This window comes from Pseudomonas azotoformans (assembly GCF_900103345.1).
Lineage (GTDB): Bacteria > Pseudomonadota > Gammaproteobacteria > Pseudomonadales > Pseudomonadaceae > Aquipseudomonas > Aquipseudomonas azotoformans.
This window is the reverse complement of sequence record NZ_LT629702.1, coordinates 4,721,832-4,779,502: the sequence shown is the minus strand read 5'-3', so window position 1 is coordinate 4,779,502 and position 57,671 is coordinate 4,721,832. Positions and strand designations below refer to the sequence as shown.

Sequence of the window (57,671 nt, the reverse complement as noted above, 5' to 3'; positions counted from 1 at the left end):
CGCCGGGCATCGGCGCTGATGGCCGGCAAACCCAGCGAACGCCAGGCACTGGCGGGGGCACTGATGGCCTTTGACGCAGAGCCGAACGCTTCGATCAATAAGCGAAAACGCTTGGGGCCCAGTTCCGGCAGCCTGTGCAAGCGTAGTCGGGCTTCCAGTTCTGACGGGGATACTTCATGACTGTTTATCGGATTCATTTGATCATCCTTGACCGGAACAAGCTGTGGATAACTCTGTTGGTAACTTATTTAGCAACCTATTCATTGTGTTTGACGCGCAGTCTCGAAACGGTCCATCACCGCCAGGGGTCGCGAGGCATTGAGGATCAGGCCGTAACTGAGCTTTTCGTAGGTGCGAAATACCAGCAGGGTGCCGGCGCGCTCATCGGGGAGTCGGGTCGGCGTGCCGGTGAGGCTGTCACGCACGGTGGCGCCCATCTTGATCACGCTGAGCAGTTGGCCTTCGACCAGGCCGTCGCGGCGACCTTTGTTCAGGGTGACCGCATCGAGCACGCCGATCTGAGTGACACCCTTGGGGATATCGATGATGTGCCCTTCGATGAAGGGCGCGGCTGAAATAACCTCAAGGGTGGCCAGATCGACAGGAGATTGCGCGCGTAGCAGGCGGTCACCCGGGCGCACCTCCTGGGTCACTCGCTGCACAGCCAGGGTGGTGAGGTCGCCAGCCGTGACGAAACGGGCCGTGCCGATATCGTCGGCGTTGATGCCCAGCATCTCCTGGGTCTGCGGATCGGTGTAGGCCTTGCCGCGTCGGAATATTCCGTAATGGGGTTGGGAAGGGTCCAGGTTGCCCCTGGCATGCACCCGCTCACCGTTGGCCCCCAGCACTCGACCCGCATCAGCGGCAACAATGTACGGCGCGCTGTCCAGGTCCTGTGGCGAATCAAGAATGCGGTTGTGCAGTAAAAAGCGCTGGATGGCCTGTTGTGTCGATTGATCCAGGCGCTGGACGGGCTGGGGCAGCAGGGCCATGGCGAAGGGGGCCCACAGCAGCAAGACGAGTAGCGATTTCCTCATGGGGTGAATCTCCTTTATTATGTGCGTTCGCGTGAAATGCCAGGGCCTTCGCGGCTTCGGGGCGTTTCACACCGGCTGTCTGGGTCCATCCCGACGCCGATTTGCCTTTACCTCACATGTGCAGCAATTACGCTTATGGCTATTTTGAACATCCTCGAATTTCCCGACTCGCGCCTGCGCACGATCGCCAAGCCGGTGGCCGTAGTGGACGACAAGGTTCGTCAGTTGGTCGATGACATGTTTGAAACAATGTATGAAGCCCCGGGCATCGGCCTCGCCGCGACCCAGGTCAACGTGCATCTTCGCGTCGTGGTCATGGACCTGTCGGAGGATCGCAGCGAACCGAAGGTGTACATCAACCCCGAGTTCGAACCACTGACCGACGAGATGGGCGAGTACCAGGAAGGCTGCCTGTCGGTGCCGGAGTTCTATGAGAACGTCGAGCGCCCGCTGCGCGTGAAGATCAAGGCCCTGGACCGCGACGGCAAGCCGTTCGAGCTGATTGCCGAAGGCCTGCTGGCGGTGTGCATCCAGCACGAATGCGACCACCTCAACGGCAAGCTGTTTGTCGATTACCTGTCCACGCTCAAGCGCGACCGGATCAAGAAGAAGCTGGAAAAAAAGCATCGCCAGCAAGCTTGATGCCCTTCTTCCAAAGGCTTGCTGCGGCAAGCCTTTTTCTTTTGTGACTGCTTTTAACCGAGACCTCCCATGACCGAGCCACTGCGCATTGTTTTTGCCGGCACTCCAGAATTTGCCGCCGAACACCTCAAGGCCCTGCTTGCCAGCCCTTATGACATCGTCGCGGTGTACACCCAGCCGGATCGCCCGGCCGGTCGCGGGCAAAAACTGATGCCAAGCCCGGTCAAGCAACTGGCGCTGGAGCACAACATCCCCGTGCTGCAACCGCCAACCCTGCGCAACGCCGACGCCCAGGCTGAACTGGCGGCGCTGAAGCCGGACCTGTTGGTGGTCGTGGCCTACGGCTTGATCCTGCCGCAAGGGGTGCTGGATATCCCGCGCCTGGGCTGCATCAACAGCCATGCCTCGCTGCTGCCACGCTGGCGCGGTGCGGCGCCGATCCAGCGTGCCGTGGAAGCCGGCGACAGCGAAAGCGGCGTAACCGTGATGCGCATGGAGGCGGGTTTGGACACCGGCCCGATGCTGCTCAAGGTCACCACCCCGATCACCGGCGAAGACACCGGCGGCAGCCTGCACGACCGCCTTGCCGAGCTGGGCCCGCCCGCCGTGATCGAGGCCATCGCCGGCCTGGCCGCCGGCACCCTGGCAGGCGAAGTCCAGGATGACAGCCTGGCCACCTACGCCCACAAACTGAACAAAGACGAAGCGCGCGTCGACTGGAGCCGCCCAGCCGTGGAGCTGGAACGTCTGGTACGCGCCTTCAACCCTTGGCCGGTCTGCCACAGCACGCTCAATGGCGAAGCCGTGAAAGTATTGGCCGCCAAACTCGCCGAGGGCAAAGGCGCTCCCGGCGAGATCATCGGCGCCAGCAAGGACGGCCTGCTGGTCGCCTGCGGCGAGCAGGCGCTGTGCCTGACCCGTCTGCAATTGCCCGGTGGCAAGGCGCTTAATTTCAGCGATTTGTTCAACAGCCGTCGTGAGAAATTTGCCTTGGGCACCGTCCTAGGGGTGGTCGCCCAATGAACCCGCGTCTGGCTGCCGCCAAGGCTCTCGCCGCCGTCATCAACGGCAAGGCGTCGCTGAACAGTTCATTGCCGACCCAGCTGGACAAGGTCGAAGACCGCGATCGCGGTTTCACCCAAGACCTGGCCTTTGGCACCGCCCGCTGGCAGCCACGCTTGTCGGCACTGGCGGCCAAGTTGCTGCAAAAGCCGTTCAAGGCCGCCGATGCGGATGTCGAGGCACTGCTGCTGGTGGGCCTCTATCAGTTGCTCTACACCCGCGTCCCTGCTCACGCCGCGATCGGCGAGACGGTCGGTTGCGCTGACAAACTGAAAAAGCCGTGGGCCAAGGCTCTGCTTAACGCCGTGCTGCGCCGCGCCCAGCGCGAAAGCGAAGCGCTGCTGGCCGAGCTGGAACATGACCCGGTGGTGCGCACCGCTCACCCGCGTTGGCTGCAAAAATCTCTGAAGGCGTTTTGGCCAGAACAATGGGAAACCATCTGCGCAGCCAACAATGCACACCCGCCGATGATCCTGCGGGTCAACCGCCGTCACCACAGCCGGGATGCCTACCTGCAATTGCTCACCGACGCCGGCATCAACGCTACATCCTGTGTGTACAGCATCGACGGCATCGTGCTGGAGGCGGCCACCGATGTGCGCAGCCTGCCAGGCTTTGCCGAAGGCTGGATCAGCGTGCAGGATGAGGCAGCGCAACTGGCGGCCGACCTGCTCGACCTGGCACCTGGCCAACGCGTGCTCGACGCCTGCTGCGCGCCGGGCGGCAAGACCTGTCACATATTGGAGGTCGAAAAAGACCTGGCCGGTGTCGTCGCTGTCGACCTCGAAGCCAAGCGCCTGGTCCGCGTACGCGAAAACCTTGCCCGGCTGGGCCTCAGCGCCGAGCTGATCGCCGCCGATGGCCGTGACACCGCTGCCTGGTGGGATGGCAAACCGTTCCAGCGCATCCTCCTCGATGCTCCGTGCTCCGCCACCGGCGTGATCCGCCGCCACCCAGACATCAAGCTCACCCGCCAACCCGACGACATTGCCGCTCTGGCCGTGCTGCAAGGCGAGTTGCTTGACGCCTTGTGGCCAACCCTGGAAGTCGGCGGCATCCTGCTCTACGCCACCTGCTCCACCTTGCCGACGGAAAACACCGAGGTGATCGAAGCCTTCCTCGCCCGCACCAGCGGTGCGCGGGAGCTGGATCTCGCCACCTCCGCTGGCATCAAGCAGCCCCACGGCCGCCAGTTGCTCGCGCAAGAAGGCGGACACGATGGCTTCTACTACGCCAAACTGATCAAGATCGCCGCCGCGTGCGGCTGAATGGTTTAAAGGGAGTGACCGGATGAAAATCATCATCCTTGGGGCAGGGCAGGTTGGCGGTACGTTGGCCGAACATTTGGCCAGCGAAGCCAACGACATCACCGTGGTCGACACCGATGCCGAGCGCCTGCGCAACCTTGGCGACCGCCTCGATATCCGCACCGTACAAGGCCGCGCATCGTTCCCGACGGTGCTGCGCCAGGCCGGCGCGGATGACGCCGACATGCTGGTCGCCGTGACCAACAGCGACGAAACCAACATGGTCGCCTGCCAGGTCGCCCACACCCTGTTCCACACCCCGACCAAGATCGCCCGCGTACGCGAAGCGGCCTACCTGACCCGCGCCGGGCTGTTCGACAACGATGCGATTCCGGTGGACGTGCTGATCAGCCCGGAACAGGTGGTGACCCACTACATCAAGCGCCTGATCGAGATTCCGGGCGCCTTGCAGGTCATCGACTTCGCCGGCGGCAAGGCGCAACTGGTTGCAGTGAAGGCCTACTACGGCGGCCCGCTGGTGGGCCAGCAACTGCGTCAGCTGCGTGAGCACATGCCGAATGTGGAAACCCGCGTAGCCGCGATTTTCCGCCGTGACCGCCCGATCCTGCCCCAGGGCGATACGGTGATCGAGGCTGACGACGAAGTATTTTTCATCGCCGCCAAGGCGAATATTCGCGCGGTCATGAGTGAGATGCGCCGTCTCGATGAGACCTACAAGCGCATCGTCATCGCCGGCGGCGGGCAAATCGGCGAGCGTTTGGCCGAAGCCATCGAAAGCCGCTACCAGGTGAAGATCATCGAGATGAGCCCGGCACGTTGCCGGCATTTGTCCGACACCCTGGACAGCACCGTCGTACTGCAAGGCAGCGCCTCGGACCGCGACCTGCTGATGGAAGAAAACATCGCCGACGCCGATATCTTCCTGGCGCTGACCAACGATGACGAAGCCAACATCATGTCTTCGTTGCTGGCCAAGCGGCTGGGGGCGAAGAAGGTGATGACCATCATCAACAATCCGGCCTACGTGGACCTGATCCAGGGCGGCGACATCGACATCGCTATCAGCCCGCAATTGGCGACCATCGGCACCTTGCTCGCCCACGTGCGCCGTGGCGATATCGTCAGCGTGCACTCCCTGCGCCGGGGCGCGGCGGAAGCCATCGAGGCGATTGCCCACGGTGACTCGAAGTCGAGCAAGGTGATCGGCAAGGCCATCCGCGATATCGGCTTGCCGCCGGGCACCACCATTGGCGCCATCATCCGTGACGAAGAGGTGATCATTGCCCACGACGATACGATGATCGCCACGGGTGACCATGTGATTCTGTTCCTGGTGGACAAGAAACATATTCGCGATGTGGAGAAGTTGTTCCACGTGGGGTTGAGTTTTTTCTGATCGAACGGAGTGGCCGACATGCTCGAATCCCTGGAAAAAATGCTCGCCAAGGGCGTGGATAACTCACTGCTGCGCTTTGGTTTGGGCAAGGGCTATCTGGACCTGAAGGACAACGCCAAGGCGGCGGAGCATTTGAGCAAGTGCGTCGAGTTCGACCCGAAGTATTCGGCGGCGTGGAAGTTGTTGGGCAAGGCGCTGTTGGGGTTGGAAGATCGTGCAGCGGCGCGGCTGGCGTGGGAGAAGGGGATAGAAGCGGCGCTTGCTCACGGCGACAAGCAGGCAGAGAAAGAGATGACCGTGTTCCTGAAAAAACTCGACCGCCAAGCCTGAGCGCAATTCAAATGTGGGAGGGGGCTTGCCCCCGATGGCAGTGTGTCAGTCGATACCTATTTGACTGAGCAACCGCTATCGGGGGCAAGCCCCCTCCCACATTTGGTTCAACACTCGTCTTGAGGCAGTGGCAGTCAGTACCAGCGCTCTTCACCCGGCGGGCGTTTCTTGAAGCGCTTCATGCTCCACATGTACTGGCTCGGGTAGGCACCGACGTAACGCTCCACCACCTTGCTCATCGCCGCGCAGGACGTGGCGGTGTCGGTGCTGTACATGTCTTCCGGCGCCGCTTCCAAAATCACCTTGTAGCCCGAGCCATCCGGCAACCGCAGTGCATGCAGGAACACGCCCACCGCCTTGTGGCCGGCGAGCATGTTCGGCACGAACTTGCTGGTGAGCGCCTGGGTGGCGAAGAACGGCACGAAGATCCCGGCGGATTCGGCCGGCTCCGGGTCGGCAGGGATACCGACCTGGCCGCCTTTGCGCACTTCCTTGATCACACTGAGGATGCCTTCCTTGGTCGACGCCGCCACGCGGTTGCCCAGTTGCACGCGCTGCTTGCGCAGCAGTTCATCCACCGCCTTGAGCTTGGGCGGGCGGTAGAAAATGATCGGCTTGCACTGGCTGCAATAGAAGTGGTTGAGCACTTCCCAGTTGCCCAGGTGGCTGGTGATGCCCACCACGCCTTTGCCCGAGGCCAGGGCTTCGTGCAGCACTTCCAGGCCTTCGACTTCACGCACCAGGTCGATGGAGCGCTGGGCCGGCCAGATCCAGGCGCAGGCGCTTTCGGTCAGGGACTTGCCGATGTCCATCAGGCTCTGGCCGACCAGGCGCTCACGGGCGGCAGGATCCATGTCCGGGAAGCACTTGGAAAGGTTGATCCGCACCGTGTCGCGGGAGCGGTTGGGGGTTTTCCACATGATCCAGCCGATGGCCGTGCCAACCGCCTGGACAGCGCGCCAGGGCAGCAGGGCAAACAACCGCAGAGCGCCTACCAGCAAGGCGCCTTTAAACTTTTCCACAGGTCACTCCTGATCGTGTGTGGTGCGCAAAGCGCGCATTCTAACCGGCGTTGACCAAGTCCGCGTAACGGTCGCAGTCCTGAGTGTGGTCCATGACCATGCCCGAGGCCTGCATGAAGGCGTAGCAAATGGTCGGTCCGACGAAGGTGAATCCGGCTTTTTTCAAGGCTTTGCTCATGGCTTCGGCCTCGGGCGTGATCGCCGGGACTTCGCTGCGGTCCTTGAAGTGATTGACCTTGGGTTTGCCGCCGACGAAGGACCAGAGCAAACCCACCGGGTCCTCCAGCGCCAGCCAGGCTGCGGCATTGCGTCGGGTGGCATTGAGTTTCAGGCGATTACGCACGATGCCCGGATCGAGCATCAGCGCTTCGATCTCGGCGTCGCTCAATTGGGCCAACCGCTGCGCATCAAAACCGAACAAGACCTTCCGATAATGCTCGCGTTTGCGTAAAACGGTGATCCAGGACAGGCCCGCCTGGAACCCTTCGAGCAAAAGCAACTCGAACAAACCCTGCGCATCGCGCAGCGGCGTTCCCCACTCCTGATCGTGATAAGCCATGTACAGCGGATCTTCAGAACACCAAAAGCAGCGTGGCATAAGGCTCCAGGGAGTGGTGGCGGGGCCGAATCGGGTATACTCCCGCTCTTTAAATCGCAGCCCAAGTAACAGGTGAATTTCGTGAGCCAGCCTACGCCAGCCGTGCGTACCTTCCAAGACTTGATCCTCGCCCTCCAGCAATACTGGGCCGAGCAAGGTTGTGTGGTACTTCAGCCCTACGATATGGAAGTAGGCGCCGGCACTTTCCACACCGCTACATTCTTGCGGGCCATCGGCCCGGAAACCTGGAACGCCGCTTATGTGCAGCCCAGTCGTCGCCCGACTGACGGCCGCTACGGCGAAAACCCGAACCGTCTGCAGCATTACTACCAGTTCCAGGTGGTACTGAAGCCGAACCCGGACAACTTCCAGGAACTGTACCTGGGCTCGCTCAAACACGTAGGCCTGGACCCATTGGTCCACGACATCCGTTTCGTCGAAGACAACTGGGAATCGCCGACCCTGGGTGCCTGGGGCCTGGGCTGGGAAGTCTGGCTCAACGGCATGGAAGTGACGCAGTTCACTTACTTCCAGCAGGCCGGTGGTATCGAGTGCTACCCGGTGACCGGCGAAATCACCTACGGTCTCGAGCGCCTGGCCATGTACCTGCAGGGCGTGGACTCGGTCTACGACCTGGTGTGGGCTGACGGCCCGTTCGGCAAGGTCACCTACGGCGACGTGTTCCACCAGAACGAAGTGGAGCAGTCCACCTACAACTTCGAACACGCCAACGTCGACAAGCTGTTCGAACTGTTCGACTTCTATGAAAGCGAAGCCAAGCGGCTGATCGAACTCGACCAGCCGCTGCCGTTGCCGAGCTATGAAATGGTGTTGAAGGCGTCCCATACCTTCAACCTGCTGGACGCGCGCCGTGCCATCTCGGTAACCGCGCGCCAGCAATACATCCTGCGTGTACGCACCCTGGCGCGTTCCGTCGCCCAAGCCTACCTGCTGGCTCGCGCCAAGCTGGGCTTCCCGATGGCCACCCCGGACCTGCGTGATGAAGTGTTGGCTAAGCTGGAGGCTGCACAATGAGTGCTCAAGATTTCCTGGTTGAACTGGGCACCGAAGAGCTGCCACCCAAGGCACTGAACACCCTGGCCGATGCGTTCCTGGCCGGTATCGAAAAGGGCCTGCAAACCGCCGGCCTGAAGTTCGCCTCGAAAAAAGTCTACGCTGCGCCGCGCCGCCTGGCCGTGTTGCTGACCGCACTGGAAACCCAGCAGCCGGACCGCAGCATCAACCTCGACGGCCCACCGCGCCAGGCGGCCTTTGACGCCGAAGGCAACCCGACCCAGGCGGCCCTGGGTTTCGCCAAGAAATGTGGCGTGGAACTGAGCGAGATCGACCAGAGCGGGCCGAAACTGCGGTTCAGCCAGGTCATCACCGGCAAGCCGACCGCCAGCCTGTTGCCGACCATCGTTGAAGATTCGCTGAACGATTTGCCGATCCCGAAGCGCATGCGCTGGGGTGCACGCAAGGAAGAATTCGTACGTCCGACCCAATGGCTGGTGATGCTGCTCGGTGACCAGGTCATCGACTGCACCATCCTCGCCCAGAAGGCCGGCCGTGATTCCCGTGGCCACCGCTTCCACCATCCAGAAGCCGTGCGCATCACTGCGCCGGCCAACTACCTCAACGACCTGCGCGCAGCCTATGTGCTGGCGGATGCCAACGAGCGTCGCGAGCTGATCAGCAAGCGCACTGAGGAATTGGCCCGCTTGCAGGAAGGCACTGCCATCGTGCCGCCAAACCTGCTGGACGAAGTGACCGCGCTGGTTGAATGGCCGGTGCCGCTGGTGTGTTCGTTCGAGGAGCGTTTCCTCGACGTACCGCAGGAAGCCCTGATCACCACCATGCAGGACAACCAGAAGTACTTCTGCCTGCTGGACGTGGACGGCAAGTTGCTGCCGCGCTTCATTACCGTGGCCAACATCGAGAGCAAGGACCCGCAGCAGATCATCGCTGGTAACGAGAAAGTCGTACGCCCGCGCCTGACCGACGCCGAGTTCTTCTTCAAGCAAGACAAGAAGCAGAAGCTGGAAGACTTCAACCTGCGCCTGCAGAACGTGGTGTTCCAGGAAAAACTCGGCAGCGTGTACGACAAGGCCGTACGGGTTTCCAAGCTGGCCGCCTACATTGCACCGCGCATTGGTGGTGATTCCGCCTGGGCTGCACGTGCAGGCCTGCTGTCCAAGTGCGACCTGGCCACCGAAATGGTCGGCGAGTTCCCGGAGATGCAAGGTGTTGCCGGTTACTACTACGCCCTCAACGACGGCGAGCCGGACGACGTGGCCCTGGCCCTGAACGAGCAGTACATGCCGCGCGGTGCCGGTGCTGAACTGCCAAGCACCCTGACCGGTGCAGCGGTGGCGATCGCCGACAAGCTGGACACCCTCGTGGGTATCTTCGGTATCGGCATGCTGCCAACCGGCAGCAAAGACCCGTATGCCTTGCGCCGTGCCGCCCTGGGCGTGCTGCGCATCCTGATCGACAAGAAGCTGGATCTCGACCTGACCCAGGCCGTGGTGTTCGCCGTCGGCCAGTTCGGTGCCAAGGTCAAGCAGGCCGGCCTGGCCGAGCAAGTGCTGGAGTTCGTGTTCGACCGCCTGCGCGCGCGTTACGAAGACGAAGGCGTGGACGTGTCGGTGTACTTGTCGGTACGTGCCCTGCAGCCGGGCTCGGCGCTGGACTTCGACCAGCGCGTACAAGCCGTGCAGGCGTTCCGCAAGCTGCCGGAAGCGGATGCCCTGGCCGCCGTGAACAAGCGTGTGTCGAACCTGCTGAGCAAGGCCGAAGGCCTGGGCAACGCTGACGTCGACCCTGGCCTGTTTGCCGATGCCAAGGAGTTCTCGCTGAACTCAGCCATCGCCAAGGCCGAAAACGCAGTGAAACCGCTGATCGCTGAGCGCAACTACGCCGAAGCATTGGCGCGCCTGGCCACGTTGCGTGAGCCGGTGGACGCGTTCTTCGAAGCGGTGATGATCAATGCCGACGATGCCGGTGTGCGGAAAAACCGCTACGCCATGCTGGCGCGCTTGCGTGGCTTGTTCGTCAACATCGCTGACATTTCGACGCTGAGCTGACCATGGTGAAACTGCTGATTCTCGATCGGGACGGGGTGATCAACTACGACTCCGACGCTTACATCAAGTCGGTGGCGGAATGGATTCCACTGCCCGGCTCGATCGAGGCCATCGCGCAGTTGAGCAAAGCTGGCTGGACGGTGGCCATCGCCACCAACCAGTCCGGCATCGCCCGTGGTTACTACGACATCGCCACCCTGGACGCCATGCACGCACGCCTGCGCGCACTGGTGGCCGAGAAGGGCGGTGAGGTGGGGCTGGTGGTGTACTGCCCCCACGGGCCGGATGAGGGCTGCGATTGCCGCAAACCCAAACCCGGCATGTTGAAAACCATTGCAGAACATTACAAGGTGCCCTTGGCTGGGCTATGGTTCGTCGGGGACAGCCTCGGTGACCTGGAGGCGGCCAAAGCCGTCGACTCTCAGCCAGTTTTGGTCAAGACCGGGAAAGGCGAAAAGACCCAGGCGAAAAACCTGCCGGTAGGCACCTTGATTTTTGACGATCTGGCGGCCGTTGCCGCAGAACTTATCAACAACTAGCCGCCCTCGACTTCCTGACCAAGGACTGTTCGGGAGTGCGCTTTTAACAGGCGGGCATTGTCCCGCAACGGTAAATGCCGCCATGTCGATTTTGCAGGCCATCAGAACCTTCTTCTTTTACCTGCTGCTGGGCACCAGTTCGTTTCTCTGGTGCACCCTGAGCTTTTTTATTGCGCCCTTTTTGCCGTTCAAGGCGCGCTATCGCTTCATCAACGTTTACTGGTGCCGCTGCGCGTTGTGGCTGACCAAGGTGTTCCTGAACATCCGCTTCGAGATCAAGGGCGCGGAAAATGTCCCGGACCAGCCCTGCGTGATTCTGTCGAACCACCAGAGCACCTGGGAGACGTTCTTTCTCTCGGCGTACTTCTCGCCCCTGAGCCAGGTGCTCAAGCGTGAGCTGCTGTATGTGCCGTTCTTCGGCTGGGCCATGGCCATGTTGCGTCCGATCGCCATCGACCGCGACAACCCCAAGGCAGCGCTCAAGCACGTGGCCAAGAAGGGCGATGAACTGCTCAAGGATAACGTGTGGGTACTGATCTTCCCGGAAGGGACTCGCGTGCCCTACGGCACCGTAGGCAAGTTCTCACGCGGGGGTACGGCTTTGGCGGTCAACGCCAACCTGCCCGTGCTGCCGATTGCCCATAACGCCGGCAAGTTCTGGCCAAAGACCGGCTGGGCCAAGCGCGAAGGCACCATCACCGTGGTGATTGGCGAACCGATGTACGCAGAAGGTGAAGGCCCACGTGCCATTGCCGCGCTGAATGACCGCGCCCAGGCATGGAATGAAGCGCAGCAACGCGCCATGGGTTCACTGCCGCCAGAGCCGGTTGTAGTCGACACTCCGGTGATCTGAGCATCTGTGGATAACCTGTGTACGGTTTGTTGGCGAATTGTGCTTTTTGAAGCATAACAAGCTGATTTTATTGCATATTTCTCAAGCTCATAAAATCAAGAAAAAGGTGCATAAGTTTTTTCTGCATAAAAAAACCGGTCCTTGCGACCGGTTTTTTATGCACAGCAGAAATGTACGTTTTTTCAGTCTTCCAGCAAGGGTAGTTGCAGGCTGAACGTGGTGCCTTTGCCTACCACGCTTTCGCAATTGATACACCCACCGTGGCGCTCGACGACTGCCTTGACCATGGTCAGCCCCAACCCCAATCCTTCACTACCTTGAGCGGACTCAAAGCGTCTGTATTGGCTGAATAGCTCCGGCAAATCCTCTGCCGCAATCCCCGGCCCCTGGTCACTGATACGGCATTCCAACCAACCTTGCGCACTGCTGTGCCTCAACCTGACAGTGGTACCCGAGGGTGAATACTTGACGGCATTCTCCAGCACGTTGAACAACGCACGGGTGAGCAGTGACTGGTCAGCCGAGACCATGCCCTCGTCGGCCTCATCCAGGTCATGAACCAGGTGGATCCCCTTGAGCTGGGCGATCAGCGCCACCTGATCAAAGGCATCCATCACCAACATGGCAAACAGCGTCGGCTGGAACTGGTAACCGTCAGCTTCGGCTTTCGCCAGTTGCACGAAAGATTCAGTAAGGCCCAAGGCACGGCGAACCTGCTGTTCGATCAGGCCGAAGACCGGGGACTCGCCGTTATGCACATCCAGCAGCGCAAGGATCGCCGAGTGCGGCGCACGCAGGTCGTGGGAAAGGAAGCGCAACATGGTTTCGCGGTGTTGTTGCGCTTCGCGCTCCTTGCTCAAATCCGTGAGGCTCAACAGCCAGCCCAGTGCGACATCACCTTCGGCCGGCAGCAAGGGCGCCAATTCCATGCGCAGGCTGCGTTGGTGGATGTCGCGGAATTCGACCAGCTCCAGCGCGGAGAGGGCGGGGCGCACACCATTGTGCAGCGGCGGGTAGCCCAGGTCGGCCAATTGCTCCAGCAGGTTTTCGGTGACCAGATCATTGCCGAACACTTCGCGGGCAATGCGGTTGGCCAGCAGGATGTTGCCCTTGGGGTCGGTGATCAGCGTCGCCACCGGCAGGCACTCCAGGCCATCGGCCATGAAGCGCCGCGTATCGCGAGTACGGCTTACGGCCTGCTCAAGGGCAAAGATACGCGCTTGCAGTACGTCGCCTTTGCTGGCGGGCGCACGGCGGCGTTCGGGCAGGACTTTGGGTTCATTGTCCAGGCGCGCCAGCTCCCAGCCGAAGTAGGCGAGGATCACACTGAGGCGGCGCCAGTTCCAGATCAGGTAGCTGAGCAACAAGCCGATCAGACAGGCCGCAGGCGACCACCAGTGGCCCAGGCGCAATAGAGCCAGGGAGCTGACTAATGCGACGGCCATGCAACCCAGCGTCATCCACAGCGCATAGCGCGGGCGATAGAGCAGCAGGCCCAATAGCAATGCCACTAACGAGGTTGCCATCAAGGCCGCGAGCCAGCCTGGCAGATCAACGATGCTGCGGCCTTGAAGCAAGCCATTCAGCACGTTGGCCTGGATCTCTACGCCTGCCGTAGTGCCCACCGTCGAAGACAGAGGTGTGACGAAACGATCGCCCATCCCGGAGGCTGTCGACCCCACCAGGATCAAACGACCACGTAGTTGCTCGGGAGCGACTTCACCACGCAGTACGCTGGCGTAAGACACGCTGGGAAAATGGGTATGAGGTGCAATGAACGGGATGCGGATAGCGTGTTCCCGATGCCAGTGCTGAGTAATCGGTTGCAGAGGCTCGCCCGGCATTTCAGACAACTCGCCACTCATCTCATAGGCCAACCAGGCCAACTGCGGTGCCGTGGCATCAGGCGGGCCTTCACGCAGGTAGAGGCTGCGGACCACGCCGTCGCTGTCTGCTTCAACATTGATGTGGCCCACGCCTTTGGCGCATTTAAGCAGGGGCATCATCTGCGTGTCCGGTTGGCTGTAGTTCGCAGCACCTTCACGCACCAGGGGTAGCAAGACATTGCCAGCGTTGCAGACCGACTCGGCCAGGCGTTTGTCATGGGTGGGGTCACCGGGCTCACTGAAGATCACATCGAACAGAATGCCTGCCGGTTGCGCGGCGCTTAGACGGTCGATCAGGTCGGCGTGCAGGCTGCGTGGCCAAGGCCATCGTCCGAGCTTTTTAAGGCTGGAATCATCGATCGTCACCAGCAGGATACGTGGATCGACGGGTAGTGGTTCGAGACGACGCAGGCTGTCGTATAACGGATTGTTCAAGGCCAGGCCAGGGCTCAGCGACAGGTAGGCGGTGATAGGCAGCAGTAGCAAACCTATCCACAACCACTCGCGCACCAGACCGTGGAACAGGCGCTGGGCATGGGTGGGTTGTCGTTTTTCGGCCTTGCCCCAGAGCATCATTGGTCAACGTACCTGGGCAGTCGGCGGGTAGTAGAAGATGTCATAGACCCCGGTTTCTCCCTCCAGGCCGTTTTCGTCGTAAGCCGACAAGCGCACGTGATAGAACGAGGCTTTGAGCCCAGTGAAGCTCATTTTCGGCGCGCTGGAAAAGTTTTCCTGTTTGATGTTCATAAAGGATTTGTCGGTGGCGACCTGGGCACGGTAGCGCTGGGCGCCGGGCAATGGCCGAAGGTACAAGCTCCAGACCGGCGCGTCGCCCTTTTGGCCGTCTTGGCCCATGAGCATAGGTGCGGGAAGCAGCTCCACGGGTTTGAGGTCGCCCTGTTTGTTGAAGAGCAGACCCTGGCGGGCGTCAACTTTGATCTCGCCTGTCCGTTCTCGGTTGACGGCTACCTGACCGTCCAACACTTCCAACAGCGATCGCTCAGCGTCATTGCGCACTCGAAAGTGCGTGCCCCGTACGCCCAGCACACCTACCGGCGTCACGATCTGGAAGCGATCATGATCGCTGACGCGCTTGATCACATACGCCTCGGCCTGGCCTTGTTCGAGCACCACCTGGGGAATCGACAGTTTCTTCTCCACGCGCAGCCGCACCTGGGAGTCAGAGGGCAACACTACGCGGGATCCATCACCGAGCAACAGGCTGACAAACGCCGAAGCCGAGGTCTTCACACCTTCCCGTTCATCAATGGTCATGCCTTCCAGCAAGGGAGTTACCGTGCCCTGGATGTCGAGTTTCCAGGCCTTACCGGTGAGATGCTGGACCACGGCAGGCAGAGGCTGGGCTCGGCACAGGAAGTCATCGTTGATGTAAGTTGCACGAACCTTTGTAGCAGCGCCCGCCGAGCCAATCACCATGATCAACAGAGAGGGAAGGGCGCGCCGCAAGCAATTGGAAGGAACAAACATGGCGCTCATAAAGTCAGGTTTCCAGAGGGTATCAACGCACAGGAGTCTACGGCAGCACATGCGTCGGTTGATCCTTTTCCTCAGGGTCAGGAGCCGGTATCTTTCCCACATTGGTATCGAGGACTTTCAATGGGTCAACCGCTCATTGATCCCAGCGTATAGAGAGATCCGAGAGGTCGATGAATCTGCGCACAATTCTTCAGATTCAAAAACCGGCCGACGGCTGCCGCACTCCTCAAATGAAAGGACCCACCCATGCGTGTCGCAATACTGGATGACGAGCCTGCCGAACTGCGCCGGGTGGAACAGACACTGCGACAAATCCCCAGCACCGCCGAACAGCCTTGGTCCCTGCATTGCTTCGAACGTGGTGAAGACCTGCTCCGCCAACTGCGCCGGGAAACCTTCGACCTGTTGATACTCGACTGGCAACTGCCGGATATCAGCGGGATCGCGTTGTTGCGCTGGACCCGTGAACACATGGAGTCACCACCTGCCGTCATCATGCTCACCAGCCGTGATGCCGAGAGCGACATCGTCACCGCGCTCAACAGTGGCGCCGATGATTACGTCAGCAAACCTTTCCGTCCTAATGAATTGAAAGCACGGGTCACGGCGGTTCTGCGTCGGCATGGACTGCAAAAGTCTTCTACACACGAAGTGCAGAGTTTTAATGACTTGACCTTTGATGATGCTGAATTAACCGTGACCCGCGCGGGCAAACCAATCAACCTAACGGAGCGTGAGTACCGTTTGGCTAGCTGCCTGTTTGCCAACCTGGCACGCCCCCTTTCTCGCGAATACCTCTACGAGCGGTTCTGGACCCATGAAGAAATGGTGTCCTCGCGGCCGCTGGATACGCATATCTATCGGCTAAGAAACAAGCTCGGGCTGACCGCGGATCGGGGTTGGCAGTTGCTGACCATCTATGGATATGGCTACCGCTTGGAGAGTGTCGCAGCGGCGTCCCAAGCCTGATCCGTTGATGTTCCACGTGGAGCATTTCAAAACCAGTGATTTTTACCCAATAAAAAAGGCCAACGTCTAAACGTTGGCCTTTTTAGTACGACGGGCTTACCGAGATCAGAAGTCCAGGTTAGAAACCGCCAGTGCATTGCTCTCAATGAAGTCACGACGAGGCTCGACCGCATCACCCATCAGGGTGTTGAAGATCTGGTCCGCGCCAATGGCGTCTTCGATGGTCACGCGCAGCATGCGACGCTGAGCCGGGTCCATGGTGGTTTCCCACAGTTGATCCGGGTTCATTTCGCCCAGACCTTTGTAGCGTTGGATGGTATGGCGCTTGGTGCTTTCAGCCATCAGCCAGTCGAGGGCTTCCTTGAACTCCTTGACCTGCTTCTTGCGTTCGCCACGCTGAATATAAGCGCCGTCGTCCAACAGGGTGCTCAATTGAGCGCCCAGGGTGACCACGGTCTTGTAGTCATTGCTGCCGAAGAAATCACGGTTGAAGGTGACGTAGTTCGACAGGCCGTGGGAGATCAGCTCGACCTCTGGCAGCCATACGTTTCGTTCACGATCTTCACGCAGGCTGGCTTTGTACACCAGGCCGGACTTCTCGACGGTACGCAGGCGCACTTCATACTGGGCCAGCCAATCCTGCATGTGCGCGTGGTCGCCCAGTTGCTCCAGGCTTACGGCTGGCAGGTAGATAAAGTGCTCGGTCAACTCCTGCGGGTACAGGCGCGACAGACGCTTAAGAGTCTTCATCACCATGCGGAAGTCGTTAACCAGACGCTCCAGCGATTCACCGGAGATACCCGGTGCTTCGTCGTTCAAGTGCAGGCTGGCATCTTCCAGGGCCGACTGAGTCATGTACTCTTCCATGGCGTCGTCGTCTTTGATGTATTGCTCTTGCTTGCCTTTTTTGACTTTGTACAACGGCGGCTGCGCGATGTAGATGTAGCCACGCTCGATCAGCTCCGGCAGCTGACGGAAGAAGAAGGTCAGCAGCAAGGTACGGATGTGCGAACCGTCGACGTCAGCATCGGTCATGATGATGATGTTGTGGTAGCGCAGCTTGTCGATGTTGTACTCGTCACGACCGATACCGCAGCCCAAAGCTGTGATCAAGGTGCCGACTTCCTGGGAGGAAATCATCTTGTCGAAGCGCGCTTTCTCGACGTTGAGGATCTTACCCTTCAACGGCAGGATGGCCTGGGTGCGACGGTTACGGCCCTGCTTGGCGGAACCGCCAGCAGAGTCACCTTCCACCAGATACAGTTCGGAGAGGGCAGGGTCCTTCTCCTGGCAGTCAGCCAGTTTTCCCGGCAGGCCAGCGATATCCAGCGCGCCTTTACGACGGGTCATCTCACGGGCTTTACGCGCCGCTTCACGGGCACGTGCAGCGTCGATCATCTTGCCGACAACCAGCTTGGCTTCGTTCGGGTTTTCCAGCAGGAAGTCGGAGAAGTATTTGCCCATCTCCTGTTCCACTGCGGTCTTCACTTCGGAAGACACCAGCTTGTCTTTGGTCTGGGAGCTGAACTTCGGATCCGGCACTTTCACCGAGATAATCGCAGTCAGGCCTTCGCGCGCATCGTCACCGGTAGTGGCGACTTTATGCTTCTTGGCCAAACCTTCGGCTTCGATGTAGGTGTTCAGGTTACGCGTCAGTGCGGAACGGAAACCCACCAAGTGAGTACCGCCGTCGCGCTGAGGAATGTTGTTGGTGAAGCACAACAGGTTCTCGTTGAAGCTGTCGTTCCACTGCAGGGCGATTTCCACGCCGATGCCGTCTTCACGCTGGATGTTGAAGTGGAACACCTGGTTGACCGCAGTCTTGTTGGTGTTCAGGTATTCAACGAACGCACGCAAGCCGCCTTCGTACTTGAACAGCTCTTCCTTGCCGCTGCGCTCGTCCTTGAGGACGATACCCACGCCGGAGTTAAGGAACGACAGTTCACGAATACGCTTGGCCAGGATGTCCCAGCTGAAGTGGATATTCTTGAAGGTTTCAGCCGATGGCTTGAAGTGGATCTGGGTTCCGGTGGTTTCACTGTCGCCGACAATTTTCATCGGTTCTTGCGGAACACCGTGTACGTAGGTCTGTTCCCAGATCTTGCCGCTACGGCGTACAGTCAGGATCAGCTCTTCGGACAGTGCGTTCACTACCGAAACGCCTACACCGTGCAAACCACCGGAGACTTTATAGGAGTTGTCGTCGAACTTACCGCCGGCGTGGAGCACGGTCATGATGACCTCTGCCGCCGAAACGCCTTCTTCTTTGTGCACGTCTACCGGAATACCGCGACCGTTGTCGCGCACGGTAATCGACTCATCCGGGTGGATGATGATGCTGATGTCGTCGCAGTGACCGGCCAGGGCTTCGTCGATGGAGTTGTCGACCACCTCGAACACCATGTGGTGCAGACCGCTTCCGTCATCAGTGTCGCCAATGTACATACCGGGACGTTTGCGTACGGCATCCAAACCTTTCAGCACTTTAATGCTGGTCGAGTCGTACGTGTTTTCTTCGCTCATGCCTTCACTCCCGATGGTCGTGGGTCTGGGTGATACGGCCTTGTTCCACGTGGAACAAAGCGACCGGCGTTTCCGTCTGCCAGCCTTCCCTCAATAATTCGTGGTCTACACAAGTGATAAACACCTGGCAGCGTAATTCTTCCAACAAACGGCATAGCGCTCGGCGGTGCTGCTCGTCGAGCTCCGACGGCAAGTCATCCACCAGATAAATACACTGACCGCGTCGAGCCTGGCTAACCAAATGGCCCTGAGCGATACGTAACGCGCACACCACCAACTTCTGCTGGCCACGGGACAAGATGTCCGCAGCATTGTGAGCGCCTAATCTAAGGCGCAAATCAGCCCGTTGTGGTCCGGCCTGGGTATGGCCAATTTGCTGATCCCGCTGCAGGGACGTCGCGAGCACTGCACTCAGCTCACGTTCTTTGTCCCAACCACGGTAGTAACTCAGCGACAGACCTTCGAGATCCAACAACTCGCTCAAGGTCTGCTCAAAGACTGGTTTCAAGGCTTTGATATAGGCACGGCGGTATTCATCTATTTCGTCGCTGGCCAGGCACAGTTCCCGGTCCCAGGCCGCTTGCGAAGCGGCGTCAAGTGTACCATGCCGCAGCCACGAGTTCCGCTGCCGCAGGGCCTTCTGCAAGCGCTGCCACGTGGCCATGAAACGTGGTTCCACGTGGAACACTCCCCAATCGAGGAATTGCCTGCGGATTTTGGGTGCACCTTCCAACAAACGAAAGCTGTCGGGGTTGATCAATTGCAGCGGCAGAATTTCCGCCAGCTGCGCGGCACTGCGAGCATTTTGCCCGTCAATGCGAATCTGGAACTCTCCACCGCGATCTCGGGATATGCCCAGGCTGCTATGCCCACCTTCAGCCAGTTCGACCTGGCCAAACACCGTGCACGCCAATTGCTCGTACTGGATGACGGGTAACAGCCGAGCGCTGCGAAAGGAACGGGCAAGCCCCAACAGATGTATGGCTTCCAGCACGCTGGTTTTGCCACTGCCGTTGGCGCCGTGGAGGATATTGATGCGGGGAGAGGGGGAGAAGGTCACCGGGTGCAGATTGCGCACCGCGGTGACCGAGACGCGACTGAGGGACATCTAGCTTCTGCTGAGCATGGTTACAGGCGCATCGGCATGACAACGTAAGCCGAGTCGTCGTTGTCGGATTCCTGCACCAGGGCGCTGCTGTTGGAGTCCGACAGGATCAAGCGAACCTGCTCGGTGGTCATCACGCCCAGTACATCCAACAGGTAGCTCACGTTGAAGCCGATTTCCAGGGAGCCGCCGTTGTAGTCGACGCCCACTTCTTCTTCCGCTTCTTCCTGTTCCGGGTTGTTGGCCTGGATTTTCAACTGACCGTTGGCCAGTTGCAGGCGGATACCACGGTACTTTTCGTTGGACAGAATCGCGGTACGGCTGAACGCTTCACGCAGCGCTTGGCGATCACCCAGTACGAGTTTGTCACCACCTTTAGGCAACACGCGCTCGTAATCCGGGAACTTGCCGTCAACCAGCTTGGAAGTGAAGGTGAACTCACCGGTGGTGGCGCGAATATGGTGTTGACCCAAGACGATGCTGACGTTGCCTTCCGGCTCGGTGAGCAGACGCGCCAGCTCAAGGATACCTTTGCGCGGCACGATCACCTGGTGACGATCCGGTTGGCCGATATCGGCACGCATCGAACACATTGCCAGACGGTGACCGTCGGTAGCGACGGCGCGGATGATGCCTTCCGACACTTCCAGCAGCATGCCGTTGAGGTAGTAGCGTACGTCCTGCTGGGCCATGGCGAAGCTGGTGCGCTCGATCAAGCGACGCAGCTTGCTCTGATCCAGGCTACAGGTCAGCGAACCCGGGCCTTCTTCAACCGTCGGGAAATCATTGGCTGGCAACGTGGACAGGGTGAAGCGACTGCGGCCGGCCTTGACGACCAACTTCGCTTCATCAACCTTGATGTCGATCAGCGCGTCGTTCGGCAGGCTTTTGCAGATGTCCATCAGCTTGCGCGCCGGCACGGTGATCTCGCCAGGCTCGGCGGGCTCTTCCAGCTGCACGCGGCCAACCAGCTCGACTTCCAGGTCGGTACCGGTCAAGGACAACTGCTGGCCTTCGACAACCAGCAATACGTTAGAGAGCACCGGCAAGGTCTGTCGGCGCTCGACGACGCCTGCGACCAGTTGCAGGGGTTTCAACAGGGCTTCGCGTTGAATGGTGAAATGCATGGTCTAGTCCCTTGCCTTAGTAAGCTGCGCTGGCGTCATCAAGTGGTCAGTGTACGCAGCAGGTTCTTGTAGTCCTCGCGAATATCCGCGTCGGATTCCTTAAGTTCGTTGATCTTGCGGCATGCGTGCAAGACCGTGGTGTGGTCGCGTCCACCAAACACATCACCGATTTCCGGCAGGCTGTGGTTGGTCAACTCCTTGGAGAGGGCCATCGCCACCTGACGGGGACGTGCCACCGAGCGCGAACGGCGCTTGGACAACAGGTCGGAAATCTTGATCTTGTAGTACTCGGCCACGGTGCGCTGGATGTTATCCACACTCACCAGTTTGTCCTGAAGCGCCAACAAGTCTTTGAGGGATTCGCGAATCAACTCGATGGTGATATCGCGGCCCATGAAGTGCGAGTGCGCGATAACCCGCTTGAGTGCACCTTCGAGCTCACGCACGTTGGAGCGAATGCGTTGAGCAATAAAGAAGGCGGCATCGTGTGGCAGGTCGACTTTGGCCTGGTCGGCCTTTTTCATCAGGATCGCGACGCGGGTTTCCAGCTCCGGCGGCTCTACCGCAACGGTCAGGCCCCAGCCGAAGCGCGATTTCAGGCGTTCTTCCAGGCCTTCGATTTCTTTCGGATAGCGGTCACTGGTCAAGATGACCTGCTGACCGCCTTCGAGCAGGGCGTTGAAGGTGTGGAAAAACTCTTCCTGGGAACGCTCTTTGCGGGCAAAGAATTGAATGTCATCGATCAGCAACGCATCAACCGAGCGGTAGAACCGCTTGAACTCGTTGATCGCGTTGAGCTGCAAGGCCTTGACCATGTCAGCCACGAAGCGCTCCGAGTGCAGGTACACGACCTTCGCATTCGGGTTCTTCTTTAATAGGTGGTTACCCACAGCGTGCATCAAGTGGGTCTTACCCAAGCCAACGCCACCATAAAGGAACAGCGGGTTGTAACCATGCTTGGGGTTGTCGGCGACCTGCCAGGCGGCTGCGCGAGCCAACTGGTTGGATTTACCTTCGACAAAGTTCTCGAAGGTAAACGTACGGTTCAGGTAGCTGGTGTGCTTGAGCGCGCCTTCGACCTGGACAGTGCGCTGTTCGGTGCGGACCGGGGCTTGCTGGGAAGCGGCACCTGCCATCGGGTCAAAGCTGTCGCGGGACGGCTCTTCATTCTCTGGCGCACTTTTTTGCGCAGACGATTTGGATGAAGCCGGTGCAGGAGCAGGCGCACTGGCAGCCGGTGTAGCGGCTGCCTGAGCTTGCGACGCCGCAGCGGCCAATGGCGCATTAGGCGCAGCGCGAGGTGCAGAGCTGCGTTTGCTGCCTATTAACAAGGAGAGCACGGGCGCGAGGCCGTTGCCATGTTCATCGAGCAATTCGAGAACACGGCTCAGGTACTTCTCGTTGACCCAGTCGAGAACAAAACGATTGGGCGCGTAGACACGCAACTCGTCGCCTTCGGCTTCGACCTGTAGCGGACGGATCCAGGTGTTGAATTGCTGGGCAGGCAGCTCATCGCGCAAAAGCTCCACGCACTGCTGCCAAAGTTCCACTGACACGGATATCCCCTAAGTTGAAAGCCGGTGAGGCAAAAACAGCCGCCATTGTAGCGGCGCGCCGTCCACTTATCCACATGTAGCTTGATCACAGGCCGGCCAAAATCAACGTGTTAACTGAAATAAAGGCGACCAATGGTCTGTGCATAAGCTCTGTGGATAACCGTGCCTGAGGTCGTTGCACAAGTGGGGGGGAAAGTCTGTGGGTAACCGGCCTGTGGATAACAACCCATTCCACACACAGCTTATCCGACAGCGCAGCACAGGCAGAGCACCGTTTCTCCCCCGTGTTGTCATTCTCTGTACATCAGGTGGAATATGGCTTAAAGGCAGTTATCCACAGATGAATGCCTACCTAGCTTTTATAAGCTTTACAGAAAAGCTTTAAATAACTTCCTTCTTTATTTTTATATCTATCCCATCAGCCTTGGAAGCCAAGCGGACAGAAAAGAGCCAATGGCCGGTGGAGATCTAATTAAAGGAAAAGCTGGTTGGAAATTGACCTAGAGGCTTGCTTTCACTAGAATCGCCGGTCTCTTAAAACGGGGGCCATTCCGGCCCGTTGTGGACGAACCAGGTAACAACGCCATGAAACGTACTTTCCAACCAAGCACCATCAAACGCGCCCGCACCCACGGCTTCCGTGCTCGCATGGCTACCAAGAACGGCCGTGCTGTCCTGTCGCGTCGTCGCGCCAAAGGTCGTGCGCGTCTGGCAGTTTGATAATCCGGTACTGGTGGTGAGTCAGGACTTCAGTCGGGAAAAGCGTCTGCTAACCCCCCGGCATTTCAAGGCAGTCTTTGACTCCCCCACCGGCAAGGTTCCGGGGAAAAATCTCCTGCTCCTTGCGCGTAACAACGATCTTGATCACCCCCGACTCGGGTTGGTGATCGGCAAGAAGAGCGTAAAGCTCTCCGTTGAGCGCAATCGCCTCAAGCGTCTGATGCGCGAATCGTTTCGCCTCCACCAGGACACTCTGGTTGGTTGGGATATTGTTATCGTCGCGCGCAAAGGCTTGGGGGACGTAGAAAACCCCGAATTGATTCAGCATTTCGGCAAGCTCTGGAAACGTTTGGCGCGTACCCACAAGCCAGCACCAGCAGTCAGCACCGAAACTGTAGGGGTAGACAGCCTTGATGCGTAAACTGGCCCTCGTTCCGATCCAGTTTTATCGCTATGCCATTAGTCCTCTGATGGCCAACCACTGTCGTTTCTACCCCAGTTGTTCCTGCTACGCGTTAGAGGCCATAGAAAACCATGGTCTTCTGCGCGGTGGCTGGCTGACCTTTCGTCGTTTAGGTCGCTGTCATCCGTGGAATGCCGGTGGTTATGACCCGGTTCCACCTATCCCTACCTCCCGTTCTTCTTCGATGGCCGAGTAATCATGGATATTAAACGCACGATCCTGATCGTCGCCCTGGCAATCGTGTCCTACGTCATGGTTCTTCAGTGGAACCAGGACTATGGCCAGGCTGCCCTGCCGACTCAGAATGTTGCTACCAACCAGGCTGCGCCGGCTATTCCGGACACCCCGCTGGGTAACAATGCGTCCGCGAGTGCCGATGTTCCCAGCGCGAATGGCGAGACAAGCGCCCCTTTAGAAACGCCAGTGGTCACCAACAAAGACCTCATCCACGTCAAAACGGATGTGCTCGACCTGGCTATCGACCCACAAGGTGGTGATATCGCGCAGTTGAAACTGCCGCTGTATCCACGTCGTCAAGACCATCCGGATGTTCCGTTCCAGCTGTTCGATAACGGTGGTGAGCGTACTTATCTGGCGCAAAGCGGCCTGACCGGCACCAATGGTCCGGATGCACGCGCTACCGGTCGTCCGATTTACTCGACCGAGCAGAAGACTTATCAACTGGCTGATGGCCAGAACCAGTTGAACGTCGACCTGAAATTCAGCCTTGACGGCGTCAATTACATCAAGCGTTTCAGCTTCACTCGTGGTTTGTACGACTTGAAGGTCACTTATCTGATCGACAACGAAAGCGACAAACCGTGGAGCGGCAACCTGTTTGCCCAACTCAAGCGTGATGCCAGCTCCGATCCTTCTTCCAGCACTGCCACCGGCACCGCGACTTACCTGGGCGCCGCCCTGTGGACAAGTAGCGAGCCGTACAAAAAAGTGTCGATGAAAGATATCGACAAAGGCTCCCTGAAAGAAACCGTCCAAGGTGGCTGGGTTGCCTGGTTGCAACACTACTTCGTGACCGCCTGGATCCCGAACAAGGGTGAGGCCAACCTGGTCCAGACCCGCAAGGACAGCCAAGGTAACTACATCATTGGCTTTACCGGCCCGGCGTTGACCGTCGCACCCGGTGCCAAGGCTGAAACCAGCGCTATCCTGTACGCCGGTCCGAAAAGCCAGGCTGTGCTGAAGGAGTTGTCCCCAGGTCTTGAGCTGACTGTGGATTACGGCTTCCTGTGGTTCATCGCCCAGCCGATTTTCTGGTTGCTGCAACATATCCACAGCATTGTGGGTAACTGGGGCTTCTCGATCATCTTCCTGACCATGCTGATCAAGGGGATCTTCTTCCCGCTGTCGGCAGCCAGCTACAAGTCGATGGCGCGCATGCGTGCCGTGGCTCCGAAACTGGCGGCGCTGAAAGAACAACATGGCGATGACCGGCAGAAAATGTCGCAGGCCATGATGGAGCTGTACAAGAAAGAGAAGATCAACCCGCTGGGTGGATGCTTGCCGATTCTGGTGCAGATGCCGGTGTTCCTGTCGCTGTACTGGGTACTCCTGGAAAGCGTGGAAATGCGCCAGGCGCCGTTCATCCTGTGGATAACTGACCTGTCGATCAAAGACCCGTTCTTTATCCTGCCGATCATCATGGGCGCGACCATGTTTATCCAGCAGCGCCTGAACCCGACTCCGCCGGATCCGATGCAGGCCAAAGTGATGAAAATGATGCCAATCATCTTCACCTTCTTCTTCCTGTGGTTCCCAGCTGGTCTGGTGCTGTACTGGGTGGTCAACAACGTGTTGTCGATCTCTCAACAGTGGTACATCACACGTAAGATCGAAGCGGCTACCGCAAAAGCCTCTGCGTAACTTACTCTGTGGATAACCACTCAAGACGCCCCCTAGTGGGGCGTTTTGCTTTCTGTCACTTTGGTCTGGAACCTGTTGATGAGCGCTCCTCGTGAAACCATCGCTGCTGTCGCTACCGCTCAAGGTCGCGGCGGTGTCGGCATCGTTAGAATTTCGGGGCCGCTTGCGGGCGTGGCGGCCAAGGCCATCAGTGGTCGTGAAATGAAGCCACGCTACGCACATTACGGCCAGTTCCTGGATGCTGACGACAGTGTGCTGGATGAAGGCTTGGCTATCTATTTCCCGGGACCGAATTCATTCACAGGCGAAGATGTTCTGGAGTTACAGGGCCACGGTGGCCCGGTTGTGCTGGATATGTTGCTGCAGCGTTGCCTGCAATTGGGTTGCCGCTTGGCGCGCCCAGGTGAATTCAGCGAGCGGGCGTTTTTGAACGACAAGCTCGATCTGGCCCAGGCCGAAGCAATTGCCGACCTGATTGAAGCCAGTTCTGCACAAGCGGCACGTAATGCATTGCGCTCCCTGCAGGGTGCGTTCTCCCTGCGTGTGCATAACTTGACCGAGCAGTTGATCAGCCTGCGTATCTACGTCGAGGCGGCGATTGATTTTCCGGAAGAAGAAATCGACTTTCTCGCCGATGGCCACGTATTGGCGATGCTGGATAAAGTTCGCGATGAGTTATCCACAGTGCTGCGTGAAGCCGGGCAGGGTGCTTTGTTGAGAGACGGCATGACCGTCGTGATCGCGGGGCGGCCCAATGCGGGGAAATCCAGCTTGCTCAATGCCCTGGCGGGGCGTGAAGCCGCCATCGTCACTGAGATTGCCGGCACCACACGGGACATCCTGCGCGAACATATCCACATCGACGGCATGCCGCTGCACGTTGTAGACACCGCGGGTTTGCGCGACACCGACGACCAGGTGGAAAAGATCGGTGTGGAGCGCGCGCTCAAAGCCATCGGCGAGGCGGATCGGGTATTGCTGGTGGTGGACGCTACGGCGCCCGAGGCTGTGGATCCTTTCGCCCTGTGGCCGGAATTCCTCGAGCACCGGCCGGACCCGGCCAAGGTCACCCTGATTCGCAACAAGGCTGACTTGACCGGTGAAGCCATTGCGCTGGAAACCAGCGCGGATGGCCACGTCACGATCAGCCTGAGTGCGAAGTCGGCCGGTGAAGGCCTGGAACTGCTGCGCGAGCATCTCAAGGCCTGCATGGGCTACGAGCAGACCTCGGAAAGCAGCTTCAGTGCGCGCCGCAGGCACCTGGAGGCGTTGCGCCATGCGAGCGCAGCGTTGGAGCATGGGCGGGCGCAGTTGACCCTGGCGGGGGCTGGGGAGCTGCTGGCGGAAGATTTGCGTCAGGCGCAGCAGCTGTTAGGCGAAATCACCGGCGCGTTCAGCTCCGATGATTTGTTGGGGCGGATCTTTTCCAGCTTCTGCATCGGTAAATAACCGAGTTATCCACAGCGTCCTACCAGTTGTAAGACACCGTACCGAGCAGGGTACGGCTGTCACCCCAATAGCAGCGGCCCGCATCGTTGCAACCAGATACATATTCCTTGTCGAACAGGTTCTTGGCATTTACATCCACAGACCAGTGTTTGTCGATCTGATAGCCAACGGCTGCATCCACCAAGGTGACGCTTCCTGCATCCAACTTTCCGTAAAGCGTGGGTGCGGTGTAGGAAAAGGTACTGTCGAAATAACGCACACCACCGCCCAGGGACAAGCCCTTGAGTTGACCATCGAGGAAGCGGTACTTGCCCCACACTGAGGCCTGGTTACGCGGAACCCCGGTCATCTGGTGGCCCTCGACCAACGAGGTCGCCGAATCCTTGGTAATCCTCGCGTCAGTGTAGGTATAGGCTGCGGTGACATTGAGGTTAGGCGTGAGGTTGCTGTTGACCTCTACCTCAGCGCCCTTGGCCCGGCTTTCGCCCACTTGGCGATAGCTATTGGTGGTGGCATCGAGGTAAGTGTCGTCTTCCTTGCGCAAGTCATACACCGACACCGTCATCGCCGTATCCCAGCCGATCGGCTCGTACTTCACGCCCACTTCGTACTGGCTGCTGGTGATCGGTTTCAAGGGCGAGCCGGCGTTGGAGATCTGCTGCACGGGGACAAAGGCAGTGGAGTAGCTGACATACGGCGTCAGGCCGTTGTCGAACTGGTACATCACCCCGCCCTGGTAGGTGAACTTGCGGTCATCGGAGCCGGTATTGCTGGCCTTGTTGACCTTGTCGCGGAAATCGCTGTCGACCCAGTCCTGACGGCCGCCCAGCAGGAACAGCCAGTGGTCGTACTTGCTCTGGATCTGTGCATAAACGCCTTTCATCTGCTGTTCGAGCAGGGTGTTTTGCACCGCCACCGGCGTCAGCGGGTCACGCAGGTACACTGGGTTATACACATTGATGGTGCCGGCAAACCCCGCGTCCCAATCCTGATTGAACGAGGTGCGGTCATAGCTGGCACCGAACAGCAGCGTGTTTTCCAGGCCGCCGACCTGGAATTTGCCTTCCAGCTGGTTATCCAGCGAATAGACCATCGACTTGTTGTAGCGGTCATAAGCGGTCATGTTCAACTGAGTCCCGAAGCCGCGGTTGTTCAGCGCGCTGGGCCAGGTTTCATGGCGGTTGATGCGAGACTGCATGTAGCGCGAGTTCTGACGGAACTGCCAGTCGTCGTTGAAGCTGTGGCTGAATTCGTAACCGGTACTCCAGGCTTCGCGTTCAAACGTATTCCAATCCGGGTCGCCGAGCATAGTGTGCTTGGAGAGCTTGCCATTTGGGTTTGTAAGTAAGGTGCCGGCAGCCGGTAGGCCGAGTTCCAGATTAGTGTGGTCTTTCTGGTAATTGGCCAACAGGGTGAGGGTGTTGTAGTCGTCGAAATTCAGCGTCAGTGATGGCGCGATGTACAGGCGATCGTCTGGCACATGGTCGGTCTGCGTATCGGATTTGCGACCGAGCATCACAACCCGGCCAAGGATATTACCGCTGTCATTGAGCGGCCCGGAGATATCCACACCCAATTGACGCCGATTATTCGAGCCATAACCCAACTGCACTTCACCTTGCGGCGTCGCAGTAGGGTGTTTGCTCACCAGGTTCACCAGACCGCCAGGCGCATTTTCGCCGTAGAGCAGGGAAGAAGGACCACGGAAGATTTCAACCCGTTCCAGGCCATAGGGCTCACTGGTGGTGTCGTACCGATTACCTTGTACGCGCAGGCCATCTCGCAGCAGGCCGTAGCCGTAATCCGTGGCATTGAAACCGCGAATGAAGAACAGATCGCCCGCCAGCCCATCACCGGCGGCAAAGGGTGGTGCAAAGATACCGGGCACGTAGCCCAACACTTCGGTCAGGGTTTGGGACTTCTGGTCTTTGATGCGCTGGCCGGTGACGACCGATACCGAACGTGGTGTTTCCGACAGCGGCGTACTGGTCTTTGTACCGACCCTGCTGTTCTGCGCCTTGTAGCCCACATCCCCAGCAATCTCCTGATTGAAACCGCCCTGTTGATAAGTGCTGACTGTGGTGGGCGCGAGCGTGAGTTCGCCGATGGAAGCGGCCTGCAGGACATAACTGCCAGGCGCCTGGACTACCGCCTGTAAACCGGAGTTTTGCAGCAACAGCGCAAAACCTTGGTCCACGGAGTAATCACCTTCCAGCCCAGCTGTGTTTAAACGCGTGGTTTGCTGAGGTGAAAAAGACAGGATCACATTCGCCTTGGCGGCAAATTGGCTCAAGGCGTTATCCAGGGGGCCGGCCGCAATAACGTAGTGTTGCACCACGCTGGCGGCCAGGGCGCTTGTGGATAACAACACACTGACAGTGGCGGCCGTGCCGAGCAGCAGGCTGCATGTCATACCGTGGTAGGAAAGTCGCTGGCGGAGCTTGGTGGGAACGCGCATAGGTGGGTAAGCCCTGAAGGTGGCATCGTGATTACCTGTAGGGCCGTGTCAGGTAAAAAAAAGATAACCCTGCGTGCGTATATTTTTTCGATCAGCCGATTCGCTTCACCGAAACCCAATAGCGAGTGAAGTATTTCACTTGAATCGGCAGGGTGGCCTGCAGATTGGCCAGCACCGCATCGGTGGAATCCAGGCGAAAAGTCCCGGAAACACGCAGATGTGCCGAGGCCCGGTCGCATTGCAGGACACCTGGGCGATAGCGGGCGAGTTCTTCGACAACATCACCGAGGCGTGCATCCAATACGATCAGTTGGCCATCGACCCAGGCTGCCTGGGATGTGCGGTAAACGGCGTTTGGCTGCACTATTTGGCGATCAAAGTCTGCGCTTTCACCCGCACTGAGCAGCCGAGCCTGGTTGGGCTGGTCACCTGGCGACACATTCACCCGATCCTCCAGAACGCCAACGCGGGTTGAGTCATGCATCTGGCGCACGGTAAACCGAGTGCCCAATGCCTGGATGCGGCCTTGGCGGGTTTCGACATAAAAGGGCGTCTGCACGCCCCGCTTGCCGGTGTGGATAAGGACCTCACCTTCGCGCAGGCAGATCAAACGCTGGCGCCCATCAAACAGCACATCAATCGCCGTGCCGGTATTCAGATCAATCCGCGTGCCGTCGGCCAATTCAATGCGCCGGCGTTCACCTACGACCGTCCGATAATCGGCCCACACATTACCCAGGGACGTGTGTTGCCGAACATTCCAACCCAGGTACCCGGTGCCGCCCAGCACCAACATCCACTTGAGCACCTGGCGGCGTTGCTGTGTGGTCGACAATGCGCGGCGGGTGAAATCCGCAGGCAGGGCGCCGAGACTGCGCTGCAACAGTTCCATCTGGTTCCACGCGGCCTGATGGGACGGATCGCCGTTGAGCCATCGTTGCCAGGCTTGGCGCTCATCGGCGGTGGGTGTCTGGGATTGAAACTGTACGTACCAACTGGCAGCGGCCTCGAAGGTCTTGCGATCGGGCACCGCCATCACAGGCTGGCCATGATCAGCGCACATTCAGTCAACGCTCGGATCATGTGCTTCTTCACCGTGGTCAGTGAAACCTGAAGCTGATCGGCAATCTGTTGATAAGTCAGCCCTTCGACCTGGGACAGCATGAATATTCGCCGCGCTCGCTCGCCGAGTGCAGACAAGGCTTTATCCACAGCCACCAACGTCTCGATGATGATGGCTTTGTCTTCTTCACTGATGGTTATGGCTTCAGGCCGTTCGGCCAGGGTTTGTTTGTAGGCCTGTTCGATCGCGTGTCGACGGTAACGATCAATCACCAGGCCCCTGGCGATGGTCGCCAGGTAGTCACGCGGCTCAACGATCTGTGCCGCATGGCGCCCGCCCAGGATGCGTACGAACGTATCGTGCGCCACATCGGCCGCATCACAGGCGTTATGCAACTTCCCTTTGAGCCATCCGTGCAGCCAGGAGTGGTGCTGCTCATAGATGTGCTGGACCGCAGCCGTGTGTGAAGAAGAGGACATAGGGCATGACAAGGTAGGTTAATGATAATCGCTATTATTAACTGCCCCGCCGTTTTCTCACAACAGATCTCTTTTTGCTGTGCTCACCACCGAGTGGAAGGTTTCGGTTGGCGTTGTCGTGGGCTGAATACAGACAAATTCACTGATTTCTGTGGATTAAGCTCTGTGAATAACCGCCCCTGTGCCCAGTTGATAACAGGCCCTAAAACCTGAGCAAAAACCCATCTGTGGATAACCACCTGTTTAATCCACAGGCTTAAAGCACTTATCCAAGGGCCTCATTGGCACATGACCACAGACTTTTGAATCGCTGTACACACCGTAAATAAAGGCCTGTGTAGATCTATCCACAGAAAGTCAGCTCAGTAGAAATAAACATAAAAACAAAGATTTAATAAATTTCTCTCTTTTAATTTCTATTGTCTGTGATTCATCCACAGCTGGTTAAATTTTGTGCAGAGGGTTCTTTAGGAAGGGCTAAGTCCCTATACTTGCCGCCAAAGCTCTAAAACTCTTTCAACAATCAATTCCTGATTACCTACATAAGCAGGCACGAGGTGCGTGGTGGATTTCCCTTCCCGTTTTGAAGTGATCGTCATCGGCGGCGGTCATGCCGGTACCGAGGCAGCACTGGCGTCAGCACGCATGGGCGTAAAAACCCTGTTGCTGACGCATAACGTGGAAACCCTCGGTGCCATGAGTTGCAACCCTGCCATTGGTGGGATCGGCAAAAGCCATCTGGTCAAGGAAATCGATGCCCTTGGCGGCGTGATGGCCATGGCTACTGATAAAGGTGGTATCCAGTTTCGCGTGCTCAACAGCCGCAAAGGCCCGGCCGTACGTGCTACGCGGGCTCAAGCTGACCGCATCCTGTACAAGGCCGCGGTCCGCGAAACCCTGGAAAACCAGCCGAACCTGTGGATATTTCAACAAGCAGCAGATGACCTGATCGTCGAACAGGACCAGGTGCGCGGTGTTGTCACCCAAATGGGCCTGCGTTTCTTCGCAGAATCCGTGGTGTTGACCACCGGTACATTCCTCGGCGGACTTATCCACATCGGCATGCAGAACTATTCCGGTGGCCGTGCCGGTGATCCGCCGTCGATTGCCCTGGCAAAACGTCTGCGTGAACTGCCGCTGCGTGTCGGCCGCCTGAAAACCGGGACCCCGCCGCGTATCGACGGGCGTTCCGTAGATTTCTCGGTGATGACCGAACAAGCCGGCGATACGCCCATCCCGGTCATGTCGTTCATGGGCTCCAAGGAACAGCACCCGAAACAGGTGAGCTGCTGGATCACCCATACCAATGCCCGCACCCACGAAATCATTGCGGCGAACCTCGACCGTTCGCCGATGTACTCCGGGGTGATCGAAGGCATCGGCCCACGGTATTGCCCGTCGATCGAAGACAAGATCCACCGCTTTGCCGACAAGGAAAGCCACCAGGTCTTTATCGAGCCCGAAGGCCTGACCACTCACGAGCTGTACCCGAACGGGATTTCCACTTCGCTGCCGTTCGACGTGCAAATCCAGATCGTGCAATCGATTCGCGGCATGGAAAACGCGCACATCGTGCGCCCGGGCTACGCCATCGAATACGACTACTTCGACCCGCGTGACCTGAAGTACAGCCTGGAAACCAAAGTGATCGGCGGTTTGTTCTTTGCCGGACAAATCAACGGCACCACCGGTTACGAAGAAGCCGGTGCCCAAGGTTTGCTGGCCGGAACCAACGCTGCATTGCGTGCACAAGGTAAAGACAGCTGGTGCCCGCGTCGCGATGAGGCGTACATCGGTGTATTGGTTGACGACCTGATTACCCTGGGTACCCAGGAACCGTACCGGATGTTCACGTCCCGGGCGGAATATCGGCTGATCCTGCGCGAAGACAACGCCGACCTGCGCCTGACCGAAAAAGGTCGCGAACTGGGCCTGGTTGATGACGCACGCTGGGAAGCCTTCTGCAAAAAACGCGAAAGCATCGCGCTGGAAGAGCAGCGCCTGAAAAGCACCTGGGTCCGCCCGGGCACCGAGCAGGGCGATGCGATTGCCGAAAAATTCGGCACGCCGCTGACCCACGAATACAACTTGCTGAACCTGCTGTCCCGTCCGGAAATCGACTACGCTGGTCTGGTCGAAGTGACCGGGCAGGGCGCTGAAGACCCACAGGTCGCCGAGCAGGTTGAAATCAAGACCAAATACGCCGGTTACATTGACCGCCAGCAGGACGAAATCGCCCGCTTGCGTGCCAGTGAAGACACCAAGCTGCCTGTGGATATCGACTACACCGGTATTTCCGGGCTGTCGAAAGAAATCCAAAGCAAGCTGGGGATAACTCGGCCAGAGACCCTGGGCCAGGCTTCACGTATCCCCGGCGTCACCCCGGCAGCGATTTCGCTGTTGATGATTCATTTGAAAAAACGCGGCGCGGGCCGTCAGTTGGAGCAAAGCGCTTGAGTTCGTTGGTCACCTCGCAACACGCTGAAGAGTTATCCACAGGTGCACGCCAGTTGGGCGTCGACCTGACCCCGGCCCAGCACGAATTGCTGTTGGGCTACCTGGCCCTGTTGATCAAATGGAACAAGGCTTACAACCTGACCGCGGTGCGTGATCCCGACGAAATGGTGTCCCGTCACTTGCTCGACAGCTTGAGCGTGATGCCATTCATCGAAAACGGCCGCTGGTTGGACGTGGGCAGTGGTGGCGGTATGCCGGGCATTCCGCTGGCCATCCTGTTTCCCGAGTCGCAAGTGACCTGCCTGGACAGCAACGGCAAGAAAACCCGCTTTCTGACCCAGGTCAAACTCGAACTCAAGCTGGATAACCTGCAAGTTATCCACAGTCGCGTCGAAGCCTTCACGCCAGAACAGCCTTTCAACGGAATTGTTTCCCGGGCATTCAGCAGCATGGAGAACTTCAGCAACTGGACGCGCCACCTGGGCGACCGCGACACCCGCTGGCTGGCAATGAAGGGCGTCCATCCAAGCGATGAGCTGTTAGCATTGCCGGCAGACTTCCACCTCGATAGCGAACACGCCTTGGCCGTACCCGGTTGCCAAGGCCAACGCCATCTGCTGATACTGCGCCGCACGGCATGATTGGGAACACAAGCAAGAATGGCTAAGGTATTCGCGATAGCGAACCAGAAAGGTGGCGTGGGCAAAACCACCACCTGCATCAACCTCGCAGCATCCCTGGTCGCTACCAAGCGTCGGGTGCTGTTGATCGATCTCGATCCACAGGGCAACGCCACCATGGGTAGCGGTGTGGATAAACACGGCTTGGAAAACTCGGTCTACGACTTGCTGATCGGCGAGTGCGACCTGGCCCAGGCCATGCACTACTCCGAGCACGGCGGTTACCAACTGCTGCCGGCCAACCGCGATTTGACCGCGGCGGAAGTGGTACTGTTGGAAATGCAGATGAAAGAAAGCCGTCTGCGCAGCGCCCTCGCGCCGATCCGCGAGAATTACGACTACATTCTGATCGACTGCCCGCCGTCGCTGTCGATGTTGACACTGAACGCGCTGGTGGCCGCCGATGGTGTGATTATCCCCATGCAGTGCGAGTACTACGCACTGGAAGGGCTGAGCGACCTTGTGGATAACATCAAGCGCATCGCCGAATTGCTCAACCCGAACCTGCAGATCGAAGGCTTGCTGCGGACCATGTTCGATCCGCGCCTGAGCCTGATGAACGATGTGTCGGCGCAGCTCAAGGAACACTTCGGTGACCAGCTGTACGACACGGTGATCCCGCGCAACATTCGTTTGGCCGAAGCCCCGAGCTATGGCATGCCGGCCCTGGCCTACGACAAACAATCCCGTGGTGCCATTGCCTACCTGGCGCTGGCCGGCGAGATGGTTCGTCGCCAACGCCGCAATTCACGCACCGCTGCAGCCCAGCCAACTTAAGGAATCCCCATGGCCGTCAAGAAACGAGGTCTCGGACGTGGACTGGATGCACTGTTGAGTGGTCCGACCGTCACATCGCTTGAAGAACAAGCGGTGCAGGCCGACGAGCGCGAGCTGCAACACCTGCCGCTGGACCTGATCCAGCGCGGCAAATACCAGCCACGCCGGGACATGGACCCCCAGGCGCTGGAAGAGCTGGCCAATTCGATCAAGGCCCAGGGCGTGATGCAGCCGATCGTGGTACGCCCGATCGGTGGCGGCCGCTTTGAGATCATCGCCGGTGAACGCCGTTGGCGCGCGAGCCAGCAGGCTGGCAAGGAAACCATTCCGGCGATGGTGCGCGATGTGCCGGATGAAACTGCCATCGCCATGGCGTTGATCGAGAACATCCAGCGCGAAGACCTCAACCCGATTGAAGAAGCCATCGCCCTGCAGCGTTTGCAGCAGGAATTCCAGCTGACCCAGCAACAAGTGGCCGAAGCGGTGGGTAAATCCCGCGTGACCGTGTCCAACTTGCTGCGCCTGATCGCGTTGCCGGAAGTCATCAAGACTATGTTGTCCCATGGCGACTTGGAAATGGGTCACGCCCGTGCACTGCTCGGTTTGCCGGAAAATCAACAGGTTGAAGGGGCGCGACACGTTGTCGCACGGGGGCTCACCGTTCGTCAGACAGAGGCCCTGGTTCGCCAATGGCTCAGCGGCAAACCTGCACCGGTCGAAACGGCCAAACCTGATCCGGATATCGCCCGTCTCGAGCAGCGCCTGGCCGAGCGCCTGGGCTCTGCGGTGCAAATTCGCCACGGTAAGAAAGGCAAAGGGCAATTGGTCATCGGATATAACTCCCTTGATGAGCTTCAGGGCGTCCTTGCCCACATCCGCTGAAACATTTGCTTATGTAGCGCGTGATCGGAAATCACTACCCGGCAGTTGAATAGGGGCAGAACCGCCCCTATACTCTGCGCGCATTTTGTCGGCACAAATTATGCCAAGTTATTGATTTCCGGCAGCCGACCACTGAGGAGCAAGAGTGATGGAAACCCGCACGCCAAACACGTTGCCGTTCCATCGCTTGGCCGTTTTTCCGGTTTTATTGGCTCAATTTGTCATCTTGCTGATCGCCGCATTGGCGCTTTGGTATTGGCATGGAGTCGTTGCCGGATATTCAGGACTCTGCGGAGGCCTGATAGCCTTGCTGCCCAATATGTATTTTGCTCACAGGGCCTTTCGGTTTTCCGGCGCCCGAGCAGCCCAGGCTATCGTCCGGTCGTTTTATGCCGGCGAGGCGGGGAAACTGATTTTGACGGCAGTGCTGTTTGCACTGACCTTTGCAGGTGTGAAGCCATTGGCGCCGCTGGCTGTATTCGGCGTCTTCGTGTTGACCCAACTGGTCAGCTGGTTCGCTCCCCTGCTAATGAAAACAAGACTTTCGAAACCTTAGGGCGTTTGAGGCAACCATGGCAGAAACAACCGCTTCGGGCTATATCCAGCACCACTTGCAGAACCTGACCTTCGGTCAGCTTCCTAATGGCGGCTGGGGCTTTGCCCACTCCGCAGCAGAAGCCAAAGAAATGGGCTTCTGGGCTTTCCACCTGGATACTCTGGGCTGGTCGGTCGCATTGGGTCTGATCTTCGTCCTGATTTTCCGCATGGCGGCAAAGAAGGCGACTTCCGGTCAGCCAGGTGCTTTGCAGAACTTCGTTGAAGTACTGGTCGAATTTGTCGATGGCAGCGTGAAAGACAGCTTCCACGGCCGTAGCCCGGTGATTGCACCGCTGGCACTGACCATCTTCGTCTGGGTGTTCCTGATGAACGCCGTCGACCTGGTACCGGTCGACTGGATTCCTCAACTGGCCATCCTGATCTCCGGCGACCATCACATTCCATTCCGTGCGGTTTCCACCACGGACCCTAACGCCACCCTGGGCATGGCCCTGTCGGTGTTCGCGTTGATCATTTTCTACAGCATCAAGGTCAAGGGTATCGGCGGCTTCATCGGCGAACTGACCCTGCACCCGTTCGGCAGCAAGAACATCTTCGTTCAAGCCCTGCTGATCCCGGTGAACTTCCTGCTGGAATTCGTGACCCTGATCGCCAAGCCGATCTCCCTGGCCCTGCGATTGTTCGGCAACATGTATGCCGGCGAGCTGGTGTTCATTCTGATCGCTGTGATGTTCGGCAGTGGTCTGCTCTGGCTTAGCGGCCTGGGCGTGGTTCTGCAGTGGGCGTGGGCTGTGTTCCACATCCTGATCATCACCCTGCAGGCCTTCATCTTCATGATGCTGACCATCGTCTACCTGTCGATGGCGCACGAAGAGAACCATTAAGACCAGTCTCGACTAGTCTGATGTCCTTCCCGGTGAAACGGGAAGGTAGGCCCTACCGGGCTATGAAACGATTTGTTTTACCGCTTTAAAATCTAAAAAACCTAAACCATACGACGTAAAAGTCGGGAGGAAAGATGGAAACTGTAGTTGGTCTAACCGCTATCGCTGTTGCACTGTTGATCGGCCTGGGCGCCCTGGGTACTGCCATTGGTTTCGGCCTGCTGGGCGGCAAATTCCTGGAAGGCGCAGCGCGTCAGCCAGAAATGGTCCCAATGCTGCAAGTTAAAATGTTCATCGTCGCCGGCCTGCTCGACGCCGTGACCATGATCGGCGTTGGTATCGCTCTGTTCTTCACCTTCGCGAACCCCTTCGTTGGTCAACTCGCTGGCTAATCACTCGAATTTTCGAGTTGATTGGAGTGATGGACAACGAATGAGCGAGGTGTTGGCGTGAACATTAATGCAACCCTGATTGGCCAATCCGTTGCGTTCTTCATTTTTGTAGTGTTTTGCATGAAGTTCGTGTGGCCTCCGGTCATCGCGGCTTTGCACGAACGTCAGAAGAAGATCGCTGATGGCTTGGACGCTGCCACCCGTGCAGCTCGCGACCTGGAGTTGGCCCAAGAGAAAGCGGGTCACCAACTGCGCGATGCTAAGGCACAGGCAGCTGAAATCATTGAGCAAGCCAAGAAACGCGGTAACCAGATCGTCGAAGAGGCTGTTGAAAAAGCCCGCGTCGAAGCTGACCGTGTGAAGGCTTCGGCTCATGCCGAGATCGAACAGGAACTGAACGGCGTCAAAGACGCGCTGCGTGCCCAACTGGGTGCTCTGGCGGTCGGCGGTGCTGAGAAGATCCTCGGTGCCACAATCGATCAAAACGCGCACGCGGAGCTGGTTAACAAACTGGCTGCTGAAATTTAAGCGAGGGCGATCATGGCAGAACTGACCACGTTGGCCCGACCTTATGCTAAGGCAGCCTTCGAGCACGCCCAGGCCCACCAGCAGCTGGCCTCTTGGTCAGCCATGCTCGGCCTGGCTGCAGCAGTGTCGCAAGACGACACCATGCAGCGCGTGCTCAAGGCCCCGCGCCTGACGAGCGCAGACAAGGCCGCCACTTTTATTGAAGTGTGCGGCGACAAGTTTGATGTGAAAGTGCAGAACTTCATTCACGTCGTTGCCGAAAACGACCGTCTCCCGCTGTTGCCGGAGATCGCCGCTCTGTTCGACCTGTACAAGGCCGAAGCAGAGAAATCGGTAGACGTTGAAGTGACCAGTGCTTTCGCATTGAACCAAGAACAGCAAGACAAACTCGCCAAGGTTCTCAGTGCACGACTCAATCGGGAAGTGCGCCTGCAAGCTTCGGAGGACGCATCCCTGATTGGTGGTGTTGTTATCCGTGCCGGCGACCTGGTTATCGATGGCTCGATTCGCGGAAAAATCGCGAAACTTGCCGAAGCATTGAAATCTTGAGTTTGAAGGGGCAGCAGAGCAATGCAGCAACTCAATCCTTCCGAAATAAGTGAAATTATCAAGGGCCGCATCGACAAGCTCGATGTGACCTCCCAAGCCCGTAACGAAGGCACTGTCGTCAGCGTATCTGACGGCATCGTGCGGATTCACGGTCTGGCCGACGTCATGTACGGCGAGATGATCGAGTTTCCGGGCGGCGTCTACGGTATGGCCCTCAACCTGGAGCAAGACTCCGTAGGTGCCGTTGTATTGGGCGCGTACACCAGTCTGGCTGAAGGCATGAGCGCCAAGTGCACAGGCCGCATCCTGGAAGTTCCGGTTGGTAAGGAACTGCTGGGTCGCGTAGTCGACGCACTGGGTAACCCTGTTGACGGTAAAGGTCCACTGGGCAACACCGAGACCGACGCGGTCGAGAAAGTTGCTCCAGGCGTGATCTGGCGTAAGTCGGTAGACCAGCCTGTACAGACTGGCTACAAGGCTGTCGATGCCATGATCCCAGTCGGCCGTGGCCAGCGTGAGCTGATCATCGGTGACCGTCAGATCGGTAAAACCGCTCTGGCGATCGACGCGATCATCAACCAGAAGAACAGCGGCATTTTCTGCGTCTACGTAGCTATCGGTCAGAAGCAATCGACCATCGCCAACGTGGTTCGCAAGCTGGAAGAAAACGGCGCCCTGGCCAACACGATCATCGTGGCTGCCAGTGCTTCGGAATCTCCTGCGCTGCAATTCCTGGCACCGTACTCCGGTTGCACCATGGGTGAATTCTTCCGCGACCGCGGTGAAGACGCGCTGATCGTTTATGACGATCTGTCCAAGCAAGCAGTGGCTTATCGCCAGATTTCCCTGCTGCTGCGCCGTCCACCAGGTCGTGAAGCTTACCCAGGCGACGTGTTCTATCTCCACTCCCGTCTGCTGGAGCGCGCATCCCGCGTTTCCGAAGAGTACGTAGAGAAGTTCACCAACGGCGCAGTGACCGGCAAAACCGGTTCCCTGACCGCACTGCCGATCATCGAAACCCAGGCTGGCGACGTTTCCGCGTTCGTTCCGACCAACGTGATTTCCATCACCGACGGTCAGATCTTCCTGGAATCGGCCATGTTCAACTCGGGCATCCGCCCTGCAGTGAACGCCGGTGTTTCGGTATCCCGTGTGGGTGGTGCCGCTCAGACCAAGATCATCAAGAAGCTGTCCGGTGGTATCCGTACCGCTCTGGCTCAGTACCGTGAACTGGCGGCATTCGCCCAGTTCGCGTCTGACCTGGACGAAGCGACCCGTAAGCAACTTGAGCATGGTCAGCGCGTTACCGAGCTGATGAAGCAGAAGCAATACGCCCCAATGTCGATCGCTGACATGGCGTTGTCGCTGTATGCCGCTGAGCGTGGGTTCCTGACCGACGTTGAAATCGCCAAGGTCGGCAGCTTTGAACAAGCGCTGATTGCTTACTTCAACCGCGATCACGCCGAATTGATGGCGAAGATCAACGTGAAGGGTGACTTCAATGACGATATCGACGCTGGCATGAAAGCCGGTATCGAGAAGTTCAAGGCCACCCAAACCTGGTAAGCCGCAGCGGGAGCCGCAAGGCTCCCGCTTGCTAACCTGATAGGTGTTACATGGCAGGCGCAAAAGAGATTCGCAGTAAGATTGCGAGCATCAAAAGCACGCAAAAAATTACCAGCGCCATGGAAAAAGTGGCGGTCAGCAAAATGCGCAAGGCACAAATGCGCATGGCTGCTAGCCGTCCTTATGCGGAGCGTATCCGCCAGGTAATTGGGCATCTGGCCAACGCCAACCCGGAATACCGCCACCCGTTCATGATCGACCGCGCAGTCAAGCGTGTGGGTTATGTGGTTGTGAGCAGTGACCGTGGTTTGTGCGGTGGTCTGAATACCAACCTGTTCAAGGCCCTGGTCAAGGACATGGCGGTAAACCGCGAAAATGGCGTCGAGATCGATCTGTGTGTCGTTGGTAGCAAGGGTGCGGCCTTTTTCCGCAACTTCGGCGGTAACGTCGTTGCAGCTATCAGCCACCTGGGTGAAGAGCCGTCGATCAATGATTTGATCGGCAGTGTGAAGGTGATGCTGGATGCGTACCTGGAAGGCCGGATTGACCGCCTGTCCGTGGTATCCAACAAGTTCATCAACACCATGACCCAGCAGCCAACCGTGGAGCAATTGATTCCACTGGTGGCGACCCCGGATCAGGAACTCAAGCACCACTGGGACTACCTCTACGAACCAGACGCCAAAGAGCTGCTTGACGGCTTGATGGTGCGCTACGTGGAGTCGCAGGTGTACCAGGCGGTGGTCGAGAACAACGCAGCTGAACAAGCGGCGCGGATGATCGCGATGAAAAACGCTACCGATAACGCCGGTGATCTGATCAGCGATTTGCAGCTGATCTACAACAAGGCGCGTCAGGCTGCGATCACCCAAGAGATCTCGGAAATCGTCGGCGGCGCTGCCGCGGTTTAACGGTTCAAATATTCAGAGGATCCAGCTATGAGTAGCGGACGTATCGTTCAAATCATCGGCGCCGTTATCGACGTGGAATTTCCACGCGACAGCGTACCGAGCATCTACAACGCGCTGAAAGTACAAGGCGCGGAAACTACTCTGGAAGTTCAGCAGCAGCTGGGCGACGGCGTAGTTCGTACCATTGCGATGGGTTCCACCGAAGGCTTGAAGCGCGGTCTGGACGTTGTCGACACTGGCGCTGCCATCTCCGTACCGGTCGGTAAAGCGACCCTGGGCCGGATCATGGACGTACTGGGCAACCCGATTGACGAAGCAGGCCCGATCGACACCGAAGAGCGCTGGGGCATTCACCGTCCAGCACCTTCGTTCGCCGAGCAAGCTGGCGGCAACGACCTGCTGGAAACCGGCATCAAGGTTATCGACCTGGTCTGCCCGTTCGCCAAGGGCGGTAAAGTCGGTCTGTTCGGTGGTGCCGGTGTAGGCAAGACCGTAAACATGATGGAACTGATCCGTAACATCGCCATCGAGCACAGCGGTTATTCCGTGTTCGCCGGTGTGGGTGAGCGTACTCGTGAGGGTAACGACTTCTACCACGAGATGAAGGATTCCAACGTTCTGGACAAAGTGGCACTGGTTTACGGTCAGATGAACGAGCCGCCGGGAAACCGTCTGCGCGTAGCACTGACTGGCCTGACCATGGCCGAGAAGTTCCGTGACGAAGGTAACGACGTTCTGCTGTTCGTCGACAACATCTACCGTTACACCCTGGCCGGTACCGAAGTATCCGCACTGCTGGGCCGTATGCCTTCGGCAGTAGGTTACCAGCCGACCCTGGCTGAAGAGATGGGCGTTCTGCAAGAACGTATCACTTCGACCAAGGAAGGTTCGATCACTTCGATCCAAGCGGTATACGTACCTGCGGATGACTTGACCGACCCGTCGCCAGCGACCACCTTCGCCCACTTGGACGCCACCGTCGTACTGTCCCGTGACATCGCTTCCCTGGGTATCTACCCAGCGGTCGATCCACTCGACTCGACTTCGCGCCAGCTGGACCCGAACGTGATCGGCCAGGAGCACTACGACACCGCTCGCGGCGTTCAGTACGTGCTGCAGCGTTACAAAGAACTGAAGGACATCATTGCGATCCTGGGTATGGACGAGCTGTCGGAAACCGACAAGCAGTTGGTATCCCGCGCTCGTAAGATCCAGCGCTTCTTGTCGCAGCCGTTCTTCGTGGCTGAAGTCTTCACCGGTGCATCGGGTAAATACGTTTCCCTGAAAGACACCATTGCTGGCTTCAAAGGCATCCTCAACGGTGACTACGACCACCTGCCAGAACAAGCGTTCTACATGGTCGGCGGCATCGAAGAAGCGATCGAGAAAGCCAAGAAACTGTAATCCAGGCGCCCGGAAACGGGCGCTCATCAGGTTGAGGCAATCAGATGGCTATGACAGTCCATTGCGATATCGTCAGCGCGGAAGGGGAAATCTTCTCCGGTCTGGTAGAGATGGTGATTGCACACGGCGAACTCGGTGATCTTGGTATTGCCATGGGTCACGCGCCGTTGATCACCAGCTTGAAGCCAGGTCCGATCACGCTGACCAAGCAGGGCGGGGAAAAGGAGGTGTTCTACATCTCCGGTGGTTTCCTCGAGGTTCAGCCGAACATGGTCAAGGTACTTGCCGACACCGTGCAACGTGCTGGCGACCTGGATGAAGCCTCCGCTCAGGAAGCCGTCAAGGCTGCCGAGAAGGCCCTGAACGAAAAGGGTGCGGACTTCGACTACAGCGCTGCTGCTGTACGTCTGGCCGAGGCTGCAGCCCAGCTGCGCACGCTCCAGCAGTTGCGCAAGAAGTAAGCGGCCACGCCGTCTTGTTTCATGCGCGATTGATTAAAAAGGGTAGCCTCGGCTACCCTTTTTCTTTTTTTGCAAAACACTTCTCTGGTCTGAAGCCGGACCGCCCAGGATTGGTAGCCATTCATGTCTCTTGAAATCGTCATTCTTGCCGCAGGCCAGGGCACCCGCATGCGTTCGGCCCTGCCCAAGGTGCTGCACCCGGTTGCCGGCAATTCCATGCTGGGCCATGTTATCCACAGCGCCCGGCAACTGAACCCCCAGCGCATTCACGTAGTGATCGGTCACGGTGCCGATGTGGTGCGTGAGCGCCTCGCCGCAGACGACTTGAATTTTGTTCTTCAAGACAAGCAACTCGGTACCGGCCACGCCACCGCGCAGGCCGTGCCTTTCATCACCGCGGACACCGTGCTGATCCTGTATGGCGACGTGCCGCTGATCGAAGTCGAAACGCTGCAACGCCTGCTCAAGCATGTAGTCCCAGGCCAGATGGGCCTGTTGACCGTTGAACTGGACGACCCCACCGGCTACGGGCGCATTGTGCGCAACGCCGACGGCAAGGTCGCCGCCATTGTTGAACACAAGGATGCCAGCGAAGCCCAGCGCGCCATCACCGAAGGCAATACCGGAATTCTGGCGGTGCCTGCCAATAAGCTCGCCGACTGGATGAGCCGCCTGTCCAACAACAACGCCCAGGGCGAGTACTACCTCACTGATGTCATCGAAATGGCCGTGAGCGATGGCCTGCTGGTCGCCACCGAGCAACCCCACGACCCGATGGAAGTGCAGGGTGCAAACGACCGCAAGCAGCTTGCAGAGCTTGAACGTCATTACCAACTGCGCGAAGGCCGCCGCCTGATGGCCCAGGGCGTGACCCTGCGCGACCCGGCACGCTTCGATGTACGCGGTGAGGTCATCGTGGGCCGCGACGTGCTGATCGACATCAACGTGATCCTCGAAGGCCGGGTGGTCATCGAAGATGACGTGGTGATCGGCCCGAACTGCGTGATCAAGGACAGCACCCTGCGCAAGGGCGTGGTGATCAAGGCCAACAGTCATATCGATGGTGCCGTGATGGGCGAGGGCAGTGATGCGGGCCCGTTTGCGCGGTTGCGTCCGGGTAGCGTGCTGGGAGCCAAGGCTCATGTGGGTAACTTTGTTGAACTGAAAAATGCCAAGTTGGACGCCGAAGCCAAAGTCGGCCACTTGACCTACTTGGGCGACGCCACCGTAGGCGCGCGAACCAACATCGGCGCGGGCACCATCACGTGTAACTATGACGGCGCCAATAAGCACCAGACCACCATTGGGGCGGACGTGTTTATCGGTTCCAATAATTCGTTGGTGGCCCCGGTTACCCTCGACGATGGCGCCAGCACTGCCGCCGGCTCAACCATCAACCAGGATGTGGATAAGTCTCAACTGGCAGTAGCCCGCGCCCGTCAACGCAACATCGACGGCTGGAAACGCCCGGTCAAAATCAAAAAGACCTGAGTTATCCACAGTCTCCTCAGCGACAAGTATTCGATGTGGGAGGGGGCTTGCCCCCGATTGCAGACTCTCAGCCAACATCCTTGTAGCTGATAGACATCAATCGGGGACAAGCCCCTCCCACATTTGCTCTGTGTCGTATAAAAATTTGCTGCGTCCCGCTTGACGATCTTTCGCCAATAGGTTTTGATTGCCTTCGTTATCTTTCGAAACGAAACTTATCATCACCATGTCGAAACGAAATACACCCCAGCGGCGCCACAACATCCTGACCTTGCTCAATGAACAGGGCGAAGTCAGCGTGGACGAGTTGGCCAAGCGTTTCGAAACGTCGGAAGTTACGATCCGTAAAGATCTGGCTGCCCTGGAAAGCAACGGCCTGTTGCTGCGTCGCTACGGCGGCGCGATCACCATGCCCCAGGAACTGGTGGGCGACGCCACCCAACCCGTCTCGGTGTACAAGCGCGCCATCGCCCGTGCGGCTGTGATGCGCCTGCGCGAACACGCCCGCATCATCATCGACAGCGGCAGCACTACCGCCGCGATGATCCCTGAACTGGGCCACCAGCCCGGCCTGGTGGTGATGACCAACTCCCTGCACGTGGCCAGCGCCTTGAGCGAACTTGAACACGAGCCGGTGCTGCTGATGACCGGCGGCACCTGGGACCCGCATTCGGACTCGTTCCAGGGCCAGGTCGCCGAGCAAGTGCTGCGTTCCTACGATTTCGACCAACTTTTCATTGGTGCCGATGGCATCGACCTGGAGCGCGGCACCACCACTTTCAACGAACTGCTGGGGCTGAGCCGCGTGATGGCCGAGGTCGCCCGTGAAGTGGTGGTGATGGTCGAGTCCGACAAGATCGGCCGCAAGATTCCCAACCTGGAACTGCCCTGGAGCAGCGTCCATACCCTGATCACCGATGATCGCCTGCCGCTCGAGGCCCGCGACCAGATCCAAGCCCGCGGCATTACGCTGATATGCGCGGCAATCATCTAGGAGAAACACTATGTGTGGCATCGTAGGCGCAGTCGCTGAACGCAACATCACTCCCATCCTGCTCGAAGGCCTCAAGCGCCTGGAATACCGTGGCTACGACAGCGCCGGTGTGGCCGTCTTCACCAACGCCGGCAAGCTGGAGCGCATGCGCCGCCCGGGTAAGGTCAGCGAGCTGGAACAGGCCCTGGCCGGCGAGCCACTGGTAGGGCGCTTAGGGATTGCCCACACCCGTTGGGCCACCCACGGTGCGCCGTGCGAGCGCAACGCCCACCCACACCTCTCTGGCGACCTCGCGGTGGTGCATAACGGCATCATCGAAAACCACGAAGTGCTGCGCGAACAACTCAAGGGCCTGGGTTACGTGTTCACTTCGGACACCGACACCGAAGTCATCGCCCACCTGCTCAACCACAAGCTCAAGGACCTGGGCGACCTGACCGTCGCCCTCAAGGCCACGGTCAAGGAACTGCACGGTGCCTACGGCCTGGCCGTGGTCAGCGCCAGCCAACCCGACCGTGTGGTAGCCGCCCGCAGTGGCAGCCCGTTGGTGATCGGTCTGGGTCTGGGCGAGAACTTCCTCGCCTCCGACCAACTGGCCCTGCGCCAGGTCACTGACCGCTTCATGTACCTGGAAGAAGGCGATATTGCTGACATCCGCCGTGAAAGCGTGCAGATCTGGGACGTTAACGGTCAATCCGTCGAGCGCGAAGCGGTGCAATACCGCGACGGCGCCGAAGCTGCCGACAAAGGCGAATACCGCCACTTCATGCTCAAGGAAATCCACGAGCAGCCAGCAGTGGTGCAACGCACCCTCGAAGGTCGCCTGAGCCAGAACCAAGTGTTGGTCAACGCCTTCGGCCCACAAGCTGCCGAACTGTTCGCCAAAGTGCGTAATGTGCAGATAGTCGCCTGCGGCACCAGCTACCACGCCGGTATGGTTGCCCGTTACTGGCTCGAAGAACTGGCTGGTATCCCGTGCCAGGTGGAAGTCGCCAGCGAGTTCCGCTACCGCAAAGTGGTGGTGCAGGCCGACACCTTGTTCGTGACCATCTCCCAGTCCGGTGAAACTGCCGATACCCTGGCTGCCCTGCGCAACGCCAAAGAACTGGGCTTCCTCGCCAGCCTGGCCATCTGCAACGTCAGCATCAGTTCGCTGGTACGTGAATCCGACCTGACCCTGCTGACCCAGGCCGGTCGTGAGATCGGCGTGGCGTCCACCAAAGCCTTCACCACCCAGCTGGTTGGCCTGCTGTTGCTGACCCTGTCCCTGGGCCAGGTTCGCGGCACCCTCGCCGAAGGCGTCGAATCCACCCTGGTCGAAGAACTGCGCCGCCTGCCCACCCGCCTGGGCGAAGCCCTGGCCATGGACAGCACCGTGGAAAAAGTCGCCGAACTGTTCGCCGACAAGAACCACACCCTGTTCCTCGGCCGTGGTGCGCAATACCCGGTGGCGATGGAAGGCTCGCTCAAGCTCAAGGAAATCTCGTACATCCATGCCGAGGCCTACCCGGCCGGCGAACTCAAACACGGCCCATTGGCCCTGGTGGATGACGACATGCCCGTGGTCACCGTGGCGCCGAACAACGAACTGCTGGAGAAGCTCAAGTCCAACCTGCAGGAAGTGCGTGCTCGTGGCGGTCAACTGGTGGTGTTCGCCGACGAAAAAGCGGGCATGACCAACGGCGAAGGCACCCACGTCATCAACATGCCGCACATCCACGACACGCTATCGCCGATTCTCTACACCATTCCGTTGCAGTTGCTGTCTTACTACGTGGCCGTGCTCAAGGGCACCGATGTGGACCAGCCGCGCAACCTGGCGAAGTCGGTGACGGTGGAGTAATCGCCGTGCTCGGGAAGCTCGTGGGGGCCTGAGGATAAAGCTGTCACGGCTTGGACGTCTTGAAGATCTCCAAGCCATTTGGTCTTCCTTCACTGTCGCACCCCCGCCTCAGCCCAATTATCGACTTTTATTTGAAGGTCATAAGAGTTTGCGTGGGGTGTGTAGGTATTCCCCTTATTTAACAGTTTGCGTAAGTAACCTTATGATTCATCCACGGGATGCCGGGTGCACCAGCTGGAGCATTTAGATAGGCACTAGGTTCGAGCAAAAATATTGAAATTTGCGAATTAACAACATCAAGAACGGCGCCTTGTTTAGCCAAGGCATTCTGCAGTTGGTATGTGTTCGGTGAGTCTCACCTGCTCTTTTGGCAGCGGTGGCTATCGCAGCTCAACCAAGATAACCTTGCTCCCTTCAACTGGAGGTGGGCCAGCAGTATAAGTACCGCCACTGCTTATTTGTTCCGTGCAGGGAGTGTTGCGTTGACTATTTCTACCGCCCTAAAAAAAGCTTTTGTGGGCGTTTTATGAACAACCCCGATATTTTGCCTCAGCACCGTGTGGTTGTTTTGCTGGCGGCCTACAACGGTGAGCACTGGCTCGATGAGCAAGTGCAGTCCATTCTAAAGCAGCAGGACGTAGATGTTCATTTGCACATCAGTGTTGATGCAGGGCGCGACAACACTCAACAAATGTGTGAAGCCTATGCTGTCCAGCACTCGAACGTCACATTGTTGCCGTCTGGACGCTTTGGCAGTGCAGGGCGTAACTTTTTCAGGTTGCTGCGGGATGTGCAGCTGACTGAACTGGATTACGTTGCATTTGCGGATCAAGACGACATCTGGTTGCTCGACAAATTGAAGCGTTCCACTGAGCAGCTCGCTGAGCACCAGGCTGGTGCGTATTCCAGTAACGTGCTCGCCTTTTGGCCCGATGGTCGCCATGAGATGCTGGACAAGGCGCAACCGCAAGTGCGCTGGGACCACCTTTTCGAGGCCGCGGGGCCTGGGTGTTCGTATGTGCTCAGCCCGCCGTTGGCCCGAGCCTTGCAATCCTTCGTACGTGAGCACTGGCATGCGCTGCAAGACGTAGCGTTGCATGATTGGTTCACCTACGCGTTTGCCCGGCAGGCCGGTTGGGCCTGGGTCATCGATTGCCGACCCAGTCTGCTGTATCGGCAGCATGGCAATAATGAATTTGGTGCCAACACTACCTGGCGGTCCATGTTTGGACGCTTGAAGCGAGTGCGCAAAGGGTGGTGGTTTGAGCAAATCGCTCTGATTACGAAGTTGGTGGGGGGGGAGTCGCTGCCCCCCTTGAGTGACAAACCCTTCGGCCGCCGACAGTTCGCGTGGATGTTCAAGAATGCTCGCCAGTGCCGCCGTAGACGACGCGATCAGTTGCTCTTCGCTGTGCTGTGTGCGGTTGCTTGGTGTATCGGGTGAACGAAATGATGTAACACCAGAATGTTGTAGTGGCCGTTGTCGATGGATGCATCAGCGGCACTCTTTCCGGTGAATATGGACAGGCCTCCAGATGGGGGGACCTTCACCGGAGTATTAAAACAATTTCACTTGTAAGAGGAGATAGGTCGATTTCTACTCCGGCAACTAAATCGGCGTAGCCAGGCAGCCTGAAACTCTTTTTAGTGGGGCTTGTATACAATTTTTGGTTGTCTTTTATGAGTGGCAATCTGGATAGGCGCCCGAAGCACCTCCATGACTGACGCTTATCCTGACTGTGCATCGAAATCCATGGGAGTGCTTGCACCTGCGATCGCGTCAGATTTTTCGCGGGACTACCCAGCGGCAAATTCTTTGGCAGCGGAGTGACTTCATAAAGCGAATTTTTCCGCTACTATCGAAGATGATGGCGGTGTGCGATGACGCTTTGTCAGAGCGCTCTGCAGATGCTGAGGACAGATTGGCAGTGTTGTACCACTTTAGATGCGAGAGCTAGAAAAAATCAGCTCCGCTGGGGCTTTGACGCAATCCTGGAGCACTAGCTTGGTGTCTTTGTGATATCACCGAGCACGCAAGCACTGCCGCGCGAACTTTGCAAAATGATGACTTGCGTGCAAAAAAAACAGATGAAGTTCCCCGTCACTTCCGACAAGATGCGTTCGGATGTTTCGAAAGCGGCTAAGGCCATGGATGCTGATAGCTGCGTAAGGCTAGGTATGGATTACCAGAAACACACGGTGTGCTCCTCTTGATGGGGCAGAATTTGCGAATGGCTGATGTCGTTTTGCTATTATTTATATCGTTGGATACCGCGCATCCTGTGCTCGCGCCACGAGCAACTAAATTGCCACCTCGCTTGACGGGTGGTATCCGTTTGTTTCGAAGATTCTATTAAATTGCCAGGGTTATGGACTTCAGAGCCAGAGCTCCTGCGGCTATTCCTACAGCCGCTGACGTTTTAATTGTGACGAGTGGTAAAACTCTGCTTGTCTGAAAAATTTGAGTAAGGAGTGTCAAATGAATCGCCGTGAACGAAAGATGTTGGATCTGCTCAAGCGTGGTAAAGAGGAATTTGGCTATCTCGCAGTCAAGGCTGAGTTTGAAGCTGAAGGGACTCGTATTGACGAATTGCTGCGCCTGATCGAGCTGGCGCGTCGTGCCAACCTGGATATCGCTCTGAAAATCGGTGGCTGCGAGGCGATTCGTGATTTGCTGGAGAGCAAGCAGATTGGCGTTGAATACATCATCGCGCCGATGATCGAGTCCAAGTATGCCGTCCAGAAATTCATCGAGGCGAAGAACAAGGTCTACAACAAGGAAGACCGGGAGGACACCAAGTTCCTCTTCAACCTTGAAACCATTACCGCCTTCAACAACCTGGATGGCTTGATTGAGGCTGCTAGCGTTCCGGATGGTCTGGACGGCGCGGTATTCGGACGTGTCGATTTCACGCTGTCTGCCGGCTATAGCCGCGATGATATCAACGACCCAAAAATTACCGAGTACGCGCTGGCGACTGGTACGGCGGCCAAGGCTGCTGGGCTTGAGCTGGTTGTTGGCGGAGGGGTTTCCAGTGACTCCATCGAAGAACTGAGAAAACTTGAAGCCAATCACCTGGCTCGTTTCGAGACCCGCAAGGTTGTCTACGCGGCTGACTCGGTACGCACCTGTGATATCGAAAAAGGCTTGTTGAATGCCGTGCATTTCGAACTCCTGTGGCTGCAAAACAAGCGCGATTACTACGGGTTGATCGAGAAGGAAGACGACAAGCGCATCGCCATGCTCGATTCCCGCTGGAAACTGCTGGGTGGTCAATAAGACGTGGTCGTTGCTACAACAGCACGGCCTCGCATCGCGATCTTTGGTGCTTCCGGCGCCATCGGTGCCGGATTGGTGGCATGGTTTGCGGAGCGCGAGTGGGACGTTATTGCGATCATTCGGCGGGTAGCTGCCGATACGGGTGCGCATGAGCAGGTGACTACCGTTGTGTGGGATCCCCTTGCCAACGAGCCTGTTCCAACCTCACTCCGCCAGCTCGATGCGGTGGTTTGGGCACAAGGTGATAACTGTACCGACAACATTGCCGACTTGGATTACAAGCGCCATATGCGCATGTACGAAGCCAACGTCGGCCATGTGCTGGTTTCAATGAACGCTCTGCTAAGCGCGGGAGCCCTGGTCAGTGGTGGGGCACGCCTGTGCGTCATCAGTTCGATCTGGCAGAACATTGCCCGGCAGAACAAACTTTCCTACTGCATCACAAAGGCTGCCCTGCAGGGGCTGGTCCGCTCGGTGTCCCTTGATCTGGCGGATGAAGGCCACGTGATCAATGCGGTACTGCCTGGCGCGCTCGATACTCCCATGACGCGTGCCAACCTCAGCGCCGAACAGATCGGTCGATTGGAAGCTGCGACGCCAGGTGCCCATTTGGCAGGCATTGCCGATGTGGCTGCGGTGGTAGAGTTCTGCTGCTCGCCTGCCCATCGGTCCATCACCGGCCAATTCCTGACGGTTGACAAGGGGTTTTCTCATGCGCGCATCGTTTAACATCAACAGCTCGACGGGCATGTATCACGTATCGCTGGGTGAGGGATTGGTCCGGGAAGTGGTGGAGGCCCAAGCCCACCGAATCTTTCTGGTGGACAGTCGCCTGATGGCTCAGGTCGCGTTTGTGACCGATCCCATCATCGCAGTCGACGCAACCGAAGAGAACAAGTCCCTGGAGCGGATTGCGCCTGTCATCGAGGCGCTTAAACGTCATGGTGCTACGCGTGATACCGAGATTGTCGCGGTAGGTGGTGGGATCATCCAGGACATCGCGACGTTCGTCGCTTCAATCTATATGCGCGGCTTGCGCTGGCATTATTGCCCGACAACGTTGCTGGGCATGGTTGACTCCTGCATCGGCGGCAAGTCATCGATCAATGTGGGTGCGTTGAAAAACCTGGTGGGTAACTTTCATCCACCTGCCACTATCCTGATTGATCTTGCGTTCGTGCACAGCCTGAGTGCCGAGCAGCAGACCAGTGGCCTGATGGAGTCGGTCAAAATCTGCTACGCACGAGGAGCTGAAGCCTTTGCTGCTTATTTGGACTTGCAGCCAGTGCCGCCGCTCAAATCAGAAACGGCCTTCGCCATCATCGAGCAGAGCCTGACCACCAAGAAGTGGTTTATCGAAATTGACGAGTTCGATCGTGCCGAGCGCCTTCTGCTGAACTTCGGTCACACCTTTGGTCACGCCGTGGAGTCTGCCACCGGCTTCGCAATCCCCCACGGTATTGCGGTGGGTGTGGGCATTCTGATGGCCTATAGGTATGCAAAGGTGGCGCAGATCCTGACCCCTGAGGGTGAGGCCCGCGCCGGGCGCCTGGTCGCTCATGTGCAAGCGCTGTTGCAGCCGATGCGGCACACCCTTGCGTCGCTGGTGGGTGTCAGTGCCGATGAGTTGCTCAAGCATTTCGAGAGTGACAAAAAACATTCCCAGAGCCATTACCGGGTGATTGTTCCCGTCGGCGATGGAGATTTGCAACGGTTGTCGGTCGAGCGTACATCTGTTGTCAAAACGTTGATCAGCGATGCCTTTGCCCAGGGTGCAGACCTTGCCATCAATGGCGGTGCTTGATGGACGGATTTGATCAGGTCGATTTTGTCGTCATCGGGGCTACCGGCTGGTTGGGGCAGGCCACACTTGAATATCTGCTCCTCAAGCTTGCGCCAGCCGACAGGTCTCGGGTACATGCGGTTGCTTCGACCGCGCGGCCCTTGTTACTGCGCGATGGCTCCGTTGTGCAGGTCCAGGCACTCTCATCCCTACCGGCTCTGCGTACGGTCCGGCCTGCGCTGGTGTTCCACTATGCATTCCAGACCAAGGACCGTGTGGGGGCCAATAGCCATGAGGCCTACACGCTCCTCAATCTCAGCATTCGTGAAGCGTTGCTGCAATTTGTGGACGCTAATCCGATCGCTGGCCTGTTTGTGCCTTCCAGTGGCGCCGCTTACGCAGGGATGGATGCAGCCAACCACAGCGATGGTGCGATCTATGGCCGCTGCAAGTTGGACGATGAGCGTGCATTCGAGGCCATCGGCCTGCAACATCGTTTTCCGGTCGTAAGCCCGCGGGTATTCAACGTCAGCGGGCCCTACATCAATAAACACAACCTTTATGCACTGGCGTCGATCATTTCCGCTTGCCTGTCAGGCGAGCCGATCCGTTTGCATGCTACTCATCAGGTGGTTCGCTCCTACTACAGCGTCACTGACTTGATTGAGTTGTGTTGTCGATTGGTGTTCTCCGCTCGTGGTCAAGGCCCTATTTGCCACGTGTTCGATACCGTGGGTACTGAAGTGGTTGAAGTAGGGGAACTCGCGCTGCGGTGTCAGGCGTTGCTTGCTCCGCACGTCGCAATCGAGCGGCCACCGCTGTGCGAAAAGCCGGCAGACCGGTATGTGGGTGATGCTACCGCGATTCGTGAATTCGAACGCGCACTCCAGATAACACCTCTCGGGCTGGATCAGCAGATCAAGCTGACCGCTGACTATATGAGCAGCCTTGCTGCAAGTGACAAGTGATGACTGAAACTCGATCGTTGTTTATGCCCGTTCGGCGTAATCCTTACTACATCGTTACTGCTCGTTATGTACGCACCTCCGCCGGGATCAAGGCACTGCATTTCCTCTGTCACGCACTCAATCGCATGGGCGAACAAGCGTTTCTGATTGTGCATCCGCACTTTCCACCGTACTTGTCGGCGCACCCAACGTTGAATACACCGGTGCTGACCAAGCGCGTCATGGATTTTCATCGCGCGCAGGGGCTGACCCCCATTACCGTGTACCCGGAGAGCATCAAGGGCAACCCGATGCGGGCACCCTTCATTGTTCGGTATGTGTTGAATTACGCCGGCCTGTTGGGCGGTGACGCGCTGTTCCCCGAAGCGGAGTATTGCATCTCCTACAGCGCAGCCATTGCCGCGACGGTGCCGAATTCGAAACAGACTCTTTTCATTCCGGCCTCGGACCCTAACTTTTTCAAACCGCCTGCACCGGGTGCCAAGCGCCAGGGTGGGTGTTTTTATGCCGGCAAGTATAAAAACTACCATGGCGGCAAGACCTTTGCGGTTACCGACGGATTGGTCGAGATTGTCCGGGATCGCGATGATGAGCAGACGCCGGAGCAGATTCGTGACCTGTTCCAACAAAGTGAGCGCTTCTACTGTTACGAAAACTCAGCGTTGGCCATTGAGGCCATGCTGTGTGGTTGCCCGGTAGTGTTCTTGCCCAACGAGCACTTCACCGAGCTGATTGGTAAAGGCGAACACGGAACGGAAGGTTACGTGTGGGGAGATAACGATGCCGCTGGGTTTGAACGCGCGCAAAACACCGTGGGCTTGGCACGCGAGCGCTATTTGAGCCTGTATGGTCTTGCTGAAGACGTGCTGGCGGATTTTGTGGCGCAGACTCAGGTCCTGGCACAGGCGACAGCCTATGACGTCCCTATGTCTGATGCATACGTTGAAAAAATTACTCGTTTCTCCCGCTACTTTGGTGTCATCAAGATGATTTATTTGATGATTCGCGATCGGGGCATTGGTTATACCGCTGGTTTGATCCTTGCACGCGTAAAGACAGGTCGAACCCGACTGAGCGACGCATAACCATCCGATAGGATAAAGAGAATGAAAAAAGTTTTGCCCGGTGGCCCGGCGCTGACTATTTGTATTCCCACGTATAACCGTGGAAAGCGAGTGCATGCGCTGGTACTTTTTCTAAAACAGAATCTCCTTCCTTTAACGGATGATGTAGAAGTTGTTGTCGTGAATAACTGCTCGACAGACGGCACCCGGGAAATGATTGAGCCATTGGTGGGTGGCGCAATCAGGTTGATTAATCGAACAGAATTCCTTGATACCGCCGAGTTGAATATGTTCCATTCCCTCGAACTCTGCAGCGGTGAGTTTGTCTGGTATCACGGGGATGATGACATTCCTACCGTCGAGACCATTCTAAGTCTCATCGCCATGATTCATCAGGATGCGGCGGATCTCTACGTTTTCAACTCTCCCGTGATCGACGATGACGGCGTTGTTATTTGCAGACGCATGGCGCATATGCGGACCGCGCACTTGGACTTGTCCGGGGACTCGCTGATTGAGACCGCCGGTTTCGTATTCATGTTGGCAGGGATCTCCAATGTGATATTCCGGCGCGAGAAGGCCGACGTCGACGTTGCCTGGCAGGCTAACGCGATCCAACCGTTATACGGGCACGTCTGTTGGTTTCTAGCGTGCTTCGCACGGCTTAGAACCCGGATCGTCAACAGACCATTGGTCTATTACCGTAACTCAGACCTGCCGAAACAAGTTGCACACTTCAAAAAGGTCGCTCAGCGTAAAAACGTGGGTGATCAGTATTTCTGGGGGATTGGCGTCGCGTTGCAGCTCAAGTGGCTTGTAGAGCGGGGTGCCATTTCTGCATCGGCACTGCCCAGGATCATTGAGGGTCGCCGTGACGGTACGCGCTTTAAGTTAATGAATAACGTCATTCACACAATCTATACGCAGGTGTCGGAGTCGATTAAATATTCGGACGCGCGATTCTCTGTCGATCAGCAAGTGCTCGCAGACATTCGGGACTTCTTTGTCTCATGCGATCTGTTTGCGTATGACCTGTTTGAACCCATTGAAAAAATGAACGAAATTGCAATGGGGAAACGCTCTAAGAGAGAGCTCAAAGAATTAAGAAAAGACTTTGGGCAGTTGTATTCGTTACACGATATCGATATTTATCGTAACCACTGGCAGGGCGAGCGCAGCGGCTATCAGATTTACCGGATGGCCTGTCACTGGGTCGCCATCAAACCCGAGATCAAGGGTGGGATTGTCAATGCCTTATCTGTTATCGATCTTGAGGAGCAGGTCCCCTTCCTGCTCGTCGACGATGATTTTGACGTGTTGGTTTCTCGAGCCGCCGTCTACGCGAAAAAATACGAGGCCTCTTCCAACACACAAACGACGCGATTGTTAACTGAGTTGGAGCGATTGGGCGAGCAACACATTGGCTTGATGCAGCGTGCGGTTCATGAATATACCCATTCGGTCCACATCTATCGTCAAGCGACGTTGGTCTTTCGCAAAATGTCCCGACTGGTGGCCTATCCCTTTGAAACGTTTGCACGTTTGAGTAGACGTCTACTTAGACGATAATGCGCACGCTAGCGGGTGACGGCGCGACCAGCCCCCGATGAACACTATTTTGGAAAATGCAGGAGCAAACAATGAAGGCAGTGATTTTGGCCGGTGGGCTGGGCAGCCGACTGAGCGAAGAGACAAGCACACGACCGAAACCTATGGTTGAAGTGGGCGGCCGTCCCATCCTCTGGCACATCATGAAGATATATTCCCATTATGGCGTGAATGATTTTGTGATCTGCCTGGGCTACAAGGGCTATGTCATCAAAGAGTACTTTGCCAACTATTTCCTGCACATGTCGGACGTCACCTTCGACATGGCGAACAACAAGATGGAAGTCCATCAGAACAACGCCGAGCCGTGGCGTGTGACCCTGGTCGATACCGGAGCAGATTCACAGACGGGCGGGCGCCTGCGCCGTGTCCGCCAGTATCTGGAGCCGGGCGAGGACTTCTGCTTTACCTATGGTGACGGTGTTGCCGACATCGACATTGGCAAGTTGATCGCCTTCCACAAGGCTCATGGCAAGAAGGCGACGGTCACCGCCACCCAGCCACCTGGCCGTTTCGGTGCGCTGAACATCAACGATCACCATGTAGAAAGTTTCCGCGAGAAACCACACGGTGATGGCTCCTTTATCAACGGCGGTTTCTTCGTGCTCAAGCCGGAAGTCATCGACCTGATCGAGAAAGACGAAACCATCTGGGAGCGTGAACCACTTGAAGCGCTCGCGCGCGATCATCAATTGCTGGCTTTTGAACACGACGGCTTCTGGCAACCGATGGATACCCTGCGCGAGAAGCAGCAGCTGGAGGACTTGTGGGAACGCAAGGTCGCCCCGTGGAAAGTATGGTGATCAGTCGCGAGTTCTGGCAGGGCAAGAAGGTATTCCTGACGGGACATACCGGTTTCAAAGGTGGCTGGCTGGCGGTATGGCTGCAGGAACTGGGCGCCATCGTGACCGGTTTCGCCCTCGAACCGCAGACCAATCCGAGCCTGTTCGACGTCGCGTCGGTGGGCGAGGGCATGACGTCGATCATCGGCGACATTCGTGATGGCGCAGCATTGGCGGCAGCCGTGGCCCAGGCGCAACCGGAAATCGTCCTGCATTTGGCGGCGCAGCCGCTGGTTCGGTATTCCTACGATGCACCGGTCGAAACATTCAGTACCAACGTAATGGGCACTGTGCACCTGCTGGAGGCGGTCCGTGCCTGCCCGAGTGTGCGGGCCTGCGTCGTGGTCAGCTCCGACAAATGCTACGAGAATCGCGAATGGCCTTGGGGCTACCGCGAGAACGAAGCCATGGGCGGCTATGACCCCTACAGTGCCAGCAAGGGTTGCACCGAACTGGTGACATCGTCTTATCGCAACTCGTATTTCAACCCGGCTCGCTACGCTGAGCACGGTGTAGGGCTGGGCAGTGGCCGTGCGGGTAACGTGATTGGCGGTGGTGACTGGGCTGCAGATCGTCTGGTCCCGGATTTGCTGGGGGCATTCGAACGCAAAGAAGTTGCTATCATCCGCAACCCGGGAGCGATTCGCCCTTGGCAGCATGTGTTGGAGCCACTGTCCGGTTACCTGGTGCTGGCCCAGCGTCTGTATGAGGACGGCAAGCAGGTTGCTGAGGGCTGGAAC

53 protein-coding genes (2 of these 53 cut by a window edge) are annotated in these 57,671 nt (G+C 57.9%); 40 read left to right on the top strand and 13 right to left on the bottom strand.

Going from position 1 to position 57,671, the window contains the following annotated elements; translation table 11 throughout:
• Together dprA and BLR69_RS21745 are read right to left on the bottom strand one after the other, a co-directional pair.
• On the bottom strand, nt 1–197 hold the beginning of the coding sequence (dprA, locus tag BLR69_RS21750; RefSeq protein ID WP_071494745.1) for a DNA-processing protein DprA. Its footprint begins 898 nt before the window's first position; only the first 197 of its 1,095 coding nucleotides appear in the window; the start codon lies at nt 195–197; the stop codon falls past the left edge of the window.
• A 63-nt stretch (nt 198–260) separates the two neighbouring features.
• The gene (locus tag BLR69_RS21745; protein WP_071494744.1) at nt 261–1,037 is read right to left on the bottom strand and encodes a peptidoglycan-binding protein; all 777 of its coding nucleotides are present in this window, start codon (nt 1,035–1,037) and stop codon (nt 261–263) included.
• A 135-nt stretch (nt 1,038–1,172) separates the two neighbouring features.
• Here BLR69_RS21745 and def point away from each other — a divergent pair, with 135 nt between their 5' ends.
• From def to BLR69_RS21720, 5 genes are all read left to right on the top strand, one after another.
• Nucleotides 1,173–1,679, top strand: coding sequence for a peptide deformylase (gene def, locus BLR69_RS21740; protein WP_010207739.1), 507 nt, complete (start codon nt 1,173–1,175; stop codon nt 1,677–1,679).
• 69 nt (nt 1,680–1,748) lie between these two features.
• Nucleotides 1,749–2,702 (top strand): methionyl-tRNA formyltransferase, encoded by a 954-nt coding sequence (fmt, locus tag BLR69_RS21735; RefSeq protein WP_071494743.1) that lies wholly within the window; start codon nt 1,749–1,751, stop codon nt 2,700–2,702.
• Nucleotides 2,699–4,009 (top strand): 16S rRNA (cytosine(967)-C(5))-methyltransferase RsmB, encoded by a 1,311-nt coding sequence (rsmB, locus tag BLR69_RS21730; protein WP_071494742.1) that lies wholly within the window; start codon nt 2,699–2,701, stop codon nt 4,007–4,009. The genes fmt and rsmB overlap by 4 nt, the downstream gene beginning before the upstream one ends.
• A 22-nt stretch (nt 4,010–4,031) precedes the next feature.
• On the top strand, nt 4,032–5,405 hold the full coding sequence (trkA, locus tag BLR69_RS21725) for a Trk system potassium transporter TrkA (RefSeq protein ID WP_071494741.1): 1,374 nt from the start codon (nt 4,032–4,034) through the stop codon (nt 5,403–5,405).
• Nucleotides 5,406–5,423: 18 nt separating this feature from the next.
• Nucleotides 5,424–5,735 carry a tetratricopeptide repeat protein gene (locus tag BLR69_RS21720; protein ID WP_071494740.1) on the top strand — a complete coding sequence of 104 codons (312 nt, stop codon included), beginning with the start codon at nt 5,424–5,426 and terminating at the stop codon, nt 5,733–5,735.
• A gap of 134 nt (nt 5,736–5,869) precedes the next feature.
• Here the strand turns inward: BLR69_RS21720 and BLR69_RS21715 are convergent, their stop codons facing one another.
• Nucleotides 5,870–6,757 carry a lysophospholipid acyltransferase gene (locus BLR69_RS21715; RefSeq protein ID WP_071490897.1) on the bottom strand — a complete coding sequence of 296 codons (888 nt, stop codon included), beginning with the start codon at nt 6,755–6,757 and terminating at the stop codon, nt 5,870–5,872.
• 40 nt (nt 6,758–6,797) lie between these two features.
• Nucleotides 6,798–7,355, bottom strand: a complete 558-nt coding sequence (locus BLR69_RS21710; protein ID WP_071494739.1) for a DNA-3-methyladenine glycosylase I — start codon at nt 7,353–7,355, stop codon at nt 6,798–6,800.
• Between the two features lie 81 nt (nt 7,356–7,436).
• Between BLR69_RS21710 and glyQ the strand changes: the two genes are divergently transcribed.
• From glyQ to BLR69_RS21690, 4 genes are all read left to right on the top strand, one after another.
• Nucleotides 7,437–8,390, top strand: coding sequence for a glycine--tRNA ligase subunit alpha (glyQ, locus tag BLR69_RS21705; RefSeq protein ID WP_003187265.1), 954 nt, complete (start codon nt 7,437–7,439; stop codon nt 8,388–8,390).
• Nucleotides 8,387–10,441, top strand: coding sequence for a glycine--tRNA ligase subunit beta (glyS, locus tag BLR69_RS21700; RefSeq protein WP_071494738.1), 2,055 nt, complete (start codon nt 8,387–8,389; stop codon nt 10,439–10,441). Before glyQ ends, glyS begins: the two co-directional genes overlap by 4 nt.
• 2 nt (nt 10,442–10,443) lie before the next feature.
• Nucleotides 10,444–10,980, top strand: coding sequence for a D-glycero-beta-D-manno-heptose 1,7-bisphosphate 7-phosphatase (gene gmhB / locus BLR69_RS21695; protein ID WP_166794292.1), 537 nt, complete (start codon nt 10,444–10,446; stop codon nt 10,978–10,980).
• An 82-nt stretch (nt 10,981–11,062) separates the two neighbouring features.
• The gene (locus BLR69_RS21690; protein WP_058424373.1) at nt 11,063–11,833 is read left to right on the top strand and encodes a lysophospholipid acyltransferase family protein; all 771 of its coding nucleotides are present in this window, start codon (nt 11,063–11,065) and stop codon (nt 11,831–11,833) included.
• 182 nt (nt 11,834–12,015) lie between these two features.
• On the opposite strand, the gene BLR69_RS21685 is transcribed toward BLR69_RS21690, so the two are convergent.
• Nucleotides 12,016–14,295 (bottom strand): CHASE2 domain-containing protein, encoded by a 2,280-nt coding sequence (locus BLR69_RS21685; RefSeq protein ID WP_071494737.1) that lies wholly within the window; start codon nt 14,293–14,295, stop codon nt 12,016–12,018.
• A 3-nt stretch (nt 14,296–14,298) separates the two neighbouring features.
• Entirely contained in the window at nt 14,299–15,156 is an 858-nt protein-coding gene (locus BLR69_RS21680; protein ID WP_071494819.1) for a FecR family protein, read from the bottom strand.
• Nucleotides 15,157–15,462: 306 nt separating this feature from the next.
• Here BLR69_RS21680 and BLR69_RS21675 point away from each other — a divergent pair, with 306 nt between their 5' ends.
• Complete coding sequence (locus BLR69_RS21675; RefSeq protein WP_071494736.1) at nt 15,463–16,185, top strand: response regulator transcription factor; 723 nt, start codon at nt 15,463–15,465, stop codon at nt 16,183–16,185.
• Between the two features lie 105 nt (nt 16,186–16,290).
• Here BLR69_RS21675 and gyrB read toward each other — a convergent pair whose 3' ends face one another.
• Genes gyrB through dnaA form a run of 4 tightly spaced genes read right to left on the bottom strand, consistent with a single transcriptional unit; the run spans nt 16,291 to nt 22,496 of the window.
• On the bottom strand, nt 16,291–18,708 hold the full coding sequence (gene gyrB, locus BLR69_RS21670; RefSeq protein WP_071494735.1) for a DNA topoisomerase (ATP-hydrolyzing) subunit B: 2,418 nt from the start codon (nt 18,706–18,708) through the stop codon (nt 16,291–16,293).
• A 4-nt stretch (nt 18,709–18,712) separates the two neighbouring features.
• Entirely contained in the window at nt 18,713–19,816 is a 1,104-nt protein-coding gene (gene recF / locus BLR69_RS21665; protein ID WP_071494734.1) for a DNA replication/repair protein RecF, read from the bottom strand.
• 20 nt (nt 19,817–19,836) lie between these two features.
• Nucleotides 19,837–20,940 (bottom strand): DNA polymerase III subunit beta, encoded by a 1,104-nt coding sequence (dnaN, locus tag BLR69_RS21660; protein ID WP_058424368.1) that lies wholly within the window; start codon nt 20,938–20,940, stop codon nt 19,837–19,839.
• Between the two features lie 38 nt (nt 20,941–20,978).
• Nucleotides 20,979–22,496 (bottom strand): chromosomal replication initiator protein DnaA, encoded by a 1,518-nt coding sequence (dnaA, locus tag BLR69_RS21655; RefSeq protein WP_071494733.1) that lies wholly within the window; start codon nt 22,494–22,496, stop codon nt 20,979–20,981.
• Nucleotides 22,497–23,081: 585 nt separating this feature from the next.
• Between dnaA and rpmH the strand changes: the two genes are divergently transcribed.
• The 5 genes from rpmH (at nt 23,082) to mnmE (ending at nt 27,009) form a co-directional block, all read left to right on the top strand.
• Nucleotides 23,082–23,216, top strand: coding sequence for a 50S ribosomal protein L34 (gene rpmH / locus BLR69_RS21650; protein WP_003213577.1), 135 nt, complete (start codon nt 23,082–23,084; stop codon nt 23,214–23,216).
• Nucleotides 23,217–23,229: 13 nt separating this feature from the next.
• Nucleotides 23,230–23,637 carry a ribonuclease P protein component gene (rnpA, locus tag BLR69_RS21645; RefSeq protein WP_020302575.1) on the top strand — a complete coding sequence of 136 codons (408 nt, stop codon included), beginning with the start codon at nt 23,230–23,232 and terminating at the stop codon, nt 23,635–23,637.
• On the top strand, nt 23,630–23,875 hold the full coding sequence (gene yidD, locus BLR69_RS21640; protein ID WP_076955233.1) for a membrane protein insertion efficiency factor YidD: 246 nt from the start codon (nt 23,630–23,632) through the stop codon (nt 23,873–23,875). The genes rnpA and yidD overlap by 8 nt, the downstream gene beginning before the upstream one ends.
• Before the next feature lie 2 nt (nt 23,876–23,877).
• On the top strand, nt 23,878–25,560 hold the full coding sequence (gene yidC, locus BLR69_RS21635) for a membrane protein insertase YidC (RefSeq protein ID WP_071490889.1): 1,683 nt from the start codon (nt 23,878–23,880) through the stop codon (nt 25,558–25,560).
• A gap of 78 nt (nt 25,561–25,638) precedes the next feature.
• A complete protein-coding gene (gene mnmE, locus BLR69_RS21630) occupies nt 25,639–27,009 on the top strand; it encodes a tRNA uridine-5-carboxymethylaminomethyl(34) synthesis GTPase MnmE (protein ID WP_071494732.1) in 1,371 nt (456 codons plus the stop codon).
• 19 nt (nt 27,010–27,028) lie between these two features.
• Here mnmE and BLR69_RS21625 read toward each other — a convergent pair whose 3' ends face one another.
• From BLR69_RS21625 to BLR69_RS21615, 3 genes are all read right to left on the bottom strand, one after another.
• On the bottom strand, nt 27,029–29,467 hold the full coding sequence (locus BLR69_RS21625; RefSeq protein WP_071494731.1) for a TonB-dependent siderophore receptor: 2,439 nt from the start codon (nt 29,465–29,467) through the stop codon (nt 27,029–27,031).
• A gap of 91 nt (nt 29,468–29,558) precedes the next feature.
• Nucleotides 29,559–30,503: a FecR domain-containing protein gene (locus BLR69_RS21620; RefSeq protein ID WP_071494730.1), complete on the bottom strand. Its 945-nt coding sequence runs from the start codon at nt 30,501–30,503 to the stop codon at nt 29,559–29,561.
• Complete coding sequence (locus tag BLR69_RS21615) at nt 30,503–31,009, bottom strand: sigma-70 family RNA polymerase sigma factor (protein ID WP_071494729.1); 507 nt, start codon at nt 31,007–31,009, stop codon at nt 30,503–30,505. Before BLR69_RS21615 ends, BLR69_RS21620 begins: the two co-directional genes overlap by 1 nt.
• 564 nt (nt 31,010–31,573) lie before the next feature.
• On the opposite strand from BLR69_RS21615, the gene mnmG reads away from it, so the two are divergent.
• The 25 genes from mnmG to rfbG all read left to right on the top strand — a co-directional run.
• Nucleotides 31,574–33,466: a tRNA uridine-5-carboxymethylaminomethyl(34) synthesis enzyme MnmG gene (mnmG, locus tag BLR69_RS21610; RefSeq protein WP_071494818.1), complete on the top strand. Its 1,893-nt coding sequence runs from the start codon at nt 31,574–31,576 to the stop codon at nt 33,464–33,466.
• Nucleotides 33,463–34,107, top strand: a complete 645-nt coding sequence (rsmG, locus tag BLR69_RS21605; RefSeq protein WP_071494728.1) for a 16S rRNA (guanine(527)-N(7))-methyltransferase RsmG — start codon at nt 33,463–33,465, stop codon at nt 34,105–34,107. Before mnmG ends, rsmG begins: the two co-directional genes overlap by 4 nt.
• An 18-nt stretch (nt 34,108–34,125) precedes the next feature.
• Nucleotides 34,126–34,923 (top strand): ParA family protein, encoded by a 798-nt coding sequence (locus BLR69_RS21600; RefSeq protein ID WP_010207696.1) that lies wholly within the window; start codon nt 34,126–34,128, stop codon nt 34,921–34,923.
• Nucleotides 34,924–34,932: 9 nt separating this feature from the next.
• Nucleotides 34,933–35,805, top strand: coding sequence for a ParB/RepB/Spo0J family partition protein (locus tag BLR69_RS21595; RefSeq protein WP_016970690.1), 873 nt, complete (start codon nt 34,933–34,935; stop codon nt 35,803–35,805).
• Between the two features lie 148 nt (nt 35,806–35,953).
• A complete protein-coding gene (locus BLR69_RS21590) occupies nt 35,954–36,361 on the top strand; it encodes a F0F1 ATP synthase subunit I (protein WP_010565865.1) in 408 nt (135 codons plus the stop codon).
• Nucleotides 36,362–36,377: 16 nt separating this feature from the next.
• Complete coding sequence (atpB, locus tag BLR69_RS21585; protein ID WP_071485334.1) at nt 36,378–37,247, top strand: F0F1 ATP synthase subunit A; 870 nt, start codon at nt 36,378–36,380, stop codon at nt 37,245–37,247.
• A 134-nt stretch (nt 37,248–37,381) separates the two neighbouring features.
• Nucleotides 37,382–37,639 carry a F0F1 ATP synthase subunit C gene (gene atpE, locus BLR69_RS21580; protein WP_002555987.1) on the top strand — a complete coding sequence of 86 codons (258 nt, stop codon included), beginning with the start codon at nt 37,382–37,384 and terminating at the stop codon, nt 37,637–37,639.
• A gap of 57 nt (nt 37,640–37,696) precedes the next feature.
• Nucleotides 37,697–38,167, top strand: coding sequence for a F0F1 ATP synthase subunit B (locus BLR69_RS21575; RefSeq protein WP_058424359.1), 471 nt, complete (start codon nt 37,697–37,699; stop codon nt 38,165–38,167).
• Between the two features lie 12 nt (nt 38,168–38,179).
• Entirely contained in the window at nt 38,180–38,716 is a 537-nt protein-coding gene (locus BLR69_RS21570; protein ID WP_015886646.1) for a F0F1 ATP synthase subunit delta, read from the top strand.
• A 21-nt stretch (nt 38,717–38,737) separates the two neighbouring features.
• Nucleotides 38,738–40,282 carry a F0F1 ATP synthase subunit alpha gene (atpA, locus tag BLR69_RS21565; protein WP_003177064.1) on the top strand — a complete coding sequence of 515 codons (1,545 nt, stop codon included), beginning with the start codon at nt 38,738–38,740 and terminating at the stop codon, nt 40,280–40,282.
• A 50-nt stretch (nt 40,283–40,332) separates the two neighbouring features.
• Nucleotides 40,333–41,193, top strand: a complete 861-nt coding sequence (gene atpG, locus BLR69_RS21560) for a F0F1 ATP synthase subunit gamma (protein WP_003233565.1) — start codon at nt 40,333–40,335, stop codon at nt 41,191–41,193.
• Between the two features lie 27 nt (nt 41,194–41,220).
• Nucleotides 41,221–42,597, top strand: coding sequence for a F0F1 ATP synthase subunit beta (gene atpD, locus BLR69_RS21555; protein WP_015886645.1), 1,377 nt, complete (start codon nt 41,221–41,223; stop codon nt 42,595–42,597).
• Nucleotides 42,598–42,641: 44 nt separating this feature from the next.
• The gene (locus BLR69_RS21550) at nt 42,642–43,058 is read left to right on the top strand and encodes a F0F1 ATP synthase subunit epsilon (RefSeq protein ID WP_058424358.1); all 417 of its coding nucleotides are present in this window, start codon (nt 42,642–42,644) and stop codon (nt 43,056–43,058) included.
• 123 nt (nt 43,059–43,181) lie between these two features.
• Entirely contained in the window at nt 43,182–44,549 is a 1,368-nt protein-coding gene (gene glmU / locus BLR69_RS21545; protein WP_071494727.1) for a bifunctional UDP-N-acetylglucosamine diphosphorylase/glucosamine-1-phosphate N-acetyltransferase GlmU, read from the top strand.
• A 226-nt stretch (nt 44,550–44,775) separates the two neighbouring features.
• Nucleotides 44,776–45,543: a DeoR/GlpR family DNA-binding transcription regulator gene (locus BLR69_RS21540; protein WP_025854399.1), complete on the top strand. Its 768-nt coding sequence runs from the start codon at nt 44,776–44,778 to the stop codon at nt 45,541–45,543.
• A gap of 10 nt (nt 45,544–45,553) precedes the next feature.
• Nucleotides 45,554–47,386: a glutamine--fructose-6-phosphate transaminase (isomerizing) gene (gene glmS, locus BLR69_RS21535; RefSeq protein WP_071494726.1), complete on the top strand. Its 1,833-nt coding sequence runs from the start codon at nt 45,554–45,556 to the stop codon at nt 47,384–47,386.
• Nucleotides 47,387–47,912: 526 nt separating this feature from the next.
• Nucleotides 47,913–48,830 carry a glycosyltransferase gene (locus BLR69_RS21530; RefSeq protein ID WP_071494725.1) on the top strand — a complete coding sequence of 306 codons (918 nt, stop codon included), beginning with the start codon at nt 47,913–47,915 and terminating at the stop codon, nt 48,828–48,830.
• Nucleotides 48,831–49,865: 1,035 nt separating this feature from the next.
• Complete coding sequence (locus BLR69_RS21525; protein WP_071494724.1) at nt 49,866–50,666, top strand: aldolase/citrate lyase family protein; 801 nt, start codon at nt 49,866–49,868, stop codon at nt 50,664–50,666.
• Between the two features lie 3 nt (nt 50,667–50,669).
• On the top strand, nt 50,670–51,395 hold the full coding sequence (locus BLR69_RS21520) for an SDR family NAD(P)-dependent oxidoreductase (protein WP_071494723.1): 726 nt from the start codon (nt 50,670–50,672) through the stop codon (nt 51,393–51,395).
• The gene (locus BLR69_RS21515; RefSeq protein WP_071494722.1) at nt 51,379–52,470 is read left to right on the top strand and encodes a 3-dehydroquinate synthase; all 1,092 of its coding nucleotides are present in this window, start codon (nt 51,379–51,381) and stop codon (nt 52,468–52,470) included. Before BLR69_RS21520 ends, BLR69_RS21515 begins: the two co-directional genes overlap by 17 nt.
• Nucleotides 52,470–53,417 (top strand): NAD-dependent epimerase/dehydratase family protein, encoded by a 948-nt coding sequence (locus BLR69_RS21510; RefSeq protein ID WP_071494721.1) that lies wholly within the window; start codon nt 52,470–52,472, stop codon nt 53,415–53,417. The genes BLR69_RS21515 and BLR69_RS21510 overlap by 1 nt, the downstream gene beginning before the upstream one ends.
• A complete protein-coding gene (locus BLR69_RS21505; RefSeq protein ID WP_134434895.1) occupies nt 53,417–54,502 on the top strand; it encodes a hypothetical protein in 1,086 nt (361 codons plus the stop codon). The genes BLR69_RS21510 and BLR69_RS21505 overlap by 1 nt, the downstream gene beginning before the upstream one ends.
• Nucleotides 54,503–54,523: 21 nt before the next feature.
• Nucleotides 54,524–56,050: a glycosyltransferase family 2 protein gene (locus tag BLR69_RS21500; protein ID WP_071494719.1), complete on the top strand. Its 1,527-nt coding sequence runs from the start codon at nt 54,524–54,526 to the stop codon at nt 56,048–56,050.
• Nucleotides 56,051–56,121: 71 nt separating this feature from the next.
• A complete protein-coding gene (gene rfbF / locus BLR69_RS21495; protein ID WP_071494718.1) occupies nt 56,122–56,892 on the top strand; it encodes a glucose-1-phosphate cytidylyltransferase in 771 nt (256 codons plus the stop codon).
• Nucleotides 56,877–57,671, top strand: the 5' portion of a protein-coding gene (gene rfbG, locus BLR69_RS21490; RefSeq protein ID WP_197681374.1) for a CDP-glucose 4,6-dehydratase. Its footprint extends 291 nt past the window's final position; the window shows 795 of its 1,086 coding nt (coding positions 1–795); the start codon lies at nt 56,877–56,879; its stop codon lies beyond the right edge, outside the window. The genes rfbF and rfbG overlap by 16 nt, the downstream gene beginning before the upstream one ends.

Excerpts from the sequence above, each read along its gene's own strand:
- mnmE (WP_071494732.1), top strand. The coding sequence starts at position 25,639 with ATGAGCGCTCCTCGTGAAACCATCGCTGCTGTCGCTACCGCTCAAGGT.
- def (WP_010207739.1), top strand. The coding sequence starts at position 1,173 with ATGGCTATTTTGAACATCCTCGAATTTCCCGACTCGCGCCTGCGCACG.
- BLR69_RS21620 (WP_071494730.1), bottom strand. The coding sequence starts at position 30,503 with ATGGCGGTGCCCGATCGCAAGACCTTCGAGGCCGCTGCCAGTTGGTAC.
- BLR69_RS21510 (WP_071494721.1), top strand. The coding sequence starts at position 52,470 with ATGGACGGATTTGATCAGGTCGATTTTGTCGTCATCGGGGCTACCGGC.
- fmt (WP_071494743.1), top strand. The coding sequence starts at position 1,749 with ATGACCGAGCCACTGCGCATTGTTTTTGCCGGCACTCCAGAATTTGCC.
- atpA (WP_003177064.1), top strand. The coding sequence starts at position 38,738 with ATGCAGCAACTCAATCCTTCCGAAATAAGTGAAATTATCAAGGGCCGC.
- atpE (WP_002555987.1), top strand. The coding sequence starts at position 37,382 with ATGGAAACTGTAGTTGGTCTAACCGCTATCGCTGTTGCACTGTTGATC.
- rsmB (WP_071494742.1), top strand. The coding sequence starts at position 2,699 with ATGAACCCGCGTCTGGCTGCCGCCAAGGCTCTCGCCGCCGTCATCAAC.
- BLR69_RS21690 (WP_058424373.1), top strand. The coding sequence starts at position 11,063 with ATGTCGATTTTGCAGGCCATCAGAACCTTCTTCTTTTACCTGCTGCTG.
- yidD (WP_076955233.1), top strand. The coding sequence starts at position 23,630 with ATGCGTAAACTGGCCCTCGTTCCGATCCAGTTTTATCGCTATGCCATT.
- BLR69_RS21600 (WP_010207696.1), top strand. The coding sequence starts at position 34,126 with ATGGCTAAGGTATTCGCGATAGCGAACCAGAAAGGTGGCGTGGGCAAA.
- BLR69_RS21675 (WP_071494736.1), top strand. The coding sequence starts at position 15,463 with ATGCGTGTCGCAATACTGGATGACGAGCCTGCCGAACTGCGCCGGGTG.
- BLR69_RS21500 (WP_071494719.1), top strand. The coding sequence starts at position 54,524 with ATGAAAAAAGTTTTGCCCGGTGGCCCGGCGCTGACTATTTGTATTCCC.
- atpG (WP_003233565.1), top strand. The coding sequence starts at position 40,333 with ATGGCAGGCGCAAAAGAGATTCGCAGTAAGATTGCGAGCATCAAAAGC.
- rfbF (WP_071494718.1), top strand. The coding sequence starts at position 56,122 with ATGAAGGCAGTGATTTTGGCCGGTGGGCTGGGCAGCCGACTGAGCGAA.
- BLR69_RS21570 (WP_015886646.1), top strand. The coding sequence starts at position 38,180 with ATGGCAGAACTGACCACGTTGGCCCGACCTTATGCTAAGGCAGCCTTC.
- BLR69_RS21720 (WP_071494740.1), top strand. The coding sequence starts at position 5,424 with ATGCTCGAATCCCTGGAAAAAATGCTCGCCAAGGGCGTGGATAACTCA.
- BLR69_RS21550 (WP_058424358.1), top strand. The coding sequence starts at position 42,642 with ATGGCTATGACAGTCCATTGCGATATCGTCAGCGCGGAAGGGGAAATC.
- BLR69_RS21595 (WP_016970690.1), top strand. The coding sequence starts at position 34,933 with ATGGCCGTCAAGAAACGAGGTCTCGGACGTGGACTGGATGCACTGTTG.
- BLR69_RS21515 (WP_071494722.1), top strand. The coding sequence starts at position 51,379 with ATGCGCGCATCGTTTAACATCAACAGCTCGACGGGCATGTATCACGTA.
- BLR69_RS21745 (WP_071494744.1), bottom strand. The coding sequence starts at position 1,037 with ATGAGGAAATCGCTACTCGTCTTGCTGCTGTGGGCCCCCTTCGCCATG.
- rpmH (WP_003213577.1), top strand. The coding sequence starts at position 23,082 with ATGAAACGTACTTTCCAACCAAGCACCATCAAACGCGCCCGCACCCAC.
- BLR69_RS21540 (WP_025854399.1), top strand. The coding sequence starts at position 44,776 with ATGTCGAAACGAAATACACCCCAGCGGCGCCACAACATCCTGACCTTG.
- yidC (WP_071490889.1), top strand. The coding sequence starts at position 23,878 with ATGGATATTAAACGCACGATCCTGATCGTCGCCCTGGCAATCGTGTCC.
- glyS (WP_071494738.1), top strand. The coding sequence starts at position 8,387 with ATGAGTGCTCAAGATTTCCTGGTTGAACTGGGCACCGAAGAGCTGCCA.
- atpD (WP_015886645.1), top strand. The coding sequence starts at position 41,221 with ATGAGTAGCGGACGTATCGTTCAAATCATCGGCGCCGTTATCGACGTG.
- BLR69_RS21530 (WP_071494725.1), top strand. The coding sequence starts at position 47,913 with ATGAACAACCCCGATATTTTGCCTCAGCACCGTGTGGTTGTTTTGCTG.
- BLR69_RS21680 (WP_071494819.1), bottom strand. The coding sequence starts at position 15,156 with ATGGTGATTGGCTCGGCGGGCGCTGCTACAAAGGTTCGTGCAACTTAC.
- BLR69_RS21590 (WP_010565865.1), top strand. The coding sequence starts at position 35,954 with ATGGAAACCCGCACGCCAAACACGTTGCCGTTCCATCGCTTGGCCGTT.
- glmS (WP_071494726.1), top strand. The coding sequence starts at position 45,554 with ATGTGTGGCATCGTAGGCGCAGTCGCTGAACGCAACATCACTCCCATC.
- BLR69_RS21505 (WP_134434895.1), top strand. The coding sequence starts at position 53,417 with ATGACTGAAACTCGATCGTTGTTTATGCCCGTTCGGCGTAATCCTTAC.
- recF (WP_071494734.1), bottom strand. The coding sequence starts at position 19,816 with ATGTCCCTCAGTCGCGTCTCGGTCACCGCGGTGCGCAATCTGCACCCG.
- BLR69_RS21625 (WP_071494731.1), bottom strand. The coding sequence starts at position 29,467 with ATGCGCGTTCCCACCAAGCTCCGCCAGCGACTTTCCTACCACGGTATG.
- BLR69_RS21710 (WP_071494739.1), bottom strand. The coding sequence starts at position 7,355 with ATGCCACGCTGCTTTTGGTGTTCTGAAGATCCGCTGTACATGGCTTAT.
- atpB (WP_071485334.1), top strand. The coding sequence starts at position 36,378 with ATGGCAGAAACAACCGCTTCGGGCTATATCCAGCACCACTTGCAGAAC.
- BLR69_RS21615 (WP_071494729.1), bottom strand. The coding sequence starts at position 31,009 with ATGTCCTCTTCTTCACACACGGCTGCGGTCCAGCACATCTATGAGCAG.
- gmhB (WP_166794292.1), top strand. The coding sequence starts at position 10,444 with ATGGTGAAACTGCTGATTCTCGATCGGGACGGGGTGATCAACTACGAC.
- BLR69_RS21525 (WP_071494724.1), top strand. The coding sequence starts at position 49,866 with ATGAATCGCCGTGAACGAAAGATGTTGGATCTGCTCAAGCGTGGTAAA.
- dnaN (WP_058424368.1), bottom strand. The coding sequence starts at position 20,940 with ATGCATTTCACCATTCAACGCGAAGCCCTGTTGAAACCCCTGCAACTG.
- glmU (WP_071494727.1), top strand. The coding sequence starts at position 43,182 with ATGTCTCTTGAAATCGTCATTCTTGCCGCAGGCCAGGGCACCCGCATG.
- gyrB (WP_071494735.1), bottom strand. The coding sequence starts at position 18,708 with ATGAGCGAAGAAAACACGTACGACTCGACCAGCATTAAAGTGCTGAAA.
- trkA (WP_071494741.1), top strand. The coding sequence starts at position 4,032 with ATGAAAATCATCATCCTTGGGGCAGGGCAGGTTGGCGGTACGTTGGCC.
- BLR69_RS21685 (WP_071494737.1), bottom strand. The coding sequence starts at position 14,295 with ATGATGCTCTGGGGCAAGGCCGAAAAACGACAACCCACCCATGCCCAG.